The organism is Streptomyces sp. NPDC001292 (assembly GCF_042896465.1).
In the GTDB taxonomy this organism is placed as follows: Bacteria; Actinomycetota; Actinomycetes; order Streptomycetales; family Streptomycetaceae; genus Streptomyces.
The window spans coordinates 56,534-112,085 of sequence record NZ_JBIAXG010000032.1; the positions used below are offsets into that span (position 1 = coordinate 56,534).

56 protein-coding genes and 1 pseudogene (2 of these 57 cut by a window edge) are annotated in these 55,552 nt (G+C 71.0%); 24 read left to right on the top strand and 33 right to left on the bottom strand.

The window, feature by feature from the left end; all coding sequences use genetic code 11:
• The 10 genes and pseudogenes from ACFY4A_RS28795 to ACFY4A_RS28840 form a co-directional block, all read left to right on the top strand.
• Positions 1–29, top strand: the 3' portion of a protein-coding gene (locus tag ACFY4A_RS28795) for an IclR family transcriptional regulator (RefSeq protein WP_390832262.1). The gene continues 745 nt to the left of window position 1, outside the view; 29 of the gene's 774 nt are visible here — the last part of the coding sequence; its start codon lies off the left edge, out of view; the stop codon is at positions 27–29.
• 1 nt (position 30) lies between these two features.
• On the top strand, positions 31–510 hold the full coding sequence (locus ACFY4A_RS28800; RefSeq protein ID WP_390832263.1) for a GNAT family N-acetyltransferase: 480 nt from the start codon (positions 31–33) through the stop codon (positions 508–510).
• A 267-nt stretch (positions 511–777) separates the two neighbouring features.
• Positions 778–1,206: pseudogene (locus ACFY4A_RS28805) on the top strand (NAD(P)-dependent oxidoreductase); the annotation flags it as partial.
• 266 nt (positions 1,207–1,472) lie between these two features.
• On the top strand, positions 1,473–2,243 hold the full coding sequence (locus tag ACFY4A_RS28810) for a DeoR/GlpR family DNA-binding transcription regulator (protein WP_390832264.1): 771 nt from the start codon (positions 1,473–1,475) through the stop codon (positions 2,241–2,243).
• A gap of 80 nt (positions 2,244–2,323) precedes the next feature.
• A complete protein-coding gene (locus tag ACFY4A_RS28815; protein ID WP_390832265.1) occupies positions 2,324–3,694 on the top strand; it encodes an ABC transporter substrate-binding protein in 1,371 nt (456 codons plus the stop codon).
• Positions 3,691–4,629 (top strand): carbohydrate ABC transporter permease, encoded by a 939-nt coding sequence (locus tag ACFY4A_RS28820; protein WP_390832266.1) that lies wholly within the window; start codon positions 3,691–3,693, stop codon positions 4,627–4,629. Before ACFY4A_RS28815 ends, ACFY4A_RS28820 begins: the two co-directional genes overlap by 4 nt.
• Positions 4,626–5,468, top strand: coding sequence for a carbohydrate ABC transporter permease (locus ACFY4A_RS28825; RefSeq protein WP_390832267.1), 843 nt, complete (start codon positions 4,626–4,628; stop codon positions 5,466–5,468). The genes ACFY4A_RS28820 and ACFY4A_RS28825 overlap by 4 nt, the downstream gene beginning before the upstream one ends.
• Positions 5,465–6,454 carry a zinc-dependent alcohol dehydrogenase family protein gene (locus ACFY4A_RS28830; RefSeq protein ID WP_390832268.1) on the top strand — a complete coding sequence of 330 codons (990 nt, stop codon included), beginning with the start codon at positions 5,465–5,467 and terminating at the stop codon, positions 6,452–6,454. The genes ACFY4A_RS28825 and ACFY4A_RS28830 overlap by 4 nt, the downstream gene beginning before the upstream one ends.
• A 293-nt stretch (positions 6,455–6,747) precedes the next feature.
• Positions 6,748–7,962: a TerD family protein gene (locus ACFY4A_RS28835; RefSeq protein ID WP_390832308.1), complete on the top strand. Its 1,215-nt coding sequence runs from the start codon at positions 6,748–6,750 to the stop codon at positions 7,960–7,962.
• Positions 7,963–8,009: 47 nt separating this feature from the next.
• Entirely contained in the window at positions 8,010–8,594 is a 585-nt protein-coding gene (locus ACFY4A_RS28840) for a TerD family protein (protein WP_390832269.1), read from the top strand.
• A 322-nt stretch (positions 8,595–8,916) separates the two neighbouring features.
• Here ACFY4A_RS28840 and ACFY4A_RS28845 read toward each other — a convergent pair whose 3' ends face one another.
• A complete protein-coding gene (locus ACFY4A_RS28845; protein ID WP_390832270.1) occupies positions 8,917–10,344 on the bottom strand; it encodes a hypothetical protein in 1,428 nt (475 codons plus the stop codon).
• A 310-nt stretch (positions 10,345–10,654) separates the two neighbouring features.
• Here ACFY4A_RS28845 and ACFY4A_RS28850 point away from each other — a divergent pair, with 310 nt between their 5' ends.
• Positions 10,655–10,825, top strand: a complete 171-nt coding sequence (locus ACFY4A_RS28850) for a hypothetical protein (protein ID WP_390832314.1) — start codon at positions 10,655–10,657, stop codon at positions 10,823–10,825.
• A gap of 34 nt (positions 10,826–10,859) precedes the next feature.
• On the opposite strand, the gene ACFY4A_RS28855 is transcribed toward ACFY4A_RS28850, so the two are convergent.
• The 6 genes from ACFY4A_RS28855 to ACFY4A_RS28880 form a co-directional block, all read right to left on the bottom strand.
• On the bottom strand, positions 10,860–11,585 hold the full coding sequence (locus ACFY4A_RS28855) for an SRPBCC domain-containing protein (RefSeq protein ID WP_390832271.1): 726 nt from the start codon (positions 11,583–11,585) through the stop codon (positions 10,860–10,862).
• Between the two features lie 37 nt (positions 11,586–11,622).
• A complete protein-coding gene (locus ACFY4A_RS28860) occupies positions 11,623–12,240 on the bottom strand; it encodes an ArsR/SmtB family transcription factor (RefSeq protein ID WP_390832272.1) in 618 nt (205 codons plus the stop codon).
• 179 nt (positions 12,241–12,419) lie between these two features.
• Positions 12,420–12,944 carry a DUF3618 domain-containing protein gene (locus ACFY4A_RS28865; protein ID WP_390832273.1) on the bottom strand — a complete coding sequence of 175 codons (525 nt, stop codon included), beginning with the start codon at positions 12,942–12,944 and terminating at the stop codon, positions 12,420–12,422.
• Positions 12,941–13,360, bottom strand: a complete 420-nt coding sequence (locus ACFY4A_RS28870) for a phage holin family protein (protein WP_390832309.1) — start codon at positions 13,358–13,360, stop codon at positions 12,941–12,943. Before ACFY4A_RS28870 ends, ACFY4A_RS28865 begins: the two co-directional genes overlap by 4 nt.
• Before the next feature lie 176 nt (positions 13,361–13,536).
• Entirely contained in the window at positions 13,537–14,250 is a 714-nt protein-coding gene (locus ACFY4A_RS28875) for a hypothetical protein (RefSeq protein WP_390832274.1), read from the bottom strand.
• Positions 14,247–14,402, bottom strand: a complete 156-nt coding sequence (locus ACFY4A_RS28880) for a hypothetical protein (RefSeq protein WP_390832275.1) — start codon at positions 14,400–14,402, stop codon at positions 14,247–14,249. Before ACFY4A_RS28880 ends, ACFY4A_RS28875 begins: the two co-directional genes overlap by 4 nt.
• A gap of 154 nt (positions 14,403–14,556) precedes the next feature.
• On the opposite strand from ACFY4A_RS28880, the gene dapA reads away from it, so the two are divergent.
• On the top strand, positions 14,557–15,462 hold the full coding sequence (dapA, locus tag ACFY4A_RS28885) for a 4-hydroxy-tetrahydrodipicolinate synthase (RefSeq protein WP_390832276.1): 906 nt from the start codon (positions 14,557–14,559) through the stop codon (positions 15,460–15,462).
• Between the two features lie 70 nt (positions 15,463–15,532).
• Here dapA and ACFY4A_RS28890 read toward each other — a convergent pair whose 3' ends face one another.
• The 12 genes from ACFY4A_RS28890 to ACFY4A_RS28945 form a co-directional block, all read right to left on the bottom strand.
• Entirely contained in the window at positions 15,533–16,282 is a 750-nt protein-coding gene (locus ACFY4A_RS28890) for an SCO4225 family membrane protein (RefSeq protein ID WP_390832277.1), read from the bottom strand.
• A gap of 377 nt (positions 16,283–16,659) precedes the next feature.
• Positions 16,660–17,649, bottom strand: a complete 990-nt coding sequence (gene dapD, locus ACFY4A_RS28895; protein WP_390832278.1) for a 2,3,4,5-tetrahydropyridine-2,6-dicarboxylate N-succinyltransferase — start codon at positions 17,647–17,649, stop codon at positions 16,660–16,662.
• A 110-nt stretch (positions 17,650–17,759) separates the two neighbouring features.
• Complete coding sequence (locus ACFY4A_RS28900) at positions 17,760–18,311, bottom strand: TetR/AcrR family transcriptional regulator (RefSeq protein WP_390832279.1); 552 nt, start codon at positions 18,309–18,311, stop codon at positions 17,760–17,762.
• Complete coding sequence (locus ACFY4A_RS28905; RefSeq protein WP_390832280.1) at positions 18,311–18,631, bottom strand: DMT family transporter; 321 nt, start codon at positions 18,629–18,631, stop codon at positions 18,311–18,313. Before ACFY4A_RS28905 ends, ACFY4A_RS28900 begins: the two co-directional genes overlap by 1 nt.
• Before the next feature lie 128 nt (positions 18,632–18,759).
• On the bottom strand, positions 18,760–19,092 hold the full coding sequence (locus ACFY4A_RS28910) for a metal-sulfur cluster assembly factor (RefSeq protein WP_010039749.1): 333 nt from the start codon (positions 19,090–19,092) through the stop codon (positions 18,760–18,762).
• Positions 19,089–19,556 (bottom strand): Fe-S cluster assembly sulfur transfer protein SufU, encoded by a 468-nt coding sequence (sufU, locus tag ACFY4A_RS28915; RefSeq protein WP_390832281.1) that lies wholly within the window; start codon positions 19,554–19,556, stop codon positions 19,089–19,091. The genes ACFY4A_RS28910 and sufU overlap by 4 nt, the downstream gene beginning before the upstream one ends.
• A gap of 16 nt (positions 19,557–19,572) precedes the next feature.
• Positions 19,573–20,829: a cysteine desulfurase gene (locus ACFY4A_RS28920; RefSeq protein ID WP_390832282.1), complete on the bottom strand. Its 1,257-nt coding sequence runs from the start codon at positions 20,827–20,829 to the stop codon at positions 19,573–19,575.
• Positions 20,826–21,590: a Fe-S cluster assembly ATPase SufC gene (gene sufC, locus ACFY4A_RS28925; RefSeq protein ID WP_390832283.1), complete on the bottom strand. Its 765-nt coding sequence runs from the start codon at positions 21,588–21,590 to the stop codon at positions 20,826–20,828. Before sufC ends, ACFY4A_RS28920 begins: the two co-directional genes overlap by 4 nt.
• 7 nt (positions 21,591–21,597) lie before the next feature.
• Complete coding sequence (locus ACFY4A_RS28930; protein WP_141362056.1) at positions 21,598–21,921, bottom strand: non-heme iron oxygenase ferredoxin subunit; 324 nt, start codon at positions 21,919–21,921, stop codon at positions 21,598–21,600.
• The gene (gene sufD / locus ACFY4A_RS28935; RefSeq protein WP_390832284.1) at positions 21,918–23,138 is read right to left on the bottom strand and encodes a Fe-S cluster assembly protein SufD; all 1,221 of its coding nucleotides are present in this window, start codon (positions 23,136–23,138) and stop codon (positions 21,918–21,920) included. The genes ACFY4A_RS28930 and sufD overlap by 4 nt, the downstream gene beginning before the upstream one ends.
• 80 nt (positions 23,139–23,218) lie before the next feature.
• The gene (gene sufB, locus ACFY4A_RS28940) at positions 23,219–24,640 is read right to left on the bottom strand and encodes a Fe-S cluster assembly protein SufB (protein WP_390832285.1); all 1,422 of its coding nucleotides are present in this window, start codon (positions 24,638–24,640) and stop codon (positions 23,219–23,221) included.
• Positions 24,637–25,398 (bottom strand): helix-turn-helix transcriptional regulator, encoded by a 762-nt coding sequence (locus ACFY4A_RS28945; RefSeq protein WP_390832286.1) that lies wholly within the window; start codon positions 25,396–25,398, stop codon positions 24,637–24,639. The genes sufB and ACFY4A_RS28945 overlap by 4 nt, the downstream gene beginning before the upstream one ends.
• A 161-nt stretch (positions 25,399–25,559) precedes the next feature.
• Here ACFY4A_RS28945 and ACFY4A_RS28950 point away from each other — a divergent pair, with 161 nt between their 5' ends.
• The 4 genes from ACFY4A_RS28950 to ACFY4A_RS28965 are packed head-to-tail and all read left to right on the top strand — an operon-like array spanning position 25,560 to position 29,150.
• Complete coding sequence (locus ACFY4A_RS28950; protein WP_390832287.1) at positions 25,560–26,372, top strand: aminoglycoside N(3)-acetyltransferase; 813 nt, start codon at positions 25,560–25,562, stop codon at positions 26,370–26,372.
• Positions 26,373–26,403: 31 nt separating this feature from the next.
• Positions 26,404–27,327: an ABC transporter ATP-binding protein gene (locus ACFY4A_RS28955; protein ID WP_390832288.1), complete on the top strand. Its 924-nt coding sequence runs from the start codon at positions 26,404–26,406 to the stop codon at positions 27,325–27,327.
• A 53-nt stretch (positions 27,328–27,380) separates the two neighbouring features.
• On the top strand, positions 27,381–28,097 hold the full coding sequence (locus tag ACFY4A_RS28960; RefSeq protein WP_390832310.1) for an ABC transporter permease: 717 nt from the start codon (positions 27,381–27,383) through the stop codon (positions 28,095–28,097).
• Positions 28,098–28,142: 45 nt separating this feature from the next.
• Positions 28,143–29,150, top strand: coding sequence for a heme A synthase (locus tag ACFY4A_RS28965; RefSeq protein WP_390832311.1), 1,008 nt, complete (start codon positions 28,143–28,145; stop codon positions 29,148–29,150).
• 232 nt (positions 29,151–29,382) lie between these two features.
• On the opposite strand, the gene ACFY4A_RS28970 is transcribed toward ACFY4A_RS28965, so the two are convergent.
• Complete coding sequence (locus ACFY4A_RS28970; RefSeq protein WP_390832289.1) at positions 29,383–29,715, bottom strand: hypothetical protein; 333 nt, start codon at positions 29,713–29,715, stop codon at positions 29,383–29,385.
• 94 nt (positions 29,716–29,809) lie between these two features.
• Complete coding sequence (locus ACFY4A_RS28975) at positions 29,810–30,796, bottom strand: heme o synthase (RefSeq protein ID WP_390832312.1); 987 nt, start codon at positions 30,794–30,796, stop codon at positions 29,810–29,812.
• A gap of 374 nt (positions 30,797–31,170) precedes the next feature.
• On the opposite strand from ACFY4A_RS28975, the gene tkt reads away from it, so the two are divergent.
• The 5 genes from tkt to pgl are packed head-to-tail and all read left to right on the top strand — an operon-like array spanning position 31,171 to position 37,750.
• Positions 31,171–33,273, top strand: a complete 2,103-nt coding sequence (gene tkt / locus ACFY4A_RS28980; RefSeq protein WP_390832290.1) for a transketolase — start codon at positions 31,171–31,173, stop codon at positions 33,271–33,273.
• 34 nt (positions 33,274–33,307) lie between these two features.
• Complete coding sequence (tal, locus tag ACFY4A_RS28985) at positions 33,308–34,426, top strand: transaldolase (protein ID WP_390832291.1); 1,119 nt, start codon at positions 33,308–33,310, stop codon at positions 34,424–34,426.
• Between the two features lie 5 nt (positions 34,427–34,431).
• Positions 34,432–35,970, top strand: coding sequence for a glucose-6-phosphate dehydrogenase (gene zwf, locus ACFY4A_RS28990; protein ID WP_390832292.1), 1,539 nt, complete (start codon positions 34,432–34,434; stop codon positions 35,968–35,970).
• Entirely contained in the window at positions 35,967–36,971 is a 1,005-nt protein-coding gene (gene opcA, locus ACFY4A_RS28995) for a glucose-6-phosphate dehydrogenase assembly protein OpcA (protein ID WP_390832293.1), read from the top strand. The genes zwf and opcA overlap by 4 nt, the downstream gene beginning before the upstream one ends.
• 38 nt (positions 36,972–37,009) lie before the next feature.
• Positions 37,010–37,750 (top strand): 6-phosphogluconolactonase, encoded by a 741-nt coding sequence (gene pgl, locus ACFY4A_RS29000; protein WP_390832313.1) that lies wholly within the window; start codon positions 37,010–37,012, stop codon positions 37,748–37,750.
• A 172-nt stretch (positions 37,751–37,922) separates the two neighbouring features.
• On the opposite strand, the gene ACFY4A_RS29005 is transcribed toward pgl, so the two are convergent.
• The 5 genes from ACFY4A_RS29005 to ACFY4A_RS29025 form a co-directional block, all read right to left on the bottom strand.
• A complete protein-coding gene (locus ACFY4A_RS29005) occupies positions 37,923–38,762 on the bottom strand; it encodes a carbohydrate ABC transporter permease (RefSeq protein WP_390832294.1) in 840 nt (279 codons plus the stop codon).
• Positions 38,759–40,129, bottom strand: a complete 1,371-nt coding sequence (locus ACFY4A_RS29010; protein ID WP_390832296.1) for an ABC transporter permease subunit — start codon at positions 40,127–40,129, stop codon at positions 38,759–38,761. Before ACFY4A_RS29010 ends, ACFY4A_RS29005 begins: the two co-directional genes overlap by 4 nt.
• 6 nt (positions 40,130–40,135) lie before the next feature.
• Entirely contained in the window at positions 40,136–41,476 is a 1,341-nt protein-coding gene (locus tag ACFY4A_RS29015; RefSeq protein WP_390832297.1) for an ABC transporter substrate-binding protein, read from the bottom strand.
• Between the two features lie 38 nt (positions 41,477–41,514).
• Positions 41,515–43,146 (bottom strand): alpha-amylase family glycosyl hydrolase, encoded by a 1,632-nt coding sequence (locus tag ACFY4A_RS29020; protein WP_390832298.1) that lies wholly within the window; start codon positions 43,144–43,146, stop codon positions 41,515–41,517.
• Positions 43,147–43,340: 194 nt separating this feature from the next.
• Positions 43,341–44,615, bottom strand: a complete 1,275-nt coding sequence (locus tag ACFY4A_RS29025) for an ABC transporter substrate-binding protein (protein WP_390832299.1) — start codon at positions 44,613–44,615, stop codon at positions 43,341–43,343.
• A gap of 160 nt (positions 44,616–44,775) precedes the next feature.
• Between ACFY4A_RS29025 and ACFY4A_RS29030 the strand changes: the two genes are divergently transcribed.
• The 3 genes from ACFY4A_RS29030 (at position 44,776) to ACFY4A_RS29040 (ending at position 48,387) form a co-directional block, all read left to right on the top strand.
• Positions 44,776–45,291, top strand: coding sequence for a PadR family transcriptional regulator (locus ACFY4A_RS29030; protein ID WP_390832300.1), 516 nt, complete (start codon positions 44,776–44,778; stop codon positions 45,289–45,291).
• Positions 45,288–46,043 (top strand): ABC transporter ATP-binding protein, encoded by a 756-nt coding sequence (locus ACFY4A_RS29035; RefSeq protein WP_390832301.1) that lies wholly within the window; start codon positions 45,288–45,290, stop codon positions 46,041–46,043. Before ACFY4A_RS29030 ends, ACFY4A_RS29035 begins: the two co-directional genes overlap by 4 nt.
• Positions 46,044–46,104: 61 nt before the next feature.
• The gene (locus ACFY4A_RS29040) at positions 46,105–48,387 is read left to right on the top strand and encodes an FtsX-like permease family protein (RefSeq protein WP_390832302.1); all 2,283 of its coding nucleotides are present in this window, start codon (positions 46,105–46,107) and stop codon (positions 48,385–48,387) included.
• A gap of 101 nt (positions 48,388–48,488) precedes the next feature.
• Here the strand turns inward: ACFY4A_RS29040 and pgi are convergent, their stop codons facing one another.
• The 7 genes from pgi to gap form a co-directional block, all read right to left on the bottom strand.
• Complete coding sequence (pgi, locus tag ACFY4A_RS29045; protein ID WP_390832303.1) at positions 48,489–50,141, bottom strand: glucose-6-phosphate isomerase; 1,653 nt, start codon at positions 50,139–50,141, stop codon at positions 48,489–48,491.
• A 66-nt stretch (positions 50,142–50,207) separates the two neighbouring features.
• Positions 50,208–51,488: an MFS transporter gene (locus ACFY4A_RS29050; RefSeq protein ID WP_390832304.1), complete on the bottom strand. Its 1,281-nt coding sequence runs from the start codon at positions 51,486–51,488 to the stop codon at positions 50,208–50,210.
• A 139-nt stretch (positions 51,489–51,627) separates the two neighbouring features.
• Positions 51,628–51,963 (bottom strand): RNA polymerase-binding protein RbpA, encoded by a 336-nt coding sequence (locus ACFY4A_RS29055; protein ID WP_073952427.1) that lies wholly within the window; start codon positions 51,961–51,963, stop codon positions 51,628–51,630.
• 216 nt (positions 51,964–52,179) lie between these two features.
• Positions 52,180–52,416: a preprotein translocase subunit SecG gene (gene secG / locus ACFY4A_RS29060; RefSeq protein ID WP_100569504.1), complete on the bottom strand. Its 237-nt coding sequence runs from the start codon at positions 52,414–52,416 to the stop codon at positions 52,180–52,182.
• Positions 52,417–52,574: 158 nt separating this feature from the next.
• Positions 52,575–53,351, bottom strand: coding sequence for a triose-phosphate isomerase (gene tpiA, locus ACFY4A_RS29065; RefSeq protein WP_390832305.1), 777 nt, complete (start codon positions 53,349–53,351; stop codon positions 52,575–52,577).
• A gap of 6 nt (positions 53,352–53,357) precedes the next feature.
• The gene (locus ACFY4A_RS29070; protein ID WP_390832306.1) at positions 53,358–54,569 is read right to left on the bottom strand and encodes a phosphoglycerate kinase; all 1,212 of its coding nucleotides are present in this window, start codon (positions 54,567–54,569) and stop codon (positions 53,358–53,360) included.
• A gap of 165 nt (positions 54,570–54,734) precedes the next feature.
• Positions 54,735–55,552 carry the 3' portion of a type I glyceraldehyde-3-phosphate dehydrogenase gene (gene gap / locus ACFY4A_RS29075; RefSeq protein WP_390832307.1) on the bottom strand. It continues 190 nt past the right edge of the window, so the window shows 818 of its 1,008 coding nt (coding positions 191–1,008); its start codon lies off the right edge, out of view; its stop codon occupies positions 54,735–54,737.

Here is a 55,552-nt window from a genome sequence, read left to right on the forward strand (position 1 = left end):
AACTGACGCTCGCCACCCGGAGGCTGTGACATGGAGGTCGTGCTCCGCGAGGTCCACGACAGCGATCTGCCGGTGTTCTTCCGGCAGATGAACGACCCGGAGGCGGTGCGGATGGCCGCCTTCACCCCGAAGGACCCGGCCGACCACGAGGCCTTCGCGGCGCACTGGCGAAGGCTGCGCGCCTCGTCCGTCGTGCTGCGCACCGTCCTGCTGGACGGTGACGTGGTCGGCAGCGCCGGCGTCTACGGCGAGCCGGGCGAGCGCGAGGTCACCTACTGGGTGGACCGCGCCTACTGGGGCCGGGGCGTCGCCACGGCCGCGCTGCGCGCCCTGCTGGCCGAGGTCCCCGAACGCCCGCTGTACGCGCGGGCGGCGGCGGACAACGCCGGCTCGCTGCGGGTGCTCGCCAAGTGCGGCTTCCTGGAGTCCGCGCGGGCCCGGGGGTTCGCCGAGGCCCGGGGCGAGGAGATCGACGAGGTGGTGCTGACGCTGCGGGCCGACGCCGGCTGAACGCGAGCGCGTACGTGACGTGCCCCGCCCGGCCTCGTGGAGCGGAAGGGGCACGGGCCTGGGGCCAGGGCCTCTCGTTCGGATCATGCCGGGCTCGCGGGCCCTGGCACCGCGCCTCGCCGCGTTCCGGCGGGGCCGGCAATTCGCCTGCGCCACGCGCCGTTCACCTCGGCCGGTCACGCGCCGTCAGCGGCCCTGCCTCGGCGCCCAGTCGCCGAGGTACGCCTCCCGGGTCGCCGTCCCTGCCTCGGCGCTGTGAGCTGGGCGATCGAGACCCCGCGCCGCCCGGACACCTTCTACGGCCTGTCCAAGTCCTTCGGCGAGGACCTCGGCCAGCTCTACTGGGACAAGCATGGCCTGGAGACCGTCTCGGTGCGCATCGGCTCCTGCTTCCCCGAACCGACCAGCGTGCGGATGCTCTCCCTGTGGATGAGTCCCGCCGGCGGCGCCCGCCTCTTCCACGCGGCCCTGACCGCCGGGAACGTGGGCCACACCGTCGTCCACGGGGCCTCCGCCAACACCCGCCTGTGGCTGGATCTGACCAGCGCGCGGGCGCTCGGCTACGAACCGCAGGACGACTCCGAGCGGTACGCCGAGAAGCTGATCGCCGAGCAGGGCGAGCTCGCACCGGACGACGAGGCCCATGTCCACGTCGGCGGCCCCTTCGTGACGGACCCGCCCATCCGGCCGTACTGACCCGGCGGAAAATCGACGCACGCGAGGGCGGGCGGGCACCGAACGGGCCCGCCCGCCCCGCTGTTCGGGCATCCGGGCCGCCCGGTCCCACGCCGCTCCGCGCGCCCCCGCAGGTCCGAGACGGGCACCCGCCGACGTGATCGGGCACAACCGGGCAGCATCGGACCCGCAACAGGCCTGGTCAGCCCCGCGTACCCGCTGTAGAACTTCCCCCAAGGGCCCCACCGGGCCCGAACGGGCAGCGCGCAGGAAAGCGGGTGTCGGCCATGAGAGCGAGGACGACGGAGGAGCGTCGGCGGGAGATCGTACGGGTGGCCCGTGCCACCGGCGCGGTCGACGTCACCGCGCTCGCCGCCGAACTCGGCGTGGCCAAGGAGACCGTCCGCAGGGACCTGCGCGCCCTGGAGGACCACGGTCTGGTGCGCCGCACCCACGGCGGGGCCTACCCGGTGGAGAGCGCCGGATTCGAGACCACGCTCTCCTTCCGGGCCACCAGCCACGTCCCCGACAAGCGCCGTATCGCGGCCGCCGCGGCCGATCTGCTCGGGGACGCCGAGTCCGTCTTCGTCGACGAGGGCTTCACTCCGCAGCTCATCGCCGAACGACTGCCCCTGGACCGGCAGCTGACCGTCGTCACCGCGTCCCTGCCGGTCGCCGGCGCCCTGGCCCGGGCCGACAACGTCTCCCTGCTGCTGCTCGGCGGCCGGGTCCGCGCCGGCACCCTGGCCACCGTCGACCACTGGACGACGAAGATGCTGGCCGGCTTCGTCGTCGACCTCGCCTACATCGGCGCCAACGGCATCTCCCGCGAGCACGGCCTCACCACCCCCGACCCCGCGGTCAGCGAGGTCAAGGCACAGGCCATGCGGGCCGCGCGGCGCACGATATTCGCCGGGGTGCACACCAAGTTCGGCGCGGTCAGCTTCTGCCGGTTCGCGGAAGTGGGCGCGCTGGAGGCGATCGTGACCAGCACCCTGCTCCCGGCCACCGAGGCACACCGGTACGCCCTGCTGGGGCCCCAGGTCATCCGGGTCTGAACAACCCCCCAACTGCTTCCACCGAAGGTCCTCCACACCGAGGAACACCCCTTATCTCCGCATACGTCCAGGAGCGATCCATGCGAACCCAGAGCCGACGGCAGCCGCGAGCGACACTCGCCCTGGCCGCCGCAGGGACGCTGCTCGCCCCGCTGCTCTCCGGCTGCTGGGTCGGAGCGGGCGGGGCCGGTTCCGGCGGCGACTCGATCAACGTACTGATGGTCAACAACCCGCAGATGGTGCAGTTGCAGAAGCTCACCGCCGCCCACTTCACCCGGCAGACCGGCATCAAGGTGAACTTCACCGTCCTGCCGGAGAACGACGTCCGCGACAAGATCAGCCAGGACTTCGCCAACCAGGCCGGCCAGTACGACGTGGCCACCCTGTCCAACTACGAGATCCCCATCTACGCCCGCAACGGCTGGCTGCACGAGATGGACAGCTACGTCACCCGCGACACCGCCTTCGACCAGCAGGACGTGCTCGAACCGATGCGGCAGTCGCTGACCGGCGACGACGGCAGGCTCTACGGCGAGCCCTTCTACGGCGAGTCCTCCTTCCTCATGTACCGCACGGACGTGTTCGCCGAGAAGGGCCTGACGATGCCCGCCCACCCCACATGGCAGCAGGTCGCCGACCTCGCCGCGAAGGCGGACGGCGCCAAGCCGGGCATGCGCGGCATCTGCCTGCGCGGACTGCCCGGCTGGGGCGAGGTGATGGCGCCGCTGACCACGGTCGTGAACACCTTCGGCGGCACCTGGTTCGACAAGGACTGGAAGGCACACCTGGACTCCCCCGAGTTCCAGAACGCGACGAAGTTCTATGTGGACCTGGTCAGGGCCCACGGCGAGTCCGGCGCCGCCCAGTCCGGCTTCGCCGAGTGCCTGAACAACATGACCCAGGGCAAGGTCGCCATGTGGTACGACGCCACTTCCGCGGCCGGCTCCCTGGAGGCCAAGGGCTCCCCCGTCAAGGGCAGCATCGGCTACGCCCCGGCGCCGGTGGAGAAGACCGGCTCCTCCGGCTGGCTCTACACGTGGGCCTGGGGCATCCAGCAGGCCTCCCGCAACCCCGACAAGGCATGGAAGTTCGTCTCCTGGGCCTCGAGCAAGGAGTACGAGCAACTCGTCGGTGACACGGTCGGCTGGTCCGACGTCCCGGCCGGCAAGCGCGCCTCCACGTACACCAACCCCGCGTACCGCGAGGATGCCGCCGCCTTCCAGGACATGACGAAGGACGCCATCGCCGGCGCCGAACCCGATGACCCCGGTGTGCAGCCGCGGCCCGCGCCCGGCATCCAGTTCGTCGGCATCCCGGAGTTCACCGACCTGGGCACCAAGGTCTCCCAGGAGATCAGCGCGGCCATCGCCGGACGCCAGTCCGTCGAGTCGGCCCTGACCAAGTCCCAGCGGCTCGCCGAGCGGATCTCCAAGGAGTACGAGGGACGATGACCGCCACGACCACGGCCCCGGTGGCCGCCACTCCCGTCCGCGCGACCCGCCGGCCCTCACCCCGGCTGCGCGCCTGGGCCACCCGGGCCCCGCTGCTGCCCGCGCTCGTCTTCATGATCGTCGTGACCCAACTCCCGTTCGTGGCCACGCTGGTGATCTCCTTCTTCGACTGGAACGCGCTCTATCCCAAGGCCCGCCGCTTCGCCGGCATCGACAACTACCGCCAGGTGCTCACCGACGACGCACTGCGCCACTCGGTGTGGACGACCGCGCTGCTGACGGCGGCGGTGGTACTGGCCAGCCTGGTCCTGGGGCTGGCGCTCGCCCTGCTGCTGAACCGCCGCTTCCCCGGCCGCGGCGTGGTGCGCACCCTGCTCATCGCCCCGTTCCTGGTGGTCCCGGTGGCGGCGGCCCTGTTGTGGAAGCACGTCCTGTACAACCCCGAATACGGCCTGTTCAACGGCCTGTTGCACTACGTCGGCGGTCCGCAGCCGGACTGGGTCTCCAACACGCCGCTGCTGGCGGTCGAGGCCGCGCTGGTGTGGCAGTGGACGCCCTTCATGATGCTGATCCTGCTGGCCGGGCTGCAGAGCCGGGACCGGCAGCAGATCGAGGCCGCCCGGGTGGACGGGGCGAGCGACTGGCAGATCTTCCGCCACCTCACGCTCCCCCACCTGCGCCGCTATCTCGAACTGGGCGCGCTGCTGGGCTCGATCCACATCGTGCAGAACTTCGACGCGGTCTTCACCATCACCTCCGGCGGGCTGGGCACCGCGAACCTGCCGTACACCGTCTACCAGACCTTCTACCAGGCCCACGAGAACGGCCTCGCCTCCGCCGCGGGCGTCCTGGTGGTCATCGGCTCCCTGATCATCGCCACCTTCGCCCTGCGCGTGGTGTCGTCCCTGTTCCGCGAGGAGGTGTCCCGGGCATGAGTGCCACGGCCCTGAGAATCCGCCGGAAGGGCACAGGTCTTGGCCTGGTGGCCTGGCTGGCCGGTGTCGTCTTCTTCCTGCCGCTGGCGTGGATGGCGCTGACGTCCTTCCACTCGGAGGCGGACGCGGCGGCCAACCCGCCGTCCTTCGCCGCCTCGCTGACCCTGGACGGCTACCGCGAGTTCTTCGGCACCGGCGGCGGGGCGAGCCCCTGGCCGGCGCTGATCAACTCCACGGTGGCGTCGGTCCTCTCCACGGCGTGCGTCCTGCTGCTGGCCCTCCCGGCGGCGTACGCGCTGTCGATCCGCCGGGTGCGCAAGTGGACCGACGTGCTCTTCTTCTTCCTGTCCACCAAGATGCTGCCGGTGGTGGCCGGTCTGCTGCCGGTCTATCTGTTCGCCAAGAACGCCGGACTGCTCGACAACATCTGGCTCCTTATCGTCCTCTACACCTCGATGAACCTGCCGATCGCGGTGTGGATGATGCAGTCCTTCCTGGCCGAGGTGCCCGTCGCCGTGATCGAGGCGGCCCGGGTCGACGGCGCGCGCCTGCCGACGGTCCTGGCCCGGGTGGTGGCCCCCATCGCCCTGCCGGGCATCGCCGCCACGGCCCTGATCTGCTTCATCTTCAGCTGGAACGAGCTGCTGTTCGCCCGGGTGCTCACCGGTGTGGTCGCCGAGACCGCCCCGGTCTTCCTGACCGGCTTCATCACCAGCCAGGGCCTGTTCCTGGCCAAGGTGTGCGCCGCGTCGCTCGTCATCTCCCTGCCGGTGCTCGCCGCGGGGTTCGCCGCCCAGGACAAACTGGTCCAGGGCCTGTCGTTGGGAGCCGTGAAATGAAGGCCGCCGTCATCGAGTCCGTGGGCCGCGCCGCCGTCACCGAGGTCCCCGACCCGACGCCGGGGCCCCGCGAGGTCGTCGTCGAGGTGGCGGCCTGCGGGCTGTGCGGCACCGATCTGCACATCCTCCAGGGCGAGTTCGCGCCCGAGCTGCCGATCGTGCCCGGGCACGAGTTCGCCGGCCAGGTGGCCGCGGTCGGCACGCAGGTCACGGAGGTGTCGGTCGGCGACCGGGTGGCGGTCGACCCGTCGCTGTACTGCTACGAGTGCCGCTACTGCCGCAACGGGCACAACAACCTGTGCGAGCGGTGGGCCGCGATCGGCGTGACCACCGCGGGCGGCGCCGCCCGGTACGCCGTGGCCCCGGTCGCGAACTGCGTCCGGCTGCCCGAACACGTCCGCACCGAGGACGCGGCCCTGATCGAGCCGCTGTCGTGCGCGGTCCGCGGCTACGACGTGCTGCGCTCGCGCCTGGGCGCGCACGTGCTGATCTACGGATCCGGGACCATGGGCCTGATGATGCTGGAACTGGCCAAGCGGACCGGCGCGGCCAGTGTGGACGTGGTCGACGTGAACCCGGCCCGGCTGGAGACGGCCCGGCGACTGGGAGTGTCGGCGTCCGCGGCGAACGCGGACGAACTGGACCGGCCGCAGGGCTGGGACGTGGTGGTCGACGCGACCGGCAACGCGGCGGCGATCCAGGACGGCCTGGACCGGGTGGCGAAGGCGGGAACGTTCCTTCAGTTCGGGGTGGCCGACTACGCGACCCGGGTGATGATCGACCCGTACCGGATCTACAACCAGGAGATCACCATCACCGGCTCGATGGCGGTGCTGCACAGCTTCGAACGGGCCGCGGAGCTGTTCGCGGGCGGGGTGCTGGATCCCGAGGTCTTCATCAGCGACCGGATCCCGCTGGAGCGGTACCCGGAGGCGCTGGAGCAGTTCGCGTCCGGGGTGGGGCGGAAGATCGTGGTGGTGCCTTGACGTGCTCCCCGGGCTGAAGCCCGGGGATTCCGGCCTTCCACTCCGGTGCCTGTGCCGCTACGCGGCGCGGGCTCCGCCGCACGACCCGGACGCACCGCCGGCACCGGCCGCTGACAGTCCGGGACGGATCAGCCGAATCCAGCTCCGCTGGAACGATCCGGCGACGCTCCGCGTCGCACCCACCGGCTGCCGGTGATTCCCGGTAGTGGCCCCGGCCCACGAGGGCGCTTCACCCGTTTGCCAGGTAAGGGAACGGTAAAGCGCCCTCGATCGTTACCTCCCACATGACAGCTATGACCCCCGGCTCGAACATCCCTCTGGCCGCCGCGCGTGTGACGGTGGACGTCGCCGCTCCGGTGCGGCTGGACGTATCGGGCCTGCTGCTCACCGCCGACGGCAAGGTGCGCTCGGACGACGACTTCATCTTCTACAACCAGCCGTCCGGGCCGGGCGTGACCTACCGTTCGGGCGGCGGCAGCGCGCCCGACGCGATCACCGTGGACACCGTCGCGGTGCCGCCGGGCATCGAGAAGATCGTGGTCACCGCCAGCCCGGACGCCGCCGGGCAGACCTTCCAGGGCATCGAGCCCACCGCCACCATCCGCGACGCGGACGACGGTTCGGTACTGGCCACGTTCACCCCGCCGCGGCTCGGCACCGAGACGGCGCTGGTGGTCGTGGAGATCTATCTGCGGGGCGGCAAGTGGAAGGCGCGGGCCGTCGGCCAGGGGTACGCCGACGGACTCGCGGGCATCGCCACCGACTTCGGCGTGACGGTGGAGGAACCGGCCCCCGCCCCGGTGGCCCCGCCGCAGCCGGCCGTCCCGCCCCAGCCGCTCACCCCACCGCCCCCGGCGCCCGCCGCGCAGTCGCCTGCCGCCCCTCCGCCGCCCCCGGCTCCACCGGCCGCCGTCCCCGCTCCCGGCGCCGGGAAGGTCAACCTGGACAAGGGCCGGGTCAGCCTCCAGAAGAACCAGACCGTGTCCCTGGTCAAGGGCGGCCGTCCGCTGCTCGCCCGGGTCAAGATGGGCCTCGGCTGGGAACCGGCGTATCGCGGCGCCGACATCGACCTGGACGCCTCGGTCATCGCCTACGGCCCGCAGCGCAACCACATCGACAGCTGCTACTTCGGCAGGCTCACCATCCTGAACGGCGCCGTGAAGCACTCCGGCGACAACCTCACCGGCGAGGGCGCGGGCGACGACGAGGTGATCGTGGTCGACCTCGGGCGTCTGCCCCAGGAGGTGACCGGCCTGGTGTTCACCGTGAACTCCTTCTCGGGCCAGAAGTTCACCGAGGTCGCCAAGGCCTACTGCCGTCTGGTGGACGCCACCACCGAGGAGGAGCTGGCCCGCTTCGACCTCACCCACGCCCAGCCGCAGACCGGTGTGATGATGGCCAAGCTCATCCGTCAGTTCACCGGCGAGTGGGAGATGACGGCCATGGGCGACTTCGTCAAGGCCCGCACCGTACGGAACATGGTGAAGCCCGCGGCACAGGCGCTGTAGGACAGAATTCGCCTGTCGCAGTCACTTCACCAGAGGATGAACCACACATGATCACGCTGACGAAAGAAGACGGCCCGGCGGACCTGGACGGGGTGACCCACATGTCCATCGGCGTGTCCTGGGACCCCACCGGGGGCACCGCCGGCGGGGTGATGGGCGTGCTCCGCCGCAAGATGGGCACCGACCTCGACCTGATCGCCGTCGCGATGCAGGGTGTGGAGCCGGTACGCCTGGCGGGCCTGGACTCGCTGGACCCCATGGGCAACGGCTCGCTGCTGCACAGCGGCGACAACCAGACCGGCCGGGGGGACGGCGACGACGAGACGGTGACGGTCGAGTTCGCCCGGATACCGCAGAACATCACCTCGATCGTGTTCATCGCCGCGGCGTTCAAGAAGGGAAGCTCCTTCCAGAAGGCGCGCAACATCAGCTTCAAGGTCTACGACGCGACCGGGGGCACCTCCCAGCAGGTGGCCGACATCTGGCCGAGCCTGCTCACCCAGGACAACGGCTGCGCCGTGGCCAAGGCCGTCCGGGTCGGCGGCTCCTGGAAGCTCGAGGTGATCAATGAGACGGGGAAGGTCAAGCAGGGCGACGAGCACGCCCTGATGCGCTTCGCCGTCAGCAAGTGACGAAACGCGGCACGTGACCGACCGGCCGCGGCCCGCACGATGGGCGCGGGTCGCGGCCGGTCCATGACCGCGGCACCCGCACCCACGCGGCGGGGAGACGGTCGCCGCCCCGACCGGGGCCCGCGGCCGCGCGGGCGTACGCTCCGCCGCGCGCGGCCGCCGAACGCGCCGCGTTCCCCCGCCTCCGGCGCCCCTAGGGCCTTTCGTTTGGATCACGCCGGGCTCGCGGGCCCTGGCACCGCTCCCCCAGCACCAGACCCCACTCCCCGATCCGGCCCGGTCCAAACGAAAGGCATGAGTGCCGCGTGCCCGGATCCGCCGCTCAACCGCCGTGCGCGGAGCGGGCCTTGAAAGCCGCCTTGCGCGCTTCCTTGGCGGTCTTCTTGTCCGGGTGCAGCCGTCCCATCGCCTCCAGCACGTCCGCCGTCTGCGGGTGGTCCACCCGCCAGGCCGCCGCGAAGAAGCCGCTGTGCTGCTCGGCGAGCCCCTCGACGAGGGCGTGCAGTTCCTCGGAGTCGCCCTCGGCCGCCAGTTGCGCCGCCACCGTGTCGACGGTCAGCCAGAAGACCATCTCCTGGGACGGCGCCGGCACGTCGGCCAGGCCGCGCTCGGTCAGCCAGACCCGGGCCAGCCCGCCCAGTTCGGCGTCGTCGAGCACCTCCCGCAGCGCCGGTTCGGCCTCCGCGCCGACCAGGGACAGCGCCTGCTGGCAGCGCAGCCGCCGCAGCGGCGCACCCGCGTCCGTGCCGCGTGCCGCGGCGAGCAACTCCCGTGCGGCGGACAGCGGTTCACGGCTCGCCAGCCACTGCTCCGTCTCCGCGTGCGTGGCCGCTGGGGGAAACCCGGCGGTGCCGTCGAGCAGCGCATCGGCGCCCTTGTCCGCGAACTCGCCGATCACCGGCGCCCGGCAGCCGGCCTCCAGCAGCCGGGTCCGCAGCCCGTGCAGTCCGAGCGGGGTCAGCCGCACCATCCCGTAGCGAGCGACGTCCACCTCCTCGACCGGCGTCGACGGCTCGTTCTCGGCCTCCGCCATCAACTCCTCGTCCACCGGCCGGTACTCGACCAGTCCCGTCGGTTGCAGCAGCCGGAACCGTTCGTCCAGCCGCATCATCGCCTCGGAGACCTGCTCCAGTATGTCGTTGGTGGGCTCCCCCATGTCGCTGGGCACGATCATGGAGGCGGCGAGCACGGGCAGCGGCACCGGACCGCCGCCGGACCCGTCCGCGCCGGCCGTCAGCCGGTAGAGGTTGGCGAGCACCCCGTCGAGGAACTCCGCCTCCGCCTCGGGGTCCCAGTCCAGTCCGGAGAGGTCGATCGCGCCGCCCCGGCCCTCCGCTTCGGCCGGCGCGTCCAGGTCGGGCACGCTCGCGTCGGCCAGCACGAGCTCGAGGGCGTTCGACCACACCATGAGCACGTCGTGCGGCGAGCCGCCGGTCAGCCGGCCCAGGTCCGGGCCGGGCGCGACGGCACCCTCGTCCTCGTCGACGATCCGGACGAGCCCGGTGTCCAGGGCGACCCGCCAGGCCTCGCTCGCCCCGGCCGCCGCGTCGTCCCCGCTCAGGCCGAGCACCTCGGCCGCGGCGGGCAGTTGCTCCTCTGCCAGCCCGCCGTCGGCGTCGACCCGTGTCCCGTCTCCGGCCCAGCGCGCGAGCCGCGCGGCGCGGGACAGCAGCGGTGTGGCGAGCGCGTCCCGGGCCAACTCCGGTTCGGAGGCGAGCCGCACCGGTGGGAACGAGGACCTGTCTGACATCGGCTGGTTTCTCCTAGCGGACCTGGGGCCCGGAGGGTGGGTAGCCCACGGGCCGGTAAGCCTGACGACTCAAACGCTCAGCCTAGACGGATTTCGCCCCGTCCCGCCCGGTTCACCTTTCCGTCATCCTCCGTACATGGCCGAAACCTTGACAACCGGCCGGGCCGCACAGGAGATTGACGCGCGTAGAAATGCGGAGGCAGGCATTCCCGTCACGCTCTTTTGCGCGTGGACCCGTGCGCCTCCGGTCGCGTCCGCGTTTTGCGTCGCATCCCGTCGCCGCGCTCCGTCGTGCCCGAAGGGATCCACCTTGCCCAGCAAGTCCTCCGCGCGTCTCGCCGCGCTGACCATCGCCGCCGTCCGCTCCGCGGCGTCCGCCGTCGTCCTCACCTCTCCCGCGCACGCGGACGTGCACGTCAACGCGGAGTTCCACGACCAGACCAGCGACCACGACCCGCAGGTGCTGCGGTTCCACCCGTAACACCCGCGCGTCCTGAGGACGGGGTCGGCGGCCGTCAGGCGCAGACCCCGTCCAGCCATTCCCGCCAGGCCAGTTCGTTGGCCTTGGCGTCGGCGTCCGGCGCGAAGTCGTGCACGCTGACGCCGACCGGGGCGCCCCAGTGGTTGCGGCCGAAGAGGCGGATGAGGGCGTCGTCGGTGCGCAGCCCGATGAAGTACGGGGTGCGGTAGTCGAGTACGGCCTCGAACGTCCGGGGCCCTTGGACGGACACGCGTGCGCCCGTGGCCGTGTCGTCGGTGAGCCCGAGGGCCCGGCCCACGGCCGTGAAGGCGCCGGGGGCGGTGGACGCCTCCGGGCCGTCCAGGGTCGCGAAGGCCACCGGGCGCGGCGCGAAGTGCGTCAGGTACTCGCGCAGGGTGTGCATATAGAAGTCGGTGTGCTTGTTCGCGCCGTCGTACTGGTTGTCCCAGTCGTCGGTGAAGACGCCGCTGTGCACGTACCGCACCCAGGCGCGGCGGCCGCCGTCGCGCGGTTCGATGGTGTGGTCGAGCTGGTTGAGCGACTGGACCGGGATCCCGACGTTCTCGCTGCGGTTGGTGTAGCGGTGCGGCGGGTCCCAGGCGGTGACCGTGGACCCGAAGGGTCCGGCGCCGCCCACCCGGGGCTCCGGCGGCTCCATCGGCCACAGGTATCCACCGGTACCGGTCGTGATCGCCTCCCACACCTCCTGGGGGGTGGCGTCGACCTCGAACTCACGGACGATCTCGAATTCCTTGGACATGACGGGCTCCTGCTCGGTGACAGTCTGGATCGGGGGGTTACTGGGCGTCGGGTTCCACGGCGGGCGCGGCCTGCTCCTTGACCGCCGGGTGAAAGGCGACGACGATCCGGTGGTCGCGTCCGCCCTCCACATCCGGGGCGTCGTACTTGCGGATCAGGGCGGTGACGCCGGCCGTCAGCTCCTCGACGAACGCGGCCCGGTCGGCGGCCGAGGCGAAGCGGACCTCGCCGTCCAGCGCGTACGTCGCCAGCCGCTTGCGGGCCTTGGCCGCGCCGGTGATCAGCGAGCCGACGTCACGCACCAGCCGGGCGCCGAGGGCGAGCAGCCAACGCGCGGAGAGCTGGTCGCGGAAGCGGTCCGGATCGGGCTGCACGGAGGCCAGGGCCAGCGGGGAGATGACGTACGAGGCGGCGGTCGCGCGCATCAACCGCTCGGTGACATTGCCCTTGCGGCGCTCGCCGGCCAGCTCGACCAGTCCGTGCCGCTCCAGCGCCTTGAGGTGGTAGTTCACCTTCTGCCGGGGCAGGCCGACCGCGCCGGCCAGCATGGCTGCCGAGGCCGGGCCGGCCGCGAGCTCGGCGAGCAGCCTGGCCCTTATGGGGTCCAGGGAGACGGCTGCGGCCTCGGGGTCCTCGATCACGGTGACGTCCAGCATGGGCTCACCCTCTCACCGAAAAGTTTTTTTGTCCAGACGATCTGAATGTTCGGTGAGCCGGTGCGTCGGTGTGTCGGCACACGGAAAGACCGCCCCCACCTCTCGGGTGGGGGCGGCCTTCAGGAAGCCGGTGGTCCCGGTGGCCGTGTTCCCGGTTTCGCGTTCCGGACCGGACGGCCTCAGCGGCGGCGGCTGCGCCGGATCAGCAGTGCCGCCGCGACCAGCGCCGCGCCCGCCGCGAGCGCGATGACCAGCGGGCGGGGATTGCGGCGGTACGCCTCGACCACGTTGCTCACTGGGGGCGAGTGCCCGGCCCGGGACGCCTGCTCCTGGACCGTGTGCCCGGCGCGTACGGCCCGTTCCTGAACCGTGTGCCCCGCCCGCGAGGCCCGCTCCTGGACGGTGTGCCGGGTCCGGCTCGCCCCCTCCTGGGTCCGGTGGCCGGCGTGGGTGGCCTTCTCCTGGACGAGATGGCCGGCGTGCGTGGCCGAGCTGCGCAGCTGCACCGTCAGGGCGCCCGCCTTGTCCATCAGGTCGGCCGCGCGGGCCCTCGCCCTGCCCTTCACATCTGCCTTGGCAGCCAACTCCTCGACAGTTTCGCCAAGTTGACTCCTCGTCTGTTCGATCTGCCGCCTCAGCTCATCGGGGCCCTTCGCGCCCGCCGGTGGAGTGGCGCCGCCGTCCCCCTGTGCCCTGTCCGTCATCGGTGGTGTGCCCTTTCCTTGATCGTCTCGATGTCCGCCTTGACGCTGCCGAGCGCCTCCTGCGGCCTGGGCGGTGCGGCACGGCGCAGTTGGGCGCGGCCGACGAGGGCCAGCACGCCCGCGACCGCGAACAGCACGGCCGTCACGATGAGCGCCGCGGCCCACACGGGCAGCGCCAGCGAGAGGGCGGCGGTGGCCGTGCCGGCGAGCGCGATCAGCCCGACATAGCCGACTGCGCCCGCCGCGCCGAGCAGTCTGCCGCCGCGTCCCATGCGGCGTCCCTTCTCGGTCAGCTCCAGCTTGGCCAGGGCCATTTCCTGCCGTGCGAGCTGGGAGAGCTGCTCGGTGGCGCGGTGGACGAGTTCACCCACCGAGTGCTCGCCCGCCGAAGGCACAGCCGGTGAACGGTCGTCCACCGAGGGTTCGGCCGGCAGTCGTTCGGCCACCGGACGTTCAGCCGGTGAACGGTCGCCCGCCGAGCGGTCGCGCACTGGGCGGCGCTGGTCGGGCGCGGGCCTCACATCGATCGTCCCGGTCACGGTGTCCGCCTCCTCTCGGTCCGGACCATCCGGGTACCCCGGGACCTCTCCGACTACCCATGGCCCCGACCACCGGGCCCGCCCTCGCCGAGCCGGGCCAGCTGGGTCTGGAACCAGTCAAGGCGCGCCTGCAACAGGGCGGCCTCCGCGACGAGTTCGGGCACCCCCAGCCCATCGTGCCCGGCGAGCGGCCCGGATGCGGCGACCGCCGCGGCGACCGGTGCCGGCCCGCCGCCGCCCGCCACGACCCGCAGTCCCTCCCCGGCCAGCCGGGCGAAGCCGGCGAACGTCACGGAGGCACGGCCGCGCAGGCAGCCCGCGCAGACGGCGGTCAGCCCCTGCCACCCGGGCCTGCCCCAGCCCGCGTCGGCCAGGGCGGAGGCGGGCGCGCCGCACGCGCACGGGCCAGCCGTCGCCGTGCGCACCCGCTGGCGGGCGTAGCGGAAACCGCGCTCGTAGCGGACGTAGGCGCCGAGAACGGAGACCTCCAGCAGGACGGCTCCGCGATGCTCGGCCGTGCACAGCAGGGCCTCGGCGGCGGCACGTTCGTGCACACAGTGGAAGCCGCAGTCGCACAGGCGGGCCGGTGGCCGGTGCCGGCGGCCGTAGACGCAGGCCGCGTCCGCGACGACGCCGTATGGCAGCGCGCCGCCGAGCGACACACCGGTGAAGCGGGCCCGGGTGCCGTCGTGCGACAGCACCGGGTGGGCGATCTTGTATCCGGTCGGCGGCTCCGTCGGGCGTTCCGCGGGCAGCCGCAGCCTCATCGGGCGGCCGGAGCCTCTTCGGGCCTGGCGGCGGCCTGCGGTTCCTGGTTCTGCCGGATCTCCTGGACCGCCTCGGGGAGTTCAGCCTCCTCCTCGCGGACCGGCGACCGTTCCTCCGCGACTCCGGTGGCCAGTGCCTTGCCGAGCTTCATGGCGCCTCCCGTGCCTGCGCGTCGGTGACCTCCTGCCCATGGTGACGCATGACGGCCGACTTGGACACAGGGCACCGTCGGTCCAGCATCGCTTATCGATACCTGGTAGAAGAATTAAGTGGAGCTTCACGGTCGGCCTGTCGACACTGCTTCCATGACGACGACCACCACCACTCCCGCCCCTCCCTTCGGCCGCGCCCTGTGCGCCATGATCACGCCCTTCACCGCCTCGGGCGCGCTCGACCTCGACGGCGCGCAGCGGCTCGCCGACCGCCTGGTGACCGAGGGGTGTGACGGTCTCGTGCTCAGCGGTACGACGGGCGAGTCGCCGACCACGACGGACGCGGAGAAGTCGGCGCTGGTCCGGGCCGTGCGCGAGGCGGTCGGAAAGCGCGCCTCGATCGTCGCGGGCGTGGGCACCGCCGACACCCGGCACACCGTCGAACTGGCGCTGGCGGCCGAGAAGGCGGGCGCTGACGGGGTGCTGGTGGTGACGCCGTACTACAGCAGGCCGCCGCAGGACGCCGTGGAGGAGCACTTCCGCACGGTGGCGGACGCCTCCGGGCTGCCGGTGATGCTCTACGACATCCCCGGCCGCACCGGCACGCGCATCGAGCCGGACACCATGCTGCGGCTGGCCACGCACCCCCGCATCGTGGCGGTCAAGGACTGCTCCTACGACTTCCTCGGCGCCCAGAAGGTGCTGGCCCGCACCGAGTTGGCGTACTACGCGGGCTGCGACGAGCACATCCTCGCGCTGTACGCGGTGGGCGGTGCCGGATACGTCAGCACGGTCGCCAACCTCGTCCCGCGCCAACTGCGCTCGATCCTGGACGCGTTCGACGCGGGCGACACCGCCCGGGCCGCCCGGCTCCAGCAGCGGGCCACCGAGCTGATCGAGTCGACGATGTCCGCCGGCCTGCCCGGCACGGTCACCGTCAAGGCCCTGCTGAACGACCTGGACCTGCCCGCGGGCCCGGTCCGCGCACCCCTGCGGCCGGCCGGCCTGGAGACGACCGACGGGCTGCGGGCGGCTTACGAACACCTGCGGGCGGGGTGATCCCCACGCACGCGCCGCACCGTGACGTGACATCACGCCCTGGCCTCGGGCAGCTGACGCGGCGCCTCCTTCAGGCGGCCGGGCGCGCATCCCCCGCCCGCAGCCTGCGCGCCAGCAGGCCGAGCAGCACAGCGTTGAACAGCCCGGACAGGGCCGCGCCGACGGAGAAGACCAACGGGCTCAGCCAGTCGGGCGAGGAGGCCCACTCGGCGGGCGACGCCGCCAGAAGGGCGACGATGCTGAGCGGCGCCGTCGTCATGAGCGGCCAGATCCCCGCGAACCCCGGGTCCGGCAGCAGGTACGCGGCATACAGGAAGAACCCCAGCGACGCCGCGGCCACGGCCAGATACCCGCGCGCGAGCCAGTTGTCCACCGCGGGCGCCAGCAAGGCCCGAGTCCTTTGCGAGCGCCGGCTCGCAGGACGCGCCATATCCTTTCCCTCCCGCTCGGAAGGGGCCGCAACACGTGGGACGGACTCCCGCACGCCGGTTGGTGCGACGGTCGCGGATCTCGTGAGGAGGGCGCCGAGCACGGCGGCGTTCACGAAGACGCACAGGAGGAGCCATACGACCCAGGAGCCGATGGCCAGCGCCTCGACCACCCCGCCGCCCCCAGTGCCCGGACCCAAGGGGAGGACCATGGCCAGGAGGGAGAGGGGTGCCGTGAGCAGCAGGGGGCTCGAAGCGACGCCGCTCTCCGGGAAGAGGAACATGGCCAGGACGGATACGGCGAAGACAGCCAGATAGCCCCTGGCGAGCCAATTGCCCGTGGCGAGCGCGAGGAGTTGGCGCAGGCGGCGCGGGCGGGAGGCATTCGACATCACGGGTTCCTTCGGATCGGTCCGGGTTGGGTGGGGTCAACAATGAACCGGGGAACCCGCTCAGGGATGAGTACGAGTACTCATCCCTGCATGGGGGTTGCAGAAGACGGCAGAGCTTCGGCATCAACGTCGCCGGACGACGGCGGATCGAGGCGGTCGGAGGAGGTCCGGGACGCGCCCGTCGCAGCGGTGTGACGGCAGGCGGCCGCCCACCGCGATCGAACTCCTGAAGCGGTGCTCACGCATGAGCGCCCTCCCGGGCCGCCTGGGGCCGCGGAAGGGCGCTCGATGGTGACCAACGTCGACAACTGCCGACAGCTCAGCAGCAGGTCAGAGCTTTGATCGATGAGGTGGCCGCAGGTCACGGCCGCCGATGGTCAGTTGTGGCTGTGCAGGATCTCGTTCAGGCCGCCCCAGACCGCGTTGTTCGGGCGGGCCTCGACGGCTCCGGTGACCGAGTTGCGGCGGAAGAGGATGTTGGAGGCGCCGGACAGCTCGCGCGCCTTGACGATCTGTCCGTCGGGCATCGTCACGCGGGTGCCGGCGGTGACGTACAGACCGGCCTCGACCACGCACTCGTCGCCGAGCGCGATGCCCACGCCCGCCTCGGCGCCGACCAGGCAGCGCTCGCCGATGGCGATGATCACGTTGCCGCCGCCGGAGAGCGTGCCCATGGTGGAGGCGCCGCCGCCGATGTCGGAGCCGTCGCCGACCACGACGCCCGCGGAGATACGGCCCTCGACCATGGAGGTGCCGAGGGTGCCCGCGTTGAAGTTCACGAAGCCCTCGTGCATCACGGTGGTGCCCTCGGCGAGGTGCGCGCCGAGCCGCACCCGGTCGGCGTCGGCGATGCGGACGCCCTTCGGGACGACGTAGTCGGTCATGCGCGGGAACTTGTCGATCGAGGTCACCTGGAGGTACAGGCCCTCCGCGCGGGCGTTGAGCCGCACCTTCTCGATCGTGTCGACGGCGACCGGGCCGAGCGAGGTCCAGGCGACGTTGGCGAGGAAGCCGAAGGTGCCGTCCAGGTTCAGCCCGTGCGGCTTGACCAGCCGGTGCGAGAGCAGGTGCAGGCGCAGGTAGACGTCGTGCGCGTCGATCGGCTTCTCGTCGAGCGAGGCGATGACCGTGCGGACCGCGACCACCTCGACGCCCCGGCGCGCGTCCACGCCGATCGCCGCGGTGGCGCCGTCGCCGAGCAGCTCCGCGGCCCGCTCGGCGGACAGCCGCTCACTGCCGGCCGGGCCGGGCTGGTCCGTCAGCTCGGGGACGGGGAACCAGGTGTCGAGAACGGTGCCGTCGGCGGCGATCGTGGCGAGTCCGGCGGCCATGGCGCCGGTGGTGCGGGGAGCAGTCGTGTCGGTCATGGAAGGAAACCTAACGCGAGGCGGCGCGCACCGGCGAACCGGTGCGGTGGACGTCTCATGTGCCGGTCAGGGGCCCGCGCGGGAGGCGGCGTGGCGGGTGCGCCGCGGGGTCAGGCGTCCGCGGACGGCGGGATCATCCGCGTCAGCATCTCGCGCGCGTAGTTCTCGTCGTACGGGGTTCCGGTCAGCAGCACTTGGAGGCAGATGCCGTCCATCAAAGCCACCAGTGCGCGGGCGGTGGTCGGGTCGGTGCGGCGGGAGAGCAGGGCTGCGACGTCCGCGGCCCACTCGGCGGCGACGGGACGGAGCGCGGGGCGGCGCAGGGCGGCGAGGTACAGCTCGTACTCCAGCTCGACACCGGTGCGGTCACCGGACAGCCACTCCCCCATCCAGCCCGCGAGCGCCTCCGCGAGGCCGGTACGCGGGTCGTCAAGACCGCCGCGCGCGGCGATCACCTTGGCGAAGCCGTCGCCGGCCTGCCCGAGGGCCGCGACCATCAGCTCGTCCAGCGTACGGAAGTGGTACGTGGTGGAGCCCAGCGGTACGTCCGCCTCCGCGGCCACCGTGCGGTGGCTCAGCCCGGCCAGGCCCTTGGCGCCCACCACGCGGAGCGCCGCGTCGATGATCCGCTGCCGCCGCTCGGGGTCGTGCCGCCGGGGCATCAGTGGGCCCCGCCCAGGCTGAGGACGACCACGCCGCCGATGATCATTACGATCCCGGCGACCTTGGCGAGGCTCAGCCCCTCCCCGAACAGCACCAGACCGAGCGCGGCGACGGCCGCGGTGCCGATGCCGGACCAGATCGCGTAGGCCGTGCCGATGCCCACGGTCCGCAGGGTCTGGGCGAGCAGCACGAAGGAGAGGACGTACCCGACGACGGTCACCAGCGAGGGTCCGAACCTGCTGAAGCCGTCGCTGTACTTCATGGCCGTCGTGGCCGCGACTTCCGCGGCGATGGCGCCGACGAGCATCACGTATCCCATGGGGGCGAGCGTATCCGCCGATGTGTACGACCGTACACATCGAAGGGACGCGGCGTCGTCATGGCGAGCGGAACGCCGAACGGCGAGGTCCCGGAGGACCTCGCCGTTCGGCGTTCCGCTCGTGGATCTCAGACGTTGAAGCCGAGCGCCCGCAGCTGCTCGCGGCCGTCGTCAGTGATCTTGTCGGGGCCCCACGGCGGCATCCAGACCCAGTTGATGCGCAGCTCGTTGACGAGGCCGTCCGTGGCGGACTTGGCCTGGTCCTCGATGACGTCGGTGAGCGGGCAGGCCGCGGACGTCAGGGTCATGTCGACGGTCGCGATGTTCGACTCGTCGACGTGGATGCCGTAGATCAGGCCGAGGTTGACGACGTCGATGCCCAGCTCGGGGTCGACGACGTCCATCAGGGCCTCACGGAGCTCCTCCTCCGAGGCCGGCTTCATCTCCACGGTCTCGCTCATGCGGTCTTCCTTTCGGCGTCGGCGCCGCCCAGCGCCTGGGCCGTCGCGTCCTTCCAGGCCATCCAGCTCAACAGGGCGCACTTGACCCGGGCCGGGTACTTGGACACCCCGGCGAACGCCACCGCGTCCTCCAGAACGTCCTCCATCGCGTCGTCGGGCTCGATCCGGCCCTTGGACTGCATCAGCTCCAGGAAGGTCTCCTGGATCTTCTGCGCCTCGGCCAGCTCCCTGCCGACGAGCAGTTCGTTCAGCACGGAGGCCGAGGCCTGGCTGATCGAGCAGCCCTGGCCCTCGTACGAGACGTCCTTGATCGTCGTGCCGTCGTACTTCACGCGGAGGGTGATCTCGTCGCCGCAGGTCGGGTTCACATGGTGCACCTCGGCGTCGCCATCCCTCAGACCACGCCCGTGCGGGTTCTTGTAGTGGTCCAGGATGACTTCCTGGTACATCGAGTCCAGCTTCATCCGATCGCTCGTCCCGTCAGCCGAAGAAGTTCCGTACGTGCTCCAGGCCGTCGACCAGAGCGTCGATCTCGGCCGGCGTGGAGTACAGATAGAACGACGCTCGCGTGGTCGCAGGAATTCCGTACCGCAGGCACACCGGCCGCGCGCAGTGGTGGCCCACGCGCACCGCGATGCCCTGCTCGTCGAGGACCTGGCCCACGTCGTGCGGGTGTATGTCACCGAGCGTGAAGGAGATCGCCGCGCCCCGGTCCTCGGCCGTGGTCGGGCCGATGATCCTCAGATCGGGGACCTCCGTCAGCCGCCGCACCGCGTACTCGGTGAGCGCGTGCTCGTGGGCGAGGACCTTGTCCATCCCGATCGTGTTCAGGTAGTCGATCGCCGCGCCCAGACCGACCGCCTGGGCGATCGGCGGCGTGCCCGCCTCGAACTTGTGCGGGGCGGGGGCGTACGTCGACGAGTGCATCGACACCGTCTCGATCATCTCGCCGCCGCCGAGGAACGGAGGCAGGTCCTCCAGCAGCTCCTGGCGGCCCCAGAGCACGCCGATGCCGGTCGGGCCGCACATCTTGTGGCCGGTGAAGGCCACGAAGTCGGCCTGGAGGGCCTGTACGTCCAGCGGCATGTGCGGCGCCGCCTGCGAGGCGTCGACGCACACCAGCGCGCCGACCTCCTGCGCGCGGCGCACTATCGCCTCGACCGGGTTCACGGTGCCGAGGATGTTGGACACCAGCACGAAGGAGACGATCTTCGTCTTCTCGGTGATGATCTCGTCGATGTTCGACAGGTCGAGGCGGCCGTCGTCGGTGAGGCCGAACCACTTCAGCTTCGCGCCCGTGCGCTGCGCCAGCAGCTGCCAGGGAACGATGTTGGAGTGGTGCTCCATCTCCGTGATGACGATCTCGGTCTCGTGGTCCACCCGGTAGGGCTCCTCGGCCCAGCCGAGCATGTTGGCCACGAGGTTGAGCGACTCGGAGGCGTTCTTGGTGAAGATCACCTCGTCGCGGCTCGGCGCGTTGATGAACGCGGCGACCTTGTCGCGCGCACCCTCGTACAGCGCCGTGGCCTCCTCGGCGAGCACATGCACACCGCGGTGGACGTTGGCGTTGTAGCGCTCGTAGTACTCGCTCAGGGCGTCCAGCACCTGGCGCGGTTTCTGCGAGGTCGCCGCGTTGTCCAGGTAGACGAGCTTCCTGCCGTCGTGGACCAGCCGGTCCAGGACGGGGAAGTCCTTGCGGATCGCCTCTGTGTCGAGGAGGCCCGGCAGCTGTGTCACGCGGATGCGCCACCCTTCACGTATGCCTCGTAGCCCTCGTTCTCCAGCTTGTCCGCGAGCGCGGCGCCGCCGGACTCGACGATCCGGCCGCCGGCGAACACGTGGACGTGGTCGGGCTTGATGTAGCGCAGGATGCGCGTGTAGTGGGTGATCAGCAGGGTGCCGACCTGACCGCTCTCGCGCACCCTGTTCACGCCCTCCGACACGATGCGCAGGGCGTCGACGTCGAGGCCGGAGTCGGTCTCGTCGAGGATCGCGATCTTCGGCTTGAGCAGCTCCAGCTGGAGGATCTCGTGCCGCTTCTTCTCACCGCCGGAGAAGCCCTCGTTCACGTTGCGCTCGGCGAAGGACGGGTCCATGGAGAGACGCTCCATGGCCTCCTTGACCTCCTTCACCCAGGTGCGCAGCTTCGGCGCCTCGCCGCGGATGGCGCTGGCGGAGGAGCGGAGGAAGTTGGAGACCGAGACACCGGGGACCTCGACCGGGTACTGCATCGCCAGGAACAGGCCCGCGCGGGCGCGCTCGTCGACGGACATCTCCAGGACGTCCTCACCGTCGAGGGTGACGGAGCCGCCGGACACGGTGTACTTGGGGTGGCCCGCCAGAGCGTAGGCGAGGGTCGACTTGCCCGAGCCGTTGGGGCCCATGATGGCGTGCGTCTCGCCCTGCTTCACGGTGAGGTCGACGCCCTTGAGGATCTCCTTCGTGGCGTTGTCGGCCTCGACGGTGACGTGCAGGTCTCGGATTTCAAGCGTTGCCATGGGTGCCTCAGGACTCCTGGGTGAGGGAGACGAGCACGTCGTCCCCTTCGATCTTTACGGGGTATACGGGGACAGGGCGCGTCGCGGGAAGGCCGGACGGCTTGCCGGTGCGGAGGTCGAAGCTGGAGCCGTGCAGCCAGCACTCGATCTGGCAGTCCTCCACCTCGCCCTCGGAGAGCGAGACGTTCGCGTGCGAGCAGATGTCGTAGATGGCGAACACCTCCCCCTCGGTCTTCACGACCGAGACCGGCGTGCCGTCGAGTTCCACCCGCTTCGGGGTGTCCTCCTCCAGCTCGCTCAGCCCACAGACGCGTACGAATGCGCCGCTCATGCGACCGCCGCCTCCAGTTCCTCCTCGATCTTGGCGATGAGGCGCTCCTCGATGTCCGTGACACCGATCTGCTGGACCAGCTCGGCGAAGAAGCCGCGGACCACCAGACGGCGGGCCTCCTGCTCCGGGATGCCGCGGGCCATCAGGTAGAAGAGCTGCTCGTCGTCGAAGCGGCCGGTCGCGGAGGCGTGGCCGGCGCCGACGATCTCGCCGGTCTCGATCTCCAGGTTCGGCACGGAGTCGACGCGGGCGCCGTCGGTCAGCACCAGGTTGCGGTTCATCTCGTAGGTGTCCGTGCCCTCGGCCTTGGCCTCGATCAGCACGTCGCCGATCCACACCGCGTGCGCGTCTTCGCCCTGGAGGGCGCCCTTGTAGGCGACGTTCGACTTGCAGTGCGGGGTGTTGTGGGTGACCAGGAGGCGGTGCTCCTGGTGCTGGCCGGCGTCGGTGAAGTACAGGCCGTACAGCTCGGCCTCGCCGCCGGGGCCGGCGTAGGTCACGCGCGGGTTCAGGCGGACGAGGTCACCGCCGAAGGTGACGACGACCGACTTGAAGGAGGCGTCCCGGCCGATCAGCGTGTTGTGCTGGGCGACGTGCACGGCCTTGTCGTCCCAGTCCTGGATGGAGACGACGGTCAGCTTGGCGCCGTCGCCGAGCAGGTAGTCGACGTTGGCGGCGAGCACCGCGTCACCGGTGTGGTCGATGACGACGACGGCCTCGGCGAAGGCCCCGAGCTCGATGACCTGGTGGCCATAGGCGACCCCGCCCTGGCCGTGCACCGCGATGCGGATCGGCTCGGTCAGGACGGCCTCCTTGGGGACGCTCACGACCGAGGCCTTCTCGAAGGCGGAGTAGGCCTGGGCGGCGACGCGGTCCACCGGGGTACCCGCCTTGCCGAGCCGCGCGTCGTCGCGGCCGACGGTCTCGACGGTGACGCCCTCGGGGGCCTGGACGTCCACCTTCACGCCCTCGCCGGTGGCGGTCGCGGTGCCGTCGTGCAGACCGCGCAGCCGCTCCAGCGGGGTGAAGCGCCACTCCTCCTCGCGGCCGTGCGGGACCGGGAAGTCCGCCACGTCGAAGGAGGGCGGCGCGCTCATGCGCGTGGCGACGGTCGACTCGGCGGCGACCGCGATCTGGCCGGCGGTCGTCGAACCCACCGATGGGGGTCCCCCCGCCCGAGTGGATCCGAGGGTGGGGGAGTTCTGGGCCTCAGCCATGGCTGTCGTAATGCTCGCTTTCTTGCGTATGGGCTTGACGGGGGACTGCGGGCCGGCGACTCGCCGGCCCGGGTCGGTGCTTAGCCGACCGCGCCCTCCATCTGCAGCTCGATCAGCCGGTTGAGCTCCAGCGCGTACTCCATGGGCAGCTCCTTGGCGATCGGCTCGACGAAGCCGCGCACGATCATCGCCATCGCCTCGAACTCGGAGAGGCCACGGCTCATCAGGTAGAAGAGCTGGTCCTCGGAGACCTTGGAGACGGTCGCCTCGTGGCCCATGGACACGTCGTCCTCGCGGACGTCCACGTAGGGGTACGTGTCGGAGCGGGAGATGGTGTCCACGAGCAGCGCGTCGCAGAGCACGTTGGACTTGGAGCCCGCGGCGCCCTCGCCGATCTCGACCAGGCCGCGGTACGACGTACGGCCGCCGCCGCGCGCCACCGACTTGGAGACGATGTTGGACGAGGTGTTCGGCGCCATGTGGACCATCTTGGAACCGGCGTCCTGGTGCTGGCCCTCACCCGCGAAGGCGATGGACAGGGTCTCGCCCTTGGCGTGCTCGCCCATCAGGTAGACGGCCGGGTACTTCATCGTCACCTTGGAGCCGATGTTGCCGTCGATCCACTCCATGGTCGCGCCCTCGTAGGCCACGGCGCGCTTGGTGACCAGGTTGTAGACGTTGTTCGACCAGTTCTGGATGGTCGTGTAGCGGCAGCGGGCGTTCTTCTTGACGATGATCTCGACGACCGCGCTGTGCAGGGAGTCGCTCTTGTAGATCGGGGCGGTGCAGCCCTCGACGTAGTGCACGTAGGCACCCTCGTCGACGATGATCAGGGTTCGCTCGAACTGGCCCATGTTCTCCGTGTTGATGCGGAAGTAGGCCTGGAGCGGGATCTCCACGTGGACGCCCGGCGGGACGTAGATGAAGGAGCCGCCGGACCACACGGCGGTGTTCAGCGAGGCGAACTTGTTGTCACCGACGGGGATGACCGTGCCGAAGTACTCCTTGAAGAGCTCCGGGTGCTCCTTCAGCGCGGTGTCGGTGTCGAGGAAGATGACGCCCTGCTCCTCCAGGTCCTCGCGGATCTGGTGGTAGACGACCTCCGACTCGTACTGGGCCGCGACACCGGCGACGAGGCGCTGCTTCTCCGCCTCGGGGATGCCGAGCTTGTCGTACGTGTTCTTGATGTCCTCGGGCAGGTCCTCCCAGGACTCCGCCTGCTTCTCCGTGGAGCGCACGAAGTACTTGATGTTGTCGAAGTCGATCCCCGACAGGTCCGAGCCCCAGTTCGGCATGGGCTTCTTCTCGAAGAGCCTCAGGCCCTTCAGGCGCAGCTTGGTCATCCACTCCGGCTCCGACTTCTTGCCGGAGATGTCGCGGACGACCTCCTCGTTCAGACCACGCCTGGCAGAGGCACCGGCCTCGTCGGAGTCGGCCCAGCCGTATTCGTACTTGCCCAGGCCCTCGAGTTCGGGGTGGGCAGTCTCCGTGGGGAGAGTCATGCGGGGTTCCTCCCGGCCGTGCTTGCGGATGCGTTGTGGCTTTGGTGATCGGTCTGGGAAATCTTGGGGATGAACGTCGTGCAGACGCCGTCACCGTGCGCGATGGTCGCCAGTCGCTGGACGTGAGTACCCAGCAGCTCCGCGAAGATCTCCGTCTCCGCCTCGCACAGCTGCGGGAACTGCTCCGCGACGTGGGCGACCGGGCAGTGGTGCTGGCAGAGCTGCTCACCCCGCTGCGGGAGGGGCGCGCTGCGCGCCGTAGCAGCGTACCCGTCCACGCTCAGGGCCTTGGCCAGCGCTTCGGTGCGGTGGTCGGGGGTGACCGCCTCGATCGCCTTGCGGTAGGCGCTCGCCTGCGCGGCGATCCGGGCCCGGGCGAAGGCGGCGACCGCCTCCGGCCCGCCCTCCCGCTCGGCGATCCAGCGGAGCGCGTCCGCGGCGAGCTTGTCGTACGACTGGTCGAAGGCGTCCCGCCCGCAGTCGGTGAGCGCGAAGACCTTGGCGGGCCGGCCGCGCGTCCGCGCTCCGTACACCCGCTGCTCCCGCGCCGCCACCACGTCGTCGGCGACCAGGGCGTCCAGGTGGCGCCGTACGGCTGCCTGGGTGAGCCCCAGCCGGCCGGCCAGCTCGGCGACGGTCGACGGGCCGTGGTCCAGGATGGACCGCGCGACCCGGTTGCGCGTGGAGCGCTCCCCGGTCGCGAACTCCTCCTGCGGGGCCCCCGTGGGGGCCTCTCGAGCCTCGCCGACGTTTTTCACAACGCCATTGTTGCGTAATTCCTCGCGGACTGACAAGCGGCCTTGATCCGGACGAGCGGTGCCCTGCGTCACTTAGGCAAACCTAATCCGACCTGCGGAAACGATCTCTGATCGATCAAACGGGTGGCGCCCGCCGGGGCCGCGCGCCAGACTGCCCGACCATGCCCACACCCCCGCCGACCGGCCCACTCGTCACCCGGGACACGCTCGCCGAAGGACTGCGCGACCTCGGCGTACGCCCCGGCGAGACCCTCCTCGTCCACTCCTCCGTCAGATCGCTCGGCTGGGTCTGCGGCGGCCCGGTCGCGGTCGTCCGGGGACTGCTCGACGCGCTCGGTCCCGACGGCACGCTCGTGGTCCCCACCCACTCTGGCGACCTGTCCGACCCGGCACGGTGGAGCAGACCGCCGGTGCCCGAGGAGTGGTGGGACACCGTCCGGGCCACGATGCCCGCCTACGACCCCCGCGTCACCCCCTCCTTCGGGGTCGGAGTGATCCCGGAGACCGTGCGCACCTGGCCGGGCGCCCTGCGCAGCGCGCACCCGCACACTTCGTTCGCGGCGATCGGCCCGGGCGCCGCCGGGATCGTCGAGGGGCACGCCACCGACTGCCGGTTGGGCGAGCAGAGCCCGCTCGCCCGGCTGGAGGCCGCCGGCGCCCGGGTGCTGCTGCTGGGCGCCGGATACGACTCCTGCACCTGCTTCCACCTGGCCGAGTACCGGATCCCCGCGCCGCTCGTCCAGGAGGGGCGTCCTGGACCGCGTGGCTGGGAGGTCGTCACCGAGGTCGCCGTCACCTCCGAGCGGTTCGACGAGCTCGGGCACGACTTCGAGCGTGACCGGCCGGTGGTCCGCGGGACGGTGGGCGCCGCCCGGTCGCGGCTGTTCCCCCTGGCGGACGCGGTGGCGTACGCGGAGCGGTGGCTCGCGGTGCACCGGCCCCGGGAGGATGACTTCCCTCACCCGGCCGCCTGAGCCGTCCGGCGCGTACCTAGACTTTGGCCTCATGCGAAGTGAGCCCGTGGTCCAGGTCCAGGCCTTGGTGAAGCGGTACGGCACGAAGACCGCGGTGGACGGCCTCGACCTGGTGGCCCGGGCGGGAGTGACCGCCGTGCTCGGCCCCAACGGGGCGGGCAAGACGACGACGGTCGAGGCCTGCGAGGGGTACCGGCGGCCGGATTCCGGCACGGTGCGCGTCCTGGGCCTCGACCCCGCGGGACAGTCCGCGCAGCTCAGGCCCCGTATCGGCGTGATGCTCCAGTCCGGCGGCGTGTACTCCGGCGCCCGGGCCGACGAGATGCTGCGGCACGTCGCCAAGCTGCACGCCCACCCGCTGGACGTGGACGCCCTCGTGGAACGGCTCGGGCTCGGCAGCTGCGGGCGGACCTCCTACCGCCGGCTCTCCGGCGGCCAGCAGCAGCGGCTCGCGCTCGCCATGGCCGTCGTCGGCCGGCCCGAACTGGTCTTCCTCGACGAACCGACCGCCGGACTCGACCCGCAGGCCCGCCGGGCCACCTGGGACCTCGTGCGCGACCTGCGCGCCGACGGTGTCTCGGTGATCCTCACCACGCACTACATGGACGAGGCCGAGCAGCTCGCCGACGACGTCGCGATCATCGACGCCGGCCGGGTCATCGCCCAGGGCTCCCCGGAAGAGCTGTGCCGCGGCGGCGCCGAGAACACCCTGCGCTTCACCGGCCGCCCGGGACTCGACGTCGCCTCCCTCCTCAAGGCACTGCCCGCCGACGCCTCGGCCGCCGAGCTGACCCCGGGCTCCTACCGCGTCGTCGGCAAGGTCGACCCACAGCTGCTCGCGACCGTGACGTCCTGGTGCGCCCAGCACGGCGTGATGCCGGACCGCATCTCCGTCGAGCGGCACACCCTGGAGGACGTCTTCTTGGAGCTGACCGGCAAGGAGCTGCGCTCGTGACCACCGCCACCGGTACGTACACGCCGAAGCCCGGCGCCGCTCCGCTGACCCGCATGATCGCGGCGCAGGCGGCGCTGGAGACCAGGATGCTGCTGCGCAACGGGGAGCAGCTGCTGCTCACCGTCGTCATCCCCACGCTGCTGCTGGTGCTGTTCAGCTCCGTGGACATCGTCGACACCGGCGCGGGCCGGGCCGTGGACTTCCTCACCCCCGGCGTCCTCGCCCTCGCCGTGATGTCGACCGCGTTCACCGGGCAGGCCATCGCGACCGGCTTCGAGCGGCGCTACGGCGTGCTGAAGCGGCTGGCCGCCTCGCCGCTGCCGCGCTGGGGACTGATGACCGCCAAGACGGCGTCGGTGCTGGTCACCGAGGTGCTTCAGGTCGTGCTGCTGACCGTGATCGCCTTCGCGCTCGGCTGGTCGCCGCACGGCAACCCGTTCGTCGTGCTCCTGCTGATGGTCGTCGGCACGGCCGCCTTCTCCGGGCTGGGCCTGCTGATGGCGGGGACCCTGAAGGCCGAGGCGACCCTGGCCGCCGCCAACCTGGTCTTCCTGCTGCTGCTCGTCGGCGGCGGGGTGGTCGTACCGCTGGACAAGTTCCCGCCCGTCGCCCAGGACGCGCTCGGCCTGCTGCCCGTCTCGGCGCTCTCCGGCGGGCTGCGGGACGTGCTCCAGCACGGCGCCGGGATGCCGTGGGGCGACCTCGCGATCCTCGCCGTCTGGGCGGTGGCGGCTCTCGCGGCCGCCGGGAAGTTCTTCCGTTGGGAGTAGGGCGCGATGGACCCTCGTGAAACCGTGCACAAGCGGACGCCTACGATGGAACGCGTGCCGAACCTGACCCGCGCCGACGCCGTGGCCGCCGTGCGCAACCCGCTCGCCTTCATCGCCGAACGCTGGACCCCGCATCCGAGGACCGTCCAGCGGGCGGCGCTCTCCGCGCTCGTGATGGCGTTGATCATCGTCGTCACCGGCGGTGCCGTCCGCCTGACCGGCTCGGGCCTCGGCTGCCCGACCTGGCCCACGTGCACGGACGACTCGCTGACCACCACCCGCGAGATGGGTGTGCACGGCGTGATCGAGTTCGGCAACCGGATGCTGACGTACGTGCTGTGCGCCGCCGTGGGCTGGGCGATCGTCGCCGCGCGCGCCCAGAAGCCGTGGCGGCGCAGCCTCACCCGGCTGGGGTGGGCGCAGTTCTGGCTGGTCATGGGCAACGCGGTGCTCGGCGGCATCGTCGTCCTCGTCGGCCTGAACCCGTACACCGTCGCGGCGCACTTCCTCCTCTCCTCGGCGCTGATCGCGGTCGCCACGGTGATGTGGCAGCGCACCCGTGAGGGCGACGCCGAGCCGCGCCCGCTGGTCGGCAGGCCGATCCGGCAGCTGGTGGGGTTCCTGGTCCTCGCGAGCGTGCTGCTGATCGCGGTGGGCACGGTGGTCACCGGTGCCGGGCCGCACGCGGGCGACTCCCAGGAGGTCTCCCGTATCCCGATCGACTGGCAGACGGTCGCCAAGCTGCACGCCGTGCTGGCGTGGATCGTGATCACGCTGACGTTCGCCCTGTGGTTCATCCTCAAGGCCGTCGACGCGCCGCGGGGCCCGCTGGCGCGGACCCGCGAACTGTTCCTGATCCTGCTGGCCCAGGGCGCCATCGGCTATGTCCAGTCCTTCACGCACCTGCCCGAGGTCCTGGTCGGCCTGCACATGCTGGGCTCGTGCGTCATGTGGATCTGGGTGCTGCGCGTACTGCTGTCACTGCGCGAGCGGCCGGAGGCCGTGGTCGACCTGCCGGGCCCCGCCACCGAGGCGACGCTGGCGAAGGCCTGAGGCCGGCCGGGGTTCAGGCGGGGGTTTGCCCCCGGGCCGTACCCCCGCATCGCGTTCTACACCCCCGAGCACCCGTTTCAGGGCCTCCCTGAACAGGCGTGCGCCCGCGACACGCAGCTCGGGCAGCCCGTCGTTCCTATCAGCCGGTTCACCCGTTAGGGCCTCTGCATTCCAGAGGCCCTAACGGGTGAACCGGCCGTCAGGTGTCGGTGACCCGGGCGTCCGGACCCGGTCAGCCGTTGGACGGGCCGCCCAGCTGGAGGCCCGCCATGCGGCTCCACTCGTACGGGCCCGTCCGCACCTTGGCCGCGAGCCCGCCGTCGAACGCCTCGTGGACGGTGATCCCGGACTTCTCCACCGCCTTCTCGGCGATGGCGTACGTCGGGGTCACGAGGTCGCCCCAGGTGCCGTCCCCGCCGACCAGGACGATCCTGGCGCCGCGCTCCCCGAGGTACGCGACCTGTCCCTCGGCGCCTCCGTGGGCCTTGGAGAAGGAGCCGATCCGCCGGGCGAGGCGGGCGGCCCTGCGCTCGGCCTTGGGGTCAACCTGCTGCGTGTCTGCCATGGCCAGGATGCTACCCGCGAGTAGATCAAACGGCGACGGGCGGGGTGCGTGGCCTTGACCACGTACCCCGCCCGTGGGAAATCCCTACGAGAGGTCAGCGCAGGAAGGGATCCACCGCCACCGCCACGAACAGCAGCGACACATAGGTGATGGACCAGTGGAACAGGCGCATCTCCTTGAGCTTCGCGCCGGTCGCCTCGGCCTTGGCCCGGTTCTGCAGCGCGTGCGCCTCCCACAGCCACCAGCCGCCCGCGGCCAGCGCCACCACCGTGTAGAACCAGCCGGTGTAGCCGAGCGGGGTCAGCAGCAGCGAGACCGCCACCATCACCCAGCTGTAGATCACGATCTGCCGGGCGACCACCTTGTTCGAGGCGATGACCGGCAGCATCGGCACGCCCACGCGCGCGTAGTCCTCCCTCACCTTCATGGACAGCGGCCAGTAGTGCGGCGGCGTCCAGAAGAACATCACGAGGAAGAGGATGACGGGCGCCCAGGACATCGAGTTGGTGACCGAGGACCAGCCGATCAGCACCGGCATGCAGCCGGCGATGCCGCCCCACACGATGTTCTGCGACGTACGGCGCTTGAGGATCATCGTGTAGACGACGACGTAGAAGAGAAGCGCTCCGAGCGACAGCCACGCGGACAGCCAGTTGACGGTGAGGCCGAACAGCAGCGTGGAGACGACCGCCAGCGTGATGCCGAAGGCCAGGCACTCGCGCGGGCTGACCATGCCGGTGACCAGCGGGCGCTGGGAGGTGCGGTCCATCAGCGCGTCGATGTCGCGGTCGATGTACATGTTCAGCGCGTTGGCGCCGCCCGCGGACAGGTAGCCGCCGACGCAGGTGAGCAGGACCAGCCCCAGGTCGGGCACGCCCCGCTGCGCCAGGAACATCACCGGAACGGTGGTGATCAGCAGCAGTTCGATGATCCGCGGCTTGGTCAGTGCCACAAACGCCTTGACACGGGCCCCGAACGGCCGGTGGCTCGGGCTCTGGCTCGCACCGAGTTCCCCCACAGCCTTGAAGGCGTGGGAGGTGCCCCCACCCGCTGGACGGGATTCGACGGCCGTCACGCACACCCCTGACAGAGACATCCCAGCGAGCCGCCCGTGTGAACCGACGGTAAGGACTCGCGCGTACCACGCCACTGTAGACGTTGCCCAGACCCGGACATTCGCGGGGGTGGGGTCGTGTTGGCGGGGCCCTACGGACGGGCACGAACCGGCTCGATCGAGCGATCGGATGAGCAGCCCCGTATTCATGTGCCGAATGCGATTCCGACCAGCGGGGAGGCGGATCTCCGAGAGTCCCGGCACTCTGGAACGACGCGGAAAAACGCACGTTCTGACGGGATAGGCTCGACAAGGCCGGCCGACGCCGAGAACGCCGGCAACCGGTGCGCGGTCCCCCCGTACGCCGGCATCCGACATGTGGAGAGGAGCCCTGACCCAGGGTGAGCACCAAGCCGACCACCACAGACCTCGAGTGGACCGAGTTGGACCAGCGTGCCGTGGACACCGCGCGCGTCCTGGCCGCCGATGCCGTACAGAAGGTCGGCAACGGCCATCCCGGCACGGCGATGAGTCTGGCTCCCGCCGCCTACACCCTCTTCCAGAAGGTGATGCGGCACGACCCGGCCGATCCGCAGTGGGTGGGGCGCGACCGCTTCGTGCTGTCCGCCGGCCACTCCTCCCTGACCCTCTACACCCAGCTGTACCTGGCCGGTTTCGGGCTGGAGCTGGACGACCTGAAGTCCTTCCGCACCTGGGGCTCGAAGACGCCCGGCCACCCGGAGTACGGGCACACGGCGGGCGTGGAGACCACGACCGGCCCGCTCGGCCAGGGTGTCGCCAACGCGGTGGGCATGGCGATGGCCGCCCGCTACGAGCGCGGCCTGTTCGATCCGGAGGCCCCCGCCGGCGCGTCCCCGTTCGACCACTTCGTCTTCTGCATCGCCGGTGACGGCTGCCTCCAGGAGGGCATCTCCGCCGAGGCGTCCTCGCTGGCCGGCCACCAGAAGCTCGGCAACCTGATCCTGCTGTGGGACGACAACCACATCTCGATCGAGGGCGACACCGAGACGGCCGTCTCCGAGGACACCGTCAAGCGGTACGAGGCCTACGGCTGGCACGTGCAGCGCGTGGAGCCCAAGGAGGACGGCGACCTCGACCCGCATGCGATCCACGCGGCCGTCGAGGCGGCCAAGGCCGTCACCGACCGGCCGTCCTTCATCGCGATGCGCTCGATCATCGCCTGGCCCGCCCCGCACGCGCAGAACACCGAGGCCGCGCACGGCTCGGCGCTGGGCGAGGAGGAGGTCGCGGCCACCAAGCGCGTCCTCGGCTTCGACCCCGAGCAGCACTTCGAGGTCTCCGACGAGGTGCTGAACCACACCCGCGCCGCCGTCGAGCGGGGCCGCCGGGCCAAGGCCGAGTGGGAGAAGTCGCTCCAGGTCTGGCGCGAGGCCAACCCCGAGCGGGCCGCCGAGTTCGACCGGATCACCGCGGGCGAACTGCCCGCCGGCTGGGACGAGAAGATCCCGGTGTTCGAGGCGGGCAAGAGCCTGGCCACGCGCGCCGCGTCCGGCAAGGTGCTCCAGGCGCTCGGCGACGTGATCCCGGAGCTGTGGGGCGGCTCGGCGGACCTGGCCGGCTCGAACAACACCACCATCGACAAGACCTCGTCCTTCCTGCCCGAGGGCAACCCGCTGCCGGAGGCGAACCCGTACGGGCGCACCATCCACTTCGGCATCCGTGAGCACGCCATGGCCGCGGCGATGAACGGCATCACGCTGCACGGCAACACCCGTGTCTACGGCGGCACCTTCCTGGTCTTCTCCGACTACATGCGCAACGCGGTGCGCCTGTCGTCCCTGATGCACCTGCCGGTGACGTACGTCTGGACGCACGACTCCATCGGCCTGGGCGAGGACGGCCCCACCCACCAGCCGGTCGAGCACCTGGCCTCGCTGCGCGCCATCCCGGGCCTGAACATCGTCCGCCCGGCCGACGCCAACGAGACCGCGATCGCCTGGCGCGAGATCCTGCGCCGCTGGACCAAGGAGTTCGGCAAGGGCACGCCGCACGGTCTGGCGCTGACCCGCCAGGGCGTGCCGACGTACGAGCCCGACGACGACGCCGCGCGCGGCGGTTACGTCATGTTCGAGGCCGAGGGGCCCGACGGGCAGAACGCTGAGGCGCAGGTCGTCCTGATCGCCACCGGTTCCGAGGTGCACGTGGCCGTGGAGGCCCGTGAGCGGCTCCAGGCCGAGGGCATCCCCACGCGGGTGGTGTCCATGCCGTCCGTGGAGTGGTTCGAGGAGCAGGACCAGGGGTACCGGGACAGCGTGCTGCCGCCGGCCGTGCGGGCACGCGTGGCGGTCGAGGCAGGTGTCGGTCTGACCTGGCACAAGTACGTGGGAGACGTCGGCCGCATCGTTTCCCTCGAGCACTTCGGTGCTTCGGCCGACGCCAAGGTGCTCTTCCGAGAGTTCGGCTTCACCGCCGAGAACGTGGCCGCCAAGGCCCGGGAATCCATCGCCGCCGCCCAGCGCTGACGCTCATATACGACCCGTAGGAGATGCATTTTCCATGACAGACGCACTGAAGCGCCTTTCCGACGAAGGCGTCGCGATCTGGCTGGACGACCTGTCGCGCAAGCGGATCACGTCCGGCAACCTCGCCGAGCTGATCGACCAGCAGCACGTAGTGGGCGTCACCACCAACCCGACGATCTTCCAGAAGGCGATCTCGCACGGCGACGGCTACGAACAGCAGGTCTCCGACCTGGCCGCCCGCCGGGTCACGGTGGAAGAGGCCATCCGCATGATCACCACGGCGGACGTCCGGGACGCCGCCGACATCCTGCGCCCGGTCTTCGACGCCACCGGCGGCAAGGACGGCCGGGTCTCCATCGAGGTGGACCCGCGCCTGGCGCACAACACCAGGGCGACGGTCGCCGAGGCCCGCCAGCTGGCCTGGCTGGTCGACCGGCCCAACACGCTCATCAAGATCCCGGCCACCAAGGCGGGCCTGCCGGCGATCACCGAGACCATCGGCAACGGCATCAGCGTCAACGTCACCCTGATCTTCTCTCTGGAGCGCTACCGCGCGGTGATGGACGCGTACCTGAGCGGCCTGGAGAAGGCCAGGGAGCGCGGCCTGGACCTGTCGAAGATCCACTCGGTGGCGTCCTTCTTCGTGTCCCGCGTGGACACCGAGATCGACCGGCGGATCGACGAGCTCGGCACCGACGAGGCCAAGGCGCTGCGCGGCAAGGCGGGTGTGGCCAACGCGCGTCTGGCCTACCAGGCGTACGAGGAGGTCTTCGCCTCCGACCGGTGGAGCGCGCTGGAGCGGCAGGGCGCCAACAAACAGCGTCCGCTGTGGGCGTCCACCGGGGTGAAGGACAAGGCGTACAAGGACACCATGTACGTCGAGGAGCTGGTGGCGCCGAACACGGTGAACACCATGCCCGAGGCCACGCTGGAGGCCACCGAGGACCACGGCGCGATCCGCGGCGACGCGGTCACCGGCACCTACGAGCAGGCCCGCGCGCACATCGACGCGCTGGAGAAGATCGGGATCTCGTACGACGACGTGGTCCAGGTCCTGGAGGACGAGGGCGTCGAGAAGTTCGAGGCGTCCTGGAACGACCTGCTGAAGTCCACCGAGGCGGAGTTGGAGCGCCTCGCTCCCGCGGAGGGCTGAGAACGTTGGCGCCCCTTTCCGTCACCGGAGCGAACCCGCTCCGTGACCCCGCCGACCGACGGCTCCCGCGTATCGCGGGGCCGTCGGGCCTGGTCATCTTCGGTGTGACGGGCGACCTGTCGCGCAAGAAGCTCATGCCCGCGGTGTACGACCTCGCCAACCGGGGTCTGCTGCCGCCGGGCTTCTCGCTCGTCGGCTTCGCCCGCCGCGACTGGGAGCACGAGGACTTCGCCCAGGTCGTGCACGACGCCGTCAAGGAGCACGCGCGCACGCCGTTCCGGGAGGAGGTCTGGCAGCAGCTCATCCAGGGCATGCGCTTCGTGCAGGGCACCTTCGACGACGACGACGCGTTCGAGCGGCTGCGCGGCACGATCGAGGAGCTGGACAAGGCGCAGGGCACGGGCGGCAACTTCGCCTTCTACCTGTCGGTGCCGCCGAAGTCGTTCCCGGTGGTCATCCAGCAGCTGAAGAAACACCAGCTGGCCGACCAGAGCCACGGCTCGTGGCGGCGCGCGGTCATCGAGAAGCCCTTCGGCCACGACCTGAAGTCGGCCGAGGAGCTCAACGCGATCGTGCACGAGGTCTTCGCCCCGGACCAGGTCTTCCGCATCGACCACTACCTGGGCAAGGAGACCGTCCAGAACATCCTGGCCCTGCGCTTCGCCAACACGATGTTCGAGCCGATCTGGAACCGGTCCTTCGTGGACCACGTGCAGATCACCATGGCCGAGGACATCGGCATCGGCGGCCGGGCAGGCTACTACGACGGCATCGGCGCCGCCCGCGACGTCATTCAGAACCACCTGCTGCAACTCCTGGCGCTGACCGCGATGGAGGAGCCCGCATCCTTCGGCGCGGACGCGCTGGCCGCGGAGAAGACCAAGGTGCTCGGCGCGGTGAAGCTGCCCAAGGACCCGGGCAAGTCGACCGTGCGCGGGCAGTACGCGGCGGGCTGGCAGGGCGGCGAGAAGGTCATCGGCTACCTCGAGGAAGAGGGCATCGACAAGAAGTCGAAGACCGACACGTACGCGGCCGTCAAGCTGGAGATCGACAACCGCCGCTGGGCGGGCGTCCCCTTCTATCTGCGCACCGGCAAGCGCCTGGGCCGCCGGGTCACCGAGATCGCGGTCGTCTTCCAGCGGGCGCCGCACTCCCCCTTCGACACCTCGGCCACCGAGGAACTCGGGCAGAACGCCATCGTCATCCGCGTCCAGCCGGACGAGGGCGTCACGGTCCGCTTCGGCTCCAAGGTGCCCGGCACGTCGATGGAGATCCGGGACGTGTCGATGGACTTCGCCTACGGCGAGTCCTTCACGGAGTCCAGCCCGGAGGCGTACGAACGCCTGATCCTGGACGTGCTGCTCGGCGACTCCAACCTCTTCCCGCGCACCGAGGAGGTCGAGCTGTCCTGGCGGATCCTCGACCCGATCGAGGCGTACTGGGACAAGCACGGCAGGCCCGCGCAGTACCCGTCCGGGACGTGGGGGCCCGCCGAGGCGGACGAGATGCTCGCACGAGACGGACGGAGCTGGCGCCGGCCATGAAGATAGACCTGACCGACACCACGGCCAGCAAGATCAACAAGGCGCTGGTGCAGGGCCGGCGGGCGATCGGCACCCCGGCCGTGGGCATGGTGCTCACGCTGGTCATCGTCACCGACGAGGAGAACGCCTACGACGCGCTGAAGGCCGCCGGCGACGCCTCGCGGGAGCATCCCTCGCGCCTGCTGGTGGTCATCAAGCGGCACGCCAGGACCCTGCGCGACCGCACGTCCTCGCGGCTGGACGCCGAGGTGCGGGTGGGCGCGGACGCCGGCACCGGCGAGACGGTGGTGCTGCGCCTGTACGGCGAGGTGGCCGACCACGCCCAGTCGGTGGTACTGCCGCTGCTGCTCCCCGACGCGCCGGTCGTCGTCTGGTGGCCGGTGAACGCCCCGCTCGACCCGGCGAAGGACCCGCTGGGCGCCCTGGCGCAGCGCCGGGTCACCGACACCTACGCAGCCGAGCAGCCGGTGCGGGAGCTCTCCGCGCGGGCCGAGGCGTACACGCCCGGCGACACGGACTTGTCCTGGACCCGGATCACGCCCTGGCGCTCGATGCTGGCGGCGGCCCTCGACCAGGTCACCTGCGAGGTCAGGGCCGTGGAGGTGGAGGGCGAGGAGTTCAACCCGAGCTGCGAGCTGCTGGCGATGTGGCTCGCGGACCGGCTGGACGTACCGGTCAGGCGCTCGCGGTCCGCGGGTCCCGGTCTGACCGCGGTCCGCATGGACACCAGCAGCGGACCGGTCGCCCTGGACCGCGCCGACGGCAGGCTGGCGACCCTGTCCATCCAGGGCCAGCCGGAGCGGGCGGTGGCGCTGAAGCGGCGGGAGACGGCCGAGCTGATCGCGGAGGAGCTGCGGCGGCTGGACCCGGACGACACGTACGCGTCCGCGCTGCGGTTCGGCGTGGACCGGCTGGAGGGCGCCAAGGCGTCCGACGGTTCCAAGGCGTCCGGGAAGGAGCCGGCCGCGGTGCCCGTGCCCCAGGAGGAGGCCGCCAAGTGAGCACTCCGCAGCTGGTCGTCCACCACGACAAGGAGCTGATGGCGCAGGCCGCCGCAGCCCGGCTGATCACCCGGATCGTGGACGCGCAGGCCTCGACGGGCTCGGCGTCCGTGGTCCTCACCGGCGGCCGCAACGGCAACGGAGTGCTGGCCGCGCTGGCGGCCGCGCCCGCCCGCGACGCGATCGACTGGGGCCGGCTGGACCTGTGGTGGGGCGACGAGCGGTTCCTGCCGGAGGGCGACCCGGAACGCAATGTCACGCAGGCCCGCGGGGCCCTGCTGGACTCCGTGCCGCTGGATCCCAAGCGCGTGCACGCCATGCCCGCGTCGGACGGTCCCTACGGCGCGGACGTCGAGGCGGCGGCGGAGGCCTACGCCGAGGAGCTGGCCCGCGCGGCCGGCCCCGAGAACCACGGCGCGGTCCCGGCGTTCGACGTCCTGATGCTGGGCGTCGGCCCGGACACCCATGTCGCGTCCCTCTTCCCGGAGCACCCGGGGGTGCGGGAGACGGAGCGCACGGTGATCGGCGTGCACGGCTCCCCCAAGCCGCCGCCCACCCGCGTCTCCCTCACCCTGCCCGCCATCCGCTCGGCCCGTGAGGTGTGGCTGCTGGCGGCCGGCGAGGACAAGGCCAACGCGGTGGCGATGGCCCTCTCGGGTGCGGGCGAGATCCAGGCCCCGGCAGCCGGCGCCCAGGGCCGCGCCCGCACCCTGTGGCTCCTGGACACGGCCGCGGCCTCCCAGCTGCCACGGTCGCTGTATCCACCGGCCTCGGCGTAGAGCACAGGTGCGGCGGCGGGAGACACCGCCGCCGCACCTGTCCTCCAGCCGGTCCGGCGTTTGAGGACAAGGCCGTCGAGGCCGGAGCGGGGGTCTGGGGGCGGCAGCGCCCGGGGGCGGGAAGGGACGGGGCGGCGGGGCGAAAACCCTCACTCCGCACACCCACCGACCGTCACTTCACCGACCCGGCCATCACCCCCTGCACGAAGTGCCGCTGGAAAGCGAAGAACACGACCACCGGCACGACCAGCGACAGGAACGCTCCCGGCGCCAGCACATCGATGTTGCTGCCGAACTGCCGGATCTGCGATTGGAGTTCCACCGTCAGGGGCTGCGACGAGGTGTCGGCGAACAGCAGCGCCACCAGCATGTCGTTCCACACCCACAGGAACTGGAAGATGGCGAGGCTCGCGATCGCGGGCCGCCCCACCGGCAGCACCAGTCGGGTGAAGATCCGCCACTCGTTGCCCCCGTCCATGCGGGCCGCCTCCAGCATCTCCTTGGGCATCTCGGCGAAGTAGTTCCGCAGCAGGAACACCGCGAACGGCAGTCCGTAAGCCACGTGGAAGAGGACCACGCCGGGGATCGTGCCGAACAGGCCGACCTGTCCGAAGAGTTTGGCGACGGGCAGCAGACCGATCTGCACGGGCACCACCAGCATGGCCACCACCAGCAGGAACAGCGGCTCACGGGCCGGGAAGTCCAGCCAGGCGAAGGCGTATCCGGCCAGCGCCGCGATGACGACGACCAGGACCGTCGTGGGCACCGAGATCAGCACCGTGTTCCAGAAGGCCTTGGTGATGCCCGAGTTCTCCAGCAGCGCCGCGTAGTTGTCGAAGGACAGCTGCCCAGGGCCGGCCAGCGCCGTCCACCAGCCGCCCTTCGCGGTGTCCTGGGCCGAGCGCAGCGACGACAGGAACAGTCCCGCGAGCGGGGTCATCCAGATCAGGCCGATCACCACGAGGACGGCCTGGACCAGCCCGTTGCCCAGGCCCCGCCTGACCGCGTTCATCGCTGACTCCTTCGGAAACGGCGGACGTTGAACACCATCGCCGGGATCACCAGGAGCAGCAGGAGCACGCCGAGCGCGCTGCCGAGGCCCTGGTTGTTGCCACCGCCGAAGGACACCAGCCACATCTGGGTCGCCAGCACGGTGGCGTCCTGCTGCACCGGGCCGGGCGCGATGATGTAGACGAGGTCGAAGACCTTCATCACGTTGATCACGAGGGTGACGAACACGACGGTGAGGACGGGAGCGAGCAGCGGCACGGTGATCCGGCGGAAGATCTGCCACTCGTTGGCCCCGTCGATGCGCGCCGCCTCCAGCGCGTCGCGCGGCAGCGCGGACAGTCCGGCGCCGATCAGCACCATCGCGAACCCGGTCCAGATCCACAGGTAGGCACCGATGATCATCGGGGTGACGAGCGTCGGGCCGAGCCAGGAGATGCCCTGGTAGGGCTGCGCGAAGTTGGCCTGGGGCAGCTTCACCTCGTACGGGCCCGCCGTCAGGCCCGTGAAGCGGAAGGAGCCGTCGGAGCCCGTGGTGGTGCTCGCGACCGTCCGGCCGTCGCGCACCGCCTCGACCTTCATGCCGGGCATACCGCTCTCACCGCGATCGACCTTGCCCTGGGTGCCGCCCCCGCCGGGCGCGAAGTCCAGGTAGACGACTCCGCGCAGTTCGTCCGCGCGGGCCTTCCCGCCCTCCACCGCGCGGGCGGGCGAGGCACCGCCGGGCAGGTCCTTGGGCAGCACGCCGACCATCGGCAGGGTCACCGTGGCGCCCGGCGAGAGGCTCGCGTCGGTGAGGTACGAGCCGTCCCGGCCGTGCGTCAGCCCGAACCCCTCACGGGCGCGGGCGCTCGGATAGGACGGGGATCCCTTGAAGGCGTCGTGCACGGAGACCACGGCGGCGTTCAGGACGCCCTTGTCCGGGTCCTCGTCGTAGGCGAGCCGGAAGATGATGCCGGCGGCCAGGAAGGACACGGCCATCGGCATGAACAGCAGGAGCTTGAACGCCGTCGCCCAGCGGACCTTCTCCACCAGCACGGCGAGGATCAGTCCGAGCCCGGTGAGCAGCGCCGGGGCGACGACGACCCAGATCGTGGTGTTCCGGATGGCTTTCAGCGTCGCCGGGTCGCGGAACATCTCGGTGTAGTTGTCCCCGCCGACGAACCGGGTGCCGGAGGCGTCGAAGAAGCTCCGGCCGACGGAGAACAGCAACGGGTAGACGACGAGCGCGCCGAGCAGCAGCAGCGCGGGGAAGACGAACAGCAGCGCGACGACCCGCCCCCGCCGCCGTGCGCGCCGGGCACGCTCGGCGCGCACGGCGGGCGACGGGGGGTCCGTGCCCTTCTCCTTCGCGAGCATGGTGGCGGTCATGGTGGGTCAGCCCTGGTTCTTGTACGCCTTGGCCGCCGCGGCCTCCAGCTTCGCCGCCGTGCCCTTCGGGTCGGACGGGTCGCGCAGGAAGTCCTGGAGCAGCTTCCACTCGCCCACGCCGCTGGTGCCGCCGAAGGCCGCCGGGGCCTGGTCGGACATGTCGAAGCGGACCGCGTCGGCGTCGCCCGCCGCGACCAGGGACTTGGCGGTGGCGCGGGTGACGTCGTCGCCGTAGGAGGCGAGATCGAGGTTCTTGTTCGGGGAGAGGAAACCGCCGGCCTTGGCCCACACGGCCGCGGCCTCCGGCGTGGCCAGGAACTCGAGGAGCTTCATGCCGGCCTTGGCGTTCTTGCCGTCCTTGAGGACGGCGGCCGCGTCACCGCCACTGACGACCGGCGCGTTGCCGCCGTCGACCGGCGGGAACGGGAAGAAGTCCGCGTCCTTGCCGATGGTCCGGTCGAACTGGTCGTGGGCGACGCCCGCGACGAAGTCGCCCTCGTAGACCATTCCGGCCTCGGGCTTGGGCCCGAAGACCTTCTCCACCGAGCCCGGGAAGTCGGTGTTGAGGGCGCCCTTCTGGCCGCCCGCCATCAGCTGCTTGTCCTCGAACAGCTTGCCGAGCGTGGTGAGCGCCTTGACCACGCTGTCGTCGGTCCACTTCAGCTCGTGCGCGGCGAGGGCGTCGTACTTCTCGGGGCCGGCCTGGGAGAGGTAGATGTTCTCGAACCAGTCGGTCAGGGTCCAGCCGTCCTGTCCGGCGACCGCGAAGGCGGCGAGCCCGGAGTCGGAGAGGGTGTGCCCGGCCTTGAGCATCTCGTCGTACGTCGCCGGCGGCTTGACGCCGGCCTGCTCGAGCGCGTCGGGGCTGAACCAGACGGTCGACTTGTGGGCGGCCTTGAAGTACAGGCCGTACAGGGTGTCGTCGACGCTGCCGTACTTCTTCCACACCGGCGCGAAGTTGGCGTCCACCGACTTCTGCGTGGTGCCGGACAGCGGCTCGAGCCAGCCCTTCTTGGCGAACTGCTGGAGCACGCCGACCTGCGGGACCATCACGACGTCGGGGGCGTTGCCGCCCTCGATCTTGCTGCCGACGACGGTGGAGACGTTGTCGCCGGTCGACATGAACTGGGTCTTGGCGCCGGTCTTCGCGGAGAACGCGTCCAGCACCTTCTGGAAGTTCTTCTGCTCGCTGCCGGACCAGACGCCGGCCACGGTGACCGTCTGACCGCTGAGCGTCTTGTCGCCGCCGCCCGCGGAGACGGGGTCGTCGCTGCCGCAGGCGGTGGCGCCGAGGGCGAGGACGAGGGCGGTGCAGCCGGTGAGCAGGGTGGTACGTCGTCGCATCATCATTGATGTCCCTTCGGAAGGCGGGGAATTGACGAGGTTCAGAGGTCGGTGCCGTCCGTGATCCACCAGGCGGCGGTGGACCCGGCGAGCGCCCCGGGCGGGCAGTCGCCGCTGGTCAGCAGCGGAGTGCCGGAGACCGGCGCGGCCGTGGGCGACGTACCGAAGTTGACGGCGCAAACCAGGCCGTCGCCGCGGACGAAGCCGAGGACGTCCGGCGGGGTGTCCAGCCAGCGCAGCGAGCCCTCGCCCAATTGGGGCAGCGCGGAGCGCAGTTGCAGGCCGTCGCGGTACAGGTGCCAGAAGGAGCGGGTGTCGGCGAGGGCGCGTTCGGTGACGTACTCGGCGAAGTACGGGGGCTGCGGCAGCCAGGGCTTGGCGCTCTGGGTCCCGGAGGTGAAGCCGAACGGGGAGACCTGCCCCGACCAGGGCAGCGGCACCCGGCAGCCGTCGCGGACGCGGGCGCGGCTTCCGGTGCGGCGGAAGATCGGGTCGGTGAGTACGTCGTCGGGCAGGTCGACGACCTCGGGCAGGCCGAGTTCCTCGCCCTGGTAGACGTACGCGGCTCCGGGCAGCGCCAGCATCAGCAGCGCGGCGGCGCGGGCGCGGGCGGCGCCGAGCCCGCTGCCCTCCACGGCGGCCTCGCCGTAGCGGGTGACGGTGCGGACCTGGTCGTGGTTGTTGAGGACCCAGGTGACCGTGGAGCCGGTACCGACGATGTCCTGCATGGCCTCGGAGATGACCTTGCGGAAGGCGTCGGCGTCCCAGGGGGCTCCGAGCAGGTCGAAGAAGAAGGCCTGGTGCAGTTCGTCCGCGCGGACGTACTTGGCGTGTTCGCGGGCGCTGGGCACGGACACCTCGCCGACCAGCAGGCGTTCGCACCCGTCGCGCGCCGTGTACTCCTCGCACACCGCGCGCCAGTGCCGCCACACGTCGTGCACCTCGGGCTGGTTCCAGGCGAGCGGGTTGACCGAGTCACGGGTGCGGGCGTCGGCCTCCGGGTCCGGGGAGTCGGGCAGTTCGGGGTGCTTGAACAGGCCTGCGGCCACGTCGATGCGGAAGCCGTCCACACCCCGGTCCAGCCAGAAGCGCAGGACGCGCTCGAACTCGGCGGGGATCTCGGGGTTGCGCCAGTTCCAGTCGGGCTGCTCGGGCGTGAACATGTGCAGGTACCACTGGCCGGGGCGGCCGTCCGGCTCGGTGATCCGGGTCCAGGCGGGGCCGCCGAACATGGCGTGCCAGTTGTTGGGCGGCTCGGCGCCGTCCGGGCCGCGGCCGTCGGTGAAGTGGAAGCGGGAGCGGGCCGGGCTGCCGGGTTCGGCGGCGAGCGCCTCGCGGAACCACGGGTGCTCACTGGAGCAGTGGTTGGGGACGACGTCGAGGAGCACCCTGATCCCGAGCCGATGGGCGGTGGCCATCAGCAGGTCGAACCCGGCGAGGTCGCCGAAGAGCGGATCGACTCCGCAGTGGTCGGCCACGTCGTAGCCGTGGTCGTGCTGCGGGGAGGGGTAGAAGGGACTCAGCCAGATGCCGTCGACGCCGAGCTTCTTCAGATAGGGCAGCCCGGCCCGGACCCCGGCCAGATCGCCGATGCCGTCGCCGGTGCTGTCCAGGAAGCTGCGGATGTACACCTGGTAGATCACCGCGTCGCGCCACCAACCATGCCTGTTCAATCCATTGACCTGTTCCTGTGAAGGCAGCAGTTATGCATGCATGTTAGGTATCGGTTTCAGGAAGATGTCAACGAACGGAACGGAAGCTGCTGGGCAGTGGGCCACCTATGTCCAGACTTGTCGGGTCGAGTCAGGCGCAGATGTGATGACGGCGTTACCTAACAAGTAACTATTACTGGCCTCTGCCGGGAGCGCTACGAGCGGCCGGCGATGGCGTCGAGCTCGCGCGCGAGGCGCCGCACGGCCACCTCGGGGGTGCGCCGCCCGGCCAGCGTGTCGTGCACGACCGCCTGCACCACCAGGCTGACCTGGTCGTAGTGCGGGCTCTTGGGACGCGGCGCGGCGGCCAGCACGGAGGCACGCAGGGTCGGCAGATACGGGAACCGCCGCACGAGTGCCGGGTCTTCGTACAGCGCGGCGCGTACGGGCGGCAGCGCGCCCTTGGTGAGCACCTGGCGCTGGACGGGCTCGCTGGTGAGGTACGCGATGAGGCGCGCGGCCGAGTCGGGGTGCCGCGCGTGCGTGTTGACGGCCAGGTTGGAGCCGCCGAGGACACTGGTCCCCGGCCCCTCGGGTCCGGGCAGCGGTACGGCGCCGATCTTCCCGGCGACCTTGGAGCCCTTGGCGGAGGCCACCGCGTACGCGTAGGGCCAGTTGCGCAGGAAGAGCAGCCGGCCGTCCTGGAAGGCCTGCTTGGACTCCTCCTCCTTGTACGTCAGCGCCTCCTCGGGGATCCAGCCCTCGCCGAAGCCGCGCGCCAGGAAGCCGATGCCCTCGCGAGCGGCACCCGAGTCGACGGTGACGCGCTCGCCCTCGTCGCCGAGGATCGTGCCGCCCGCCGAGTACACGGCTTCGGCCGCGTTGACGGTCAGGCCCTCGTACGGCAGGAACTGGCCCGCGTAGCCCTCGAGTCCGTACTTCGGGGCGATGGTCCGGGCGGCGTGCTCCAGCTCGGCCCAGGTGCGCGGTGGCGGGACGCCCTCCTCGGCCAGGACGTCCTTGCGGTACAGCAGCAGGCCGGCGTTGGTGACGTACGGGACCGCGTACAGCCGTCCGTCGTAGGTGGCCGTGTCGACGACCGGGGGCAGGAAGGTCCCCAGCGGGAAGCGCTCGCGCGGCAACGGGCGGATCCAGCCGGCGGCGGCGAACTCCGAGGTCCAGTTGACGTCGATGTTGAGCACGTCGAACCGGCTGCGCTTGCCGCCGCGCAGGTCGGTGGCCATCTGCGCCCGGGTCTCGTCGGCGGCGTCGGGCAGCTCGACGAGGGTGACCCGCTCGGCGGGGTGGGTGCGGTTCCAGCCCTCCAGCAGCGGGCCGAGGTAACCGGTCAGATCGCCCGCGGTGGCCAGGGTGAGCGGGCCGCGGCCGCCGCCGCTCCCCTCGGTCGCCCGGGCACCCGAGGCGATGTAGCCGCTCATGACCACGACCAGAACGAGGAGGCCCCTACCGGCGGCGTGGATCCACCGCATAGGTTCCTCCTTGCACACCGGCGCCGGGCACCTTCGCCCGGCTCAGGCCATGTATACCTGTTAGGTATGGGCGATACTAGGGCCTGGCGTCAATCTCACGTCGACCACCCGGAGACACCACGCATGACGCGTCTGACGAGGACCTAGGAGGAGAGCACGCGTGCGCCTGCCCCTCCTGGCACTTCTCGCGCGCGGTCCCGCCCACGGCTACGAGCTGAAGCAGGACCTTGAGCAACTGCTGGGCTCCGCGTACCCTCAGCCGAACGTCGGCCAGATCTACGTGACCCTCGGCCGCCTCGAGAAGTCGGGACTGATCGAGGGCGAGGAGGTCGAGCAGTCCAGCCGGCCCAACAAGAAGATCTACCACCTCACCGACGCCGGACGGGGGGCGCTGCGCGCCTGGTTCGAGGAGCCCGAGGACGAGCCGCGGGTGCGGGACGAGTTCTTCATGAAGCTCGCCCTCGCCCCGCAGACCGGTCTCGCCGACCAGATCGCCCTCATCAACAAGCAGCGGCGCCAGTACCTCAACACCATGCGCAACCTGTCGAAGCTGGCCGCCGCCGAGAACCGGGACAACCGAATCGCCCATCTGCTGATCGAGGGCGCCATGCTGCACCTGCAGGCCGACCTGGACTGGCTGGAGCGGTGCCAGGAGGAACTGGAGGGGCTGGAGTGAGTGACGTCCGAGCTCCGGTGCTGCTGCGGGCCGAGGGCCTGGTCAAGACGCACCACGGCCAGGGGGCGCCCGCCCGGGCCGTGCGCGGGGTGGATCTGTCGGTGACCCGCGGCGAGTTCGTGGCGGTCACCGGTCCGTCCGGGGCCGGCAAGTCGACGCTGCTGCACCTGCTCGGCGGACTGCAGCGGCCGGACGAGGGCACCATCTGGCTGGACGGCCGGTGCGCCGACTCCTACGGCGAGGCCCGCTGGGCCGAGGAGCGCCGCAACGGCATCGGGATCGTGTTCCAGTTCTTCAACCTGGTCTCCAACCTGTCCGTCGCCGACAACGTCGAGCTGCCCGCCCTGCTCGCCGGTCGCTCGCCGCGGCAGGCGCGTGCCGAGCGGGAGGAACTGCTGGCCGAGCTGGGCCTGGAGGGCAAGGAGCGCAGCATGCCGGGCGAGCTGTCCGGCGGCGAGCAGCAGCGGGTCGCGCTGGCCCGCGCGCTGGTCAACCACCCTCCGCTGCTGCTCGCCGACGAGCCCGCCGGCAGCCTCGACAGCAAGGGCACCCGCGAGGTGATGCGGCTGCTGTCCCGCTTCCACGGGCGCGGCCAGACGATCGTGCTGGTCACCCATGACGCCCGGCTGGCGAGCGCCGCGGACCGGGTGATCAGTTTCTTCGACGGCCGGATCGTCGACGACGCGGAACTGGACGGGACGACGCCGTCGCGGAGCACGGGGATCTCGGGCGTGCTGGAGCTGAGGGACTGAGTGCGGTGTACGACCACCTGACGTGCTCGGGTCCGCGTTCCGGACCGAGGGACTGAGGCCGGTGCGAGCCACGTTGCGCTGGGCGCACTCCGATCTGCGCGCCCATCGCGGGGAGGCGCTGTTCCTCGTGCTGGCCACCGCCGGCATCGTCGCCTCGCTGCTGCTGGCCACCGCGCTGTTCGGCTATGCGACCAATCCTTGGCAGCGGGTCTTCACCCAGTCCCACGGGGCCCATGTGTGGCTGCACACGGCGCGGTCCGCCGAGACGGAACGGCTCGCCGGGCTGGACGGCGTCGAGTCGGTCACCGCCGCCTACCTCGTCGAGTCCGCCACCGTCGTCTCCCGCGGCACCCGCGCCACCGTGGAGCTGCGCGGTACGCCCTCGCCGCCCACCGTGGGCCGCCCGCTGCTCACCGCCGGGCGCTGGCTGGACGCCGGGGAGCCGGACGGTGTGGTCCTGGAGAACCGCCTGGCCAGGGCGCTGCTGGCCGAGCCCGGGGACACCCTCGCCCTGCCCGGCACCGGGCGCACGCTGAGCGTGGTGGGCATCGCCGACGGCGCCGAGCCCCGCTACGGCCCCGGCGAGCAGCCGGGGCTGGTGTGGGCGCACCCGTCCGCCGTGCACGAGCCCGGCGGACGGGTGGTCGGGCTGCGGCTGACCGATCCCGACGACACGGACTACGCCGTGCAGCGCGCCGTCACCGTGCTGGGCGCCGGCGTGGTCGGCGAGGTGTCCACCTGGCAGCAGGCGCGGGCCGAGGCGCAGGGCGACAACCGGCTGCTCGGGCAGGTGCTGGGTCTGTTCGGGCTGGGCGCGCTGATCGCGGCCGGGCTGGCGGTGCACGGCGCGATCGGCACCCGTATTCGGGGGCATCTGCGGGACATCTCGGTGCTGAAGGCGATCGGTTTCACGCCCGCCCAGGTGGTCCGGATCTTCCTGCTCCAGCATGTGGCGTACGCCGTGCTGGGCGCCGTGGCGGCGGTGGCGCTGACCGAGGGGCTGGGCGCGCGGATCCCGGGCCGGCCGGGCGACGCGGTCGGGGTGTGGCAGGGCCTGCCGGCTCACACGGTGGCGATGTTCGCGGTCCCGGTGGGCGCGGTGCTGTTCATCGGCGCGGTGACCGGGCTCGCCGCGTGGCGGGCGGGCCGGGTGCCGCCGGTCCCGGTGCCGCGCCCCGCGGCGGTGCCGGGCGGCGGCCTGACCGCGGTCGCCCGCGGGGCGCTGGGTCTGCGCCTGCCGCCCGCGCTGGTCCTGGGCTGGCACCGGGCCTTCACCCGCCGCCCGCGCACCTTCGCCACAGTGGGACGGCTGGCGCTGCCGCTGCTGCTGATCGTGGTGGCGATGAGTGCCTGGACCACGATCGACCGCTTCCACAACAGGCCGGAGGAGCTGGGGCTGCCGGCCGCGCTCACCGTCCGCCCCGACAGCACCCTGAACGACCGGGGAACGCGGGAGCTGCTGGCGCGGGAACCCGGCATCGCCGCCGTCTACCCCGGTGTGGAGGTGGCCGCCCTGGTCCCCGGCCAGACGGCCACGATCGCCCTGCGGGGCCTGGGCACCCGCGAGGCTCCCTACCCGTTCGCCCTGGCCGAGGGCCGCGGCGCCGACGGCCCCGACGAGGCAGTGGCCGGGCAGGGCCTGCTGGACCTGCTCGACGTCCGGGTCGGCGACTGGGTGCGCATGACGGTCGGCGACCAGCCGCAGATCCTGCACATCGTCGGCCGCAGCATCGAGCCGGAGAACGCAGGCCGGGTCATCTCCACGTCCCTGGACACCCTGCACGAGAACGACCCGAACCTCAGCCCCACCTTCTACCAGCTCCGCCTCGATCCGGGCGCCGATCCGCGCCACGTCGCCACCGCGCTGTCCGCCGCCGCCCACGGCCACCTGGACGTCCACCCGGTGACCAACCCGGCCGACGGCCTGTCGTCGATGCGCGCGGTCATCGTGGGCCTGATCTGCGTCCTGGCCCTGATCGGCCTGATCGAACTCCTCTCCGCGATCGGCGGCACGATCCGCGAGGGCGAACGGGACCTCCTGGCCCTGAAGGCCATCGGGCTCTCCCCCCGCCAGATCACCGCGATCACGGTGACCTCGACCAGCTGCACCGCCCTGGCGGCCGCGGCCACCGCCACCGCTCTGGCCCTCCCCCTCTCCAACTGGTTGATCAACACCCAGGGCCACTCCAGCGGCATCGGCGCCGGGATCGCCAGGACCCCGTCCCCGCTCCTGCTCCTCCTCTTCATCACCTCGGCAGCCCTGGGCGCCGCGGCCCTCTCCACCCTCCCCGCCACCAGAGCCTCCCACCGCCGCCTGGCAGACACGTTGACGGCGGTGGCCTGAACGCCCACGGGTCTTGGCGGGGCTGGGGCGGAGCCCCGGGGACTCCAGGAGTCCGAGGGTTGCGCCCAGCGAGGCGCGAGGCTGGTAGGTGGCGGAAGGGGTCAGCGGGAGCGCAGGGCGCGGTACTTGGCGACCAGGGTCGTCGTGGAGGGGTCCAGCCCCTCCACTTCCGCGCCTTCTGTCAGAGCCGGCTCCACCTGCTTCGCCAGGACCTTGCCCAGTTCGACTCCCCACTGGTCGAAGGAGTCGATGTTCCAGACGGCGCCCTGGACGAACACCTTGTGCTCGTACAGGGCGATCAACTGCCCCAGCACCGACGGAGTCAACTCACGCGCGAGGATCGTGGTCGTGGGGTGGTTCCCCCCGAACGTCTTGTGCGGCACCAGCTCCGACGACACCCCCTCCGCCCGTACCTCCTCCGGCGTCTTACCGAAGGCCAGCGCTTGGGTCTGCGCGAAGAAGTTGGCCATCAGCAGATCGTGCTGCGCCCGGAGTTCGCCGCTCAGCTCGGCCACCGGCTCGGCGAACCCGATGAAGTCCGCCGGGATCAGCTTCGTGCCCTGATGGATCAACTGGTAATACGCGTGCTGCCCGTTCGTGCCCGGCGTCCCCCACACCACCGGCCCGGTCTGCCAGCCCACCGGCTCTCCGTCCCGCTGCACCGACTTCCCATTGGACTCCATGTCCAGCTGCTGCAGATACGCGGTGAACTTCGACAGATAGTGCGAGTACGGCAGCACGGCATGCGACTGCGCGTCATGGAAGTTGCCGTACCAGATCCCCAACAGCCCCAGCAGGAGGGGCACGTTGGACTCGGCCGGCGCGGTCCTGAAGTGCTCGTCGACAAGACGGAAGCCGTCCAGCATCTCCCGGAACCGGTCCGGCCCGATCGCGATCATCAGGGACAGGCCGATCGCGGAGTCGTACGAGTAGCGCCCCCCGACCCAGTCCCAGAACTCGAACATGTTCTCGACGTCGATGCCGAACTCGGACACCTTCTCCGTGTTCGTGGACAGCGCCACGAAGTGCCGGGCGACCGCCTCCGGGCCGGACTTCAGCTCTTCCAGCAGCCAGTTGCGTGCCGACGTGGCGTTGGTGATCGTCTCGATCGTGGTGAACGTCTTGGACGCGATGATGAACAGCGTCTCCGCCGCGTCCAGATCCCGCACGGCCTCGTGCAGGTCCGCGCCGTCGACGTTCGACACGAAACGCACCGTCAGACCGCGGTCGGTGTAGGCCCGCAGCGCCTCGTACGCCATCGCGGGGCCCAGGTCGGAGCCGCCGATGCCGACGTTGACCACGTTGCGGATCCGCTTGCCGGTGTGCCCCGTCCACTCCCCCGACCGCACCCGGTGGGCGAAGTCGCTCATCCTGTCGAGGACCGCGTGCACCCCGGGCACGACGTTCTCCCCGTCGACCTCGACCACCGCGTCCCGCGGCGCGCGCAGCGCCGTGTGCAGCACGGCCCGGTCCTCGGTGACGTTGATCTTCGCACCGCGGAACATGGCGTCCCGCAGCCCGAACACGTCCGTCGCGGCGGCCAGCTCCCGCAGCAGCCGCAGGGTCTCGTCGGTGACGAGGTGCTTGGAGTAGTCGACGTAAAGATCACCGACCTGGAGGGCGTACGCCTCGCCGCGCTCCGGGTGGGCCGCGAACAGATCCCGCAGACCGGTGTCGGCGAGCTCCTCACGGTGCCTGGCCAGAGCGGTCCACTCCGGCCTCTGGTTGAGCCTGGTACGGGCGTCTGCGTTCATTCGGACCTCAGCCTTCTTTCCTAGCTGTCCTGCGTCCTTGCCCCGCTGCCGCTCCAACCTAATTGATCAGCGGGCGACATGAGCCGTCGTCACGCCGTCGTCCGGCGTGACAACGAGTACGTCGGCGCGGTGCGCGGGTATCAGCGCGGCCACGGAAAGGACGAAGAACGCGGCCGTGAGCAGCGCCGGCCAGTTCGGCCCCCACACGGCGGCGACGGCCCCGCCGAGCACCGCCCCGAGCGGCGCCCCGGCCACCGCGACGGTGCGGAAGGCCGCGCTGACCCGGCCCAGCATCCCGGCGGGGCTGCGCTGCTGCATCAGTGTCGTCGTGTTCACGTTCCACACCATGCCCATCAGCCCGAAGACTGCCAGCGCGGCCATCGCGACGGCCAGGCTGCGCACCAGTCCCATGACCACCAGAGCGGCGATCTGCACCCCGCCGGCCAGCACCACGGCCCGCATCCGCCCGAGCCGGGCCACGATCCGCCGGTTGGCCGCTCCCCCGGCCAGGCTGCCGAGCGTGTACGCCGTCAGCGCCGCCGCGTACCCCTTGGTGCCCGCGCCCAGCCAGCCGGTCACGACGACCACCAGGGTGGCGATGAGCGCGCCCATCCCGACGTTGCACAGCGCGGTGGCGGCGCACAGCCCGCGCAGGGCCCTGTCCTGCCCGAGGGCGCGCAGTCCCTCGGCCATCTCCCGCCGCAGCGTGCTGCCCGTCGGTCTCGGCTGACGCTCGGGCGCCGGGACCCGCAGGGAGGCCACGAGAGCGGCGGCCACCAGGAAGGTGGCGGCATCGGCCGCGAAGGGGGCGGCGGCCCCCGCGGCGAACAGCAGGGGCACGACCGGGCCGCCCAGCAGCCCGCCCGCCAGGCGCTGCCCGGTCATCAGACGGGCGTTGGCACCGCCGAGCGCCTCGGGCTCCACCAGGGCGGGCAACAGGGCCGTGGCGGCGTTGTCGAAGAGCGTCTGGAGCGTGGTCAGCGTGAAGCCCAGAGCGATCAGCAGGCCGACCGAGGCGTGCCCGAGGGCCACCGCCAGGGCGAAGCCCCCGACCAGCAGGCCCCGTACCGTGTCCGCCGCCCACATCGCGCGCCGCTGGTCCACCCGGTCCGCGACGGCGCCGCCGAGCAGCCCGAAGACGATCCAGGGCAGATAACCGCAGGCCGTGACGGAGGCGATGAGCAGCGGGTCGTCGGTCAGGGAAAGGGCGAGCAGCGGCAGCGCGGCCGTACGCAGCGCGTCACCGAAGCTGGACAGCACGGCGGCGCTCCACAGCCGTCCGAATCCACCGTGCCACGCCGGCGCACCCGCGCCGACGGCTTCGCGCCCGGCCTCGACCCCCGTCATGGCTTCCCCTCTGCCTCACGATTCACCGATGCACAAACCGTAGAGGGCACCACTGACAATCGGTCCGCGGCGGCCGGTCCGCCCGGATACGCAACAGGTCCGGCCCCGCGCCCGAAGGCGGCCGACCGGACCTCAAGTCCTAGATCTCGCCCCGCAGTTTGGCGAGCGCCTCGGCGAGGATCGCCTCACCGTCCGCGTCGCTGCGCCGCTCCCGCACATAGGCCAGGTGCGTCTTGTAGGGCTCGGTCCGCGGCGGGGCCGGCGGGTTGTCCTGGTCCTGACCGGCCGGGAAACCGCAGCGCGGGCAGTCCCAGGTGTCGGGGACCTGCGCGTCGCTGGCGAAGCTCGGCTGGGTCTCGTGTCCGTTGGAGCACCAGAAGGAGATGCGCAGACGCGGCGCGGACTCGCCACGCTCGGCCTCGCCCATCGGCCCCGCCCCGACCCGGCTTCCTCGGATCGCGTTGCCACTTGCCACGGTCGTAACTCCCTGCGTGATGGTGCCGCGAAGCGAGTCGGCCTTCCGCTCCGCTGCGAGCGCCTCAGTCTACGTAAGGCCCAACGCGCGTCCAGTGATGGGAGTTACCGCTCCCACACAGACGCAAGCCCCATGATAGGCCGCGCTCAGGAGCGCGTACCGACCATGGGGCCTTACGTACGGAATGTGCGGTCCCTACCGACGGGCAGCCGCTCGTCAACTGCTCGTCTTCATCAGGATGCCGAGCACGATGATGCAGGCGAGCCACAGCAGGCCGATCACCACGGTGATGCGGTCGAGGTTGCGCTCGGCGACCGAGGAGCCGCCGACGGACGACTGCATACCGCCACCGAACATGTCGGAGAGGCCGCCGCCCTTCCCCTTGTGCATCAGCACCAGCAGCATCAGCAGCAGGCTGAAGACGATCAGGGCGATCGAGAACCCCAAAACCACGGCTGGACCAACTTCCTCGGATTCGGATGGACGACGGGGTGTGACAGGTCATGCCTACCATGCCCCCGCAAGGGTACGACGGATCGCCGCCCGCGCATACTCACAGCCAGGCCCGCCCTCTGCGGCGGGCCTGGCTCACTGCTCGCGGCCGGCCCGGCTCACTGCTCGCCGAAGCGCACGATCTTGACGAACTCGTCCGAGTCCAGCGAGGCACCGCCGACCAGGGCGCCGTCGATGTCCTCCTGCGCCATGATCTCGGCGACGTTGCCCGACTTCACCGAGCCGCCGTACTGGATGCGCACCTGGTCGGCGACCTCCTGCGAGTACAGCTCGGCGAGCTTGCCGCGGATGGCGCCGCAGACCTCCTGGGCCTCCGCGGCGCCGCAGACCTTGCCAGTGCCGATGGCCCAGACGGGCTCGTAGGCGATCACGATCGACTCGGCCTGCTCGGCGGGGATGTCCTTCAGACCCCCCTCGACCTGGGCGAGCGTGTGCGTGACGTGGTTGCCCGCGTCGCGGACCTCCAGCTCCTCGCCAACACACAGGATCGGGGTCAGACCGTGCTTGTAGGCGGCCTTGACCTTGGCGTTCACCAGCTCGTCGGTCTCGTTGTGGTACTGCCGGCGCTCGGAGTGGCCGATCACCACGTAGGTGCACTTCAGCTTGGCCAGCATCGGGCCGGAGATCTCGCCGGTGTAGGCGCCCGAGTCGTGCGCCGAGACGTCCTGGGCGCCGTACTTGATCTTGAGCTTGTCGCCGTCGACCAGCGTCTGCACGGAGCGCAGGTCGGTGAAGGGCGGCAGGACGGCGACCTCGACGGCCTCGTAGTCCTTGTCGGCCAGGGCGAAGGCGAGCTTCTGGACGTGCGCGATGGCCTCGAGGTGGTTGAGGTTCATCTTCCAGTTGCCCGCCATCAGCGGCGTGCGCGTGCTCATACGGTTTCAGTCCTCCAGTGCGGCGAGGCCGGGGAGCGTCTTGCCCTCGAGGTATTCGAGGGAGGCGCCACCGCCGGTCGAGATGTGGCCGAATGCCGACTCGTCGAAGCCCAGCGTACGGACGGCCGCGGCGGAGTCGCCGCCGCCCACGACGGTGAAGCCGTCCGAGTCGACCAGGGCCTGGGCGACCGCCTTGGTGCCCTCGGCGAAGTCGGGGTGCTCGAAGACGCCCATCGGGCCGTTCCAGAAGACGGTGGCGGCGTCGGCGAGTTTCGCGGCGTACAGCTTGCGGGTCTCCGGGCCGATGTCCAGGCCCTCCTGGTCGGCCGGCATGGCGTCCGCAGCCACGGCGGTGGGATGGACCGGGGTCTTGGCCTTCAGGTCCGGGAAGTCGGGCGAGACCAGCGTGTCCACGGGCAGGACCAGCTCGACACCGGTCTTCTCGGCGCGCTCGATGTACTCCCTGACGGCCGGCAGCTGGTCCTCCTGAAGGAGGGACTTGCCGATCTCGTGGCCCTGGGCCTTGAGGAAGGTGTAGGCCATGCCGCCGCCGATGAGCAGCCGGTCGGCCTTGCCGAGCAGCTCGTCGATGACGGCGAGCTTGTCGGAGACCTTGGCGCCGCCGAGGGCGACGACGTAGGGCCGCCGGACGTCCTCGGTGAGCTTCTTCAGGACGCCGACCTCGGTGGCGATGAGGTAGCCGGCGTAGTGCGGGAGGCGGGCCGGCAGGTCGTAGACGGAGGCGTGCTTGCGGTGCACGGCGCCGAAGCCGTCGCCGACGTAGACGTCCGCGAGGGCGGCGAGCCGGTCGGCGAACTCGCCGCGCTCGGTGTCGTCCTTGGACGTCTCGCCGGGGTTGAACCGCAGGTTCTCGATGACCGCGACCTGGCCGGGCTGAAGGCCGTCCACGGCGTCGTGGGCGGCCGGGCCGACGGTGTCCTGGGCGAACGCCACGGGGGCGCCCAGGAGTTCGCCGAGCCGCTCGGCGGCGGGCAGCAGCGAGAAGGCCGGGTCCTGGGCACCCTTGGGGCGGCCCAGGTGGGAGGCGACGACCACCTTGGCGCCGGCCTCGGCGAGGGCCTCGACAGTGGGCAGGACGGCGCGGATGCGGCCGTCGTCGGTGATGACACCGTCGGCCAGCGGCACGTTGAGGTCGGCGCGGACGAAGACCCGCTTGCCGTCCACGCCTTCGGAGAGAAGTTCGTCGATCGTCTTCATTGGGTGGGACTCCTGAGGAGGGGGCTCTTGATCGTACGAGGGCTGATCGATCCGCACGTGGGCGGGTTGTGGTCGTTCGGCCCGCTGTACGTGCGTCAGGGCCCGGACGGCGCGTTGGCGCGCCGCCCGAGCCCTGCTCTCACACCGGGGTGCCTGCCCTGCCGGTCAGAGCTGGTTGCCGACGAAGACCGTCAGGTCGACGAGGCGGTTGGAGTAGCCCCACTCGTTGTCGTACCAGCCGATGACCTTCACGTTCTTGCCGTCCTGAACCATGGTCAGGGACGAGTCGAACGTGCAGGACGCCGGGGCGTTGACGATGTCCGAGGAGACGATCGGGTCCTCGGTGTACTCCAGGAGGCCCTTCAGCTCGCCCTCGGCGGCCTTCTGGAAGGCGGCGTTGACCTCTTCCTTGGTGACCTCGCGGGAGAGCTCGACGACGAGGTCGGTGACCGACCCGGTGGGAACCGGGACGCGCATGGCGATGCCGTCCAGCTTGCCCTTGAGCTGCGGCAGGACCAGGGCGGTGGCCTTTGCGGCGCCGGTGGTGGTCGGGATGATGTTCTCTGCGGCGGCACGGGCGCGGCGCAGGTCCTTGTGCGGGAAGTCCAGGATGCGCTGGTCGTTCGTGTACGCGTGCACGGTGGTCATCAGGCCCTTGACGATGCCGAAGTTCTCGTCGAGGACCTTCGCCATCGGCGCCACGCAGTTGGTGGTGCAGGAGGCGTTGGAGATGACGTGGTGGTTGGCCGGGTCGTACTTGTCCTGGTTGACGCCCATCACGATGGTGACGTCTTCGTTCTTCGCGGGGGCGGAGATGATGACCTTCTTGGCGCCGCCGGCGATGTGCTTCTGGGCGTCTTCCTTCTTGGTGAAGATGCCGGTGGACTCGATGACGATGTCGACGCCGAGTTCACCCCAGGGGATGTCGGCGGGGTTGCGCTCGGACAGCACCTTGATGGTGTGGCCGTCGACGGTGATGGTGT

Bases quoted from the DNA above. Each gene is read 5' to 3' on its own strand.
- ACFY4A_RS28800 (WP_390832263.1), top strand. From the start codon at position 31: ATGGAGGTCGTGCTCCGCGAGGTCCACGACAGCGATCTGCCGGTGTTC.
- ACFY4A_RS28810 (WP_390832264.1), top strand. From the start codon at position 1,473: ATGAGAGCGAGGACGACGGAGGAGCGTCGGCGGGAGATCGTACGGGTG.
- ACFY4A_RS28815 (WP_390832265.1), top strand. From the start codon at position 2,324: ATGCGAACCCAGAGCCGACGGCAGCCGCGAGCGACACTCGCCCTGGCC.
- ACFY4A_RS28820 (WP_390832266.1), top strand. From the start codon at position 3,691: ATGACCGCCACGACCACGGCCCCGGTGGCCGCCACTCCCGTCCGCGCG.
- ACFY4A_RS28825 (WP_390832267.1), top strand. From the start codon at position 4,626: ATGAGTGCCACGGCCCTGAGAATCCGCCGGAAGGGCACAGGTCTTGGC.
- ACFY4A_RS28830 (WP_390832268.1), top strand. From the start codon at position 5,465: ATGAAGGCCGCCGTCATCGAGTCCGTGGGCCGCGCCGCCGTCACCGAG.
- ACFY4A_RS28835 (WP_390832308.1), top strand. From the start codon at position 6,748: ATGACCCCCGGCTCGAACATCCCTCTGGCCGCCGCGCGTGTGACGGTG.
- ACFY4A_RS28840 (WP_390832269.1), top strand. From the start codon at position 8,010: ATGATCACGCTGACGAAAGAAGACGGCCCGGCGGACCTGGACGGGGTG.
- ACFY4A_RS28845 (WP_390832270.1), bottom strand. From the start codon at position 10,344: ATGTCAGACAGGTCCTCGTTCCCACCGGTGCGGCTCGCCTCCGAACCG.
- ACFY4A_RS28855 (WP_390832271.1), bottom strand. From the start codon at position 11,585: ATGTCCAAGGAATTCGAGATCGTCCGTGAGTTCGAGGTCGACGCCACC.
- ACFY4A_RS28860 (WP_390832272.1), bottom strand. From the start codon at position 12,240: ATGCTGGACGTCACCGTGATCGAGGACCCCGAGGCCGCAGCCGTCTCC.
- ACFY4A_RS28865 (WP_390832273.1), bottom strand. From the start codon at position 12,944: ATGACGGACAGGGCACAGGGGGACGGCGGCGCCACTCCACCGGCGGGC.
- ACFY4A_RS28875 (WP_390832274.1), bottom strand. From the start codon at position 14,250: ATGAGGCTGCGGCTGCCCGCGGAACGCCCGACGGAGCCGCCGACCGGA.
- ACFY4A_RS28880 (WP_390832275.1), bottom strand. From the start codon at position 14,402: ATGAAGCTCGGCAAGGCACTGGCCACCGGAGTCGCGGAGGAACGGTCG.
- dapA (WP_390832276.1), top strand. From the start codon at position 14,557: ATGACGACGACCACCACCACTCCCGCCCCTCCCTTCGGCCGCGCCCTG.
- ACFY4A_RS28890 (WP_390832277.1), bottom strand. From the start codon at position 16,282: ATGTCGAATGCCTCCCGCCCGCGCCGCCTGCGCCAACTCCTCGCGCTC.
- dapD (WP_390832278.1), bottom strand. From the start codon at position 17,649: ATGACCGACACGACTGCTCCCCGCACCACCGGCGCCATGGCCGCCGGA.
- ACFY4A_RS28900 (WP_390832279.1), bottom strand. From the start codon at position 18,311: ATGCCCCGGCGGCACGACCCCGAGCGGCGGCAGCGGATCATCGACGCG.
- ACFY4A_RS28905 (WP_390832280.1), bottom strand. From the start codon at position 18,631: ATGGGATACGTGATGCTCGTCGGCGCCATCGCCGCGGAAGTCGCGGCC.
- ACFY4A_RS28910 (WP_010039749.1), bottom strand. From the start codon at position 19,092: ATGAGCGAGACCGTGGAGATGAAGCCGGCCTCGGAGGAGGAGCTCCGT.
- sufU (WP_390832281.1), bottom strand. From the start codon at position 19,556: ATGAAGCTGGACTCGATGTACCAGGAAGTCATCCTGGACCACTACAAG.
- sufC (WP_390832283.1), bottom strand. From the start codon at position 21,590: ATGGCAACGCTTGAAATCCGAGACCTGCACGTCACCGTCGAGGCCGAC.
- ACFY4A_RS28930 (WP_141362056.1), bottom strand. From the start codon at position 21,921: ATGAGCGGCGCATTCGTACGCGTCTGTGGGCTGAGCGAGCTGGAGGAG.
- sufD (WP_390832284.1), bottom strand. From the start codon at position 23,138: ATGGCTGAGGCCCAGAACTCCCCCACCCTCGGATCCACTCGGGCGGGG.
- sufB (WP_390832285.1), bottom strand. From the start codon at position 24,640: ATGACTCTCCCCACGGAGACTGCCCACCCCGAACTCGAGGGCCTGGGC.
- ACFY4A_RS28950 (WP_390832287.1), top strand. From the start codon at position 25,560: ATGCCCACACCCCCGCCGACCGGCCCACTCGTCACCCGGGACACGCTC.
- ACFY4A_RS28955 (WP_390832288.1), top strand. From the start codon at position 26,404: ATGCGAAGTGAGCCCGTGGTCCAGGTCCAGGCCTTGGTGAAGCGGTAC.
- ACFY4A_RS28960 (WP_390832310.1), top strand. From the start codon at position 27,381: ATGATCGCGGCGCAGGCGGCGCTGGAGACCAGGATGCTGCTGCGCAAC.
- ACFY4A_RS28965 (WP_390832311.1), top strand. From the start codon at position 28,143: ATGGAACGCGTGCCGAACCTGACCCGCGCCGACGCCGTGGCCGCCGTG.
- ACFY4A_RS28970 (WP_390832289.1), bottom strand. From the start codon at position 29,715: ATGGCAGACACGCAGCAGGTTGACCCCAAGGCCGAGCGCAGGGCCGCC.
- tal (WP_390832291.1), top strand. From the start codon at position 33,308: ATGACAGACGCACTGAAGCGCCTTTCCGACGAAGGCGTCGCGATCTGG.
- opcA (WP_390832293.1), top strand. From the start codon at position 35,967: ATGAAGATAGACCTGACCGACACCACGGCCAGCAAGATCAACAAGGCG.
- pgl (WP_390832313.1), top strand. From the start codon at position 37,010: ATGGCGCAGGCCGCCGCAGCCCGGCTGATCACCCGGATCGTGGACGCG.
- ACFY4A_RS29005 (WP_390832294.1), bottom strand. From the start codon at position 38,762: ATGAACGCGGTCAGGCGGGGCCTGGGCAACGGGCTGGTCCAGGCCGTC.
- ACFY4A_RS29010 (WP_390832296.1), bottom strand. From the start codon at position 40,129: ATGACCGCCACCATGCTCGCGAAGGAGAAGGGCACGGACCCCCCGTCG.
- ACFY4A_RS29015 (WP_390832297.1), bottom strand. From the start codon at position 41,476: ATGATGCGACGACGTACCACCCTGCTCACCGGCTGCACCGCCCTCGTC.
- ACFY4A_RS29025 (WP_390832299.1), bottom strand. From the start codon at position 44,615: ATGCGGTGGATCCACGCCGCCGGTAGGGGCCTCCTCGTTCTGGTCGTG.
- pgi (WP_390832303.1), bottom strand. From the start codon at position 50,141: ATGAACGCAGACGCCCGTACCAGGCTCAACCAGAGGCCGGAGTGGACC.
- ACFY4A_RS29050 (WP_390832304.1), bottom strand. From the start codon at position 51,488: ATGACGGGGGTCGAGGCCGGGCGCGAAGCCGTCGGCGCGGGTGCGCCG.
- tpiA (WP_390832305.1), bottom strand. From the start codon at position 53,351: ATGAGCACGCGCACGCCGCTGATGGCGGGCAACTGGAAGATGAACCTC.
- ACFY4A_RS29070 (WP_390832306.1), bottom strand. From the start codon at position 54,569: ATGAAGACGATCGACGAACTTCTCTCCGAAGGCGTGGACGGCAAGCGG.